Below are 55,783 nucleotides of genomic sequence, written 5' to 3'. Positions count from 1 at the left end.
CCCAACAGCTTTTGATGATTGAAGACGATACCCGCCTGGCCAATATGGTGGGCGAATACCTGCGCCAGTCGGGCTACGGCTTTACCCACGCGGCCGACGGTGCCGCGGGCCTGGCAGCGCTGGAAGCCGCAACACCCGACCTGGTCATCCTCGACCTGATGCTGCCCGACATGGACGGCCTGGAAGTATGCCGCCGCATCAAGGGGCAGGGCAGCGAAAACGCCAACACCGCCGTGCTGATGCTGACGGCCAAAGGCGACCCTATGGACCGCATCGTCGGGCTGGAAATCGGTGCTGACGACTACCTGCCCAAACCTTTCGAGCCGCGCGAACTGCTGGCACGCATCCGGGCTGTGCTGCGCCGGGGCGGCGAAACAGGCGCGGCAGTCTCCAGCGGCGGCCACAAGGTCATGCGCTTCGGTTCGCTGGAAATCGACCGCGATGCACGCACGGTGTCGGTGTCCGGCAACCTGTGCGAGCTGACGTCCTACCAGTTCGACCTGCTGGTGGCACTTGCCGAACGTGCGGGCCGCGTGCTGAGCCGCGACCAGATCATGGAAGCCGTGCGCGGCCGCGAGCTCGAGGCTTTCGACCGCTCCATCGACGTCCACATGGGCCGCATCCGCAGCGCCATCGAGACTGACGCGAAAGACCCCAAGCGCATTCTCACTGTGCGGGGCGTCGGTTATGTGTTCGCCAAGCAGCAGGACTAGATTCTTATGTGGGGACGTTTTACCTCGCACCTCTATGTGCGAATCTGGCTGGCTGTTGTCGCCACAGTCCTGGTCCTTACCTTTCTGGTGGGCGCGGCATGGCGCCTGAGCGCTGACCCGCCGCAGTTGCCGATACGCGAAGTGCTGGTGCACAACGGCAAGGGCGAAGTCATCGGTACCGCGCAAACCAAGCCAGACCGAAAACCCGGTGATGGCCTCGAATTTGACGTGCTGACCAAAGACGGCCAGACGCTGAACCTGGTGATGCCGCGGCCCAAGCGCCCACCGGGCAGCAATCCGTGGAACCGCCCCCCTTTTGGTTTTGGCTGGATGCTGGTCGTCGTTGGCCTGGCCGTGGCATTGGGGGCCTATCCAGTGATGCGAAGGCTGACCTTGCGGCTGGAAGCCCTGCAGCGCGGCGTGGAGCGATGGGGCGCTGGCGATCTTTCGGCCCGCGTTAACGCCGATGGCAAGGACGAGGTGGCCTTTCTGGCGGAGCGCTTCAACCACGCAGCCGAGCGCATTGAAACCCTGATGGAGTCGCATAAATCGCTTCTGGCCAACGCGTCGCACGAACTGCGTTCGCCGCTGGCCCGCATCCGCATGGGACTGGAGTTGATGGGCACTGACGCCGCATCGCCGCAGCGACAGGAAATCTCGCGCAGCATTTCCGAGCTCGACCAGCTGATTGACGAAATTTTGCTGGCGAGCCGGCTCGATGCCAGGCAGGCCGACGCGGAGCCTTTTGAAACGCTGGACCTGACCGGCCTGGCCGCCGAAGAATGCGCGCGCGTCAACGCTGAATTGAGCGCGGAGCTGGGCAACACGGACAGCGCTGGCATGGGCATGGACGCCCCCAGCCACAGCCTCACGGTACAGGGCTCGCCGCGCCTCCTGCGGCGGCTGATCCGCAACCTGCTGGAAAACGCCCGGCGCTACAGCAATGGCGAGATCAGCCTGGAGCTGGCTCAGGTCCGAACCGGCGCCAGACAGCTGGCGGTGGTCAAGGTCCATGACCGCGGCCCGGGCGTACCAGCCGAGCAGCGTGAGCGTATCTTTGAGCCGTTTTATCGCCTGCCAGGCGCCAGCGAGCGAGAAGGCGGCGTGGGACTGGGGCTGGCCCTGGTCAAATCCATCAGCCAACGCCACGGCGGTAGTGTCCGTTGCGAGGCCCGGCCGGGGGGCGGTGCAACCTTTGTGGTGGAATTGCCGATTGCCCATCCAAAAACGTGAATTAAGTCACGAAAACTCGTCGCCGGGCGACAAAAACCCGTGGTCTCCTCTATTTGGAGAATGGTCAGTCCAGCGGCAATCCGCGATATTTTCTCCCGTTGCTGTCACAACGCTGGATGAGGGAAAAGGGAACAAGAAAACGTCGGCGAAGCATTTCAATGATTCCAACGACATCTTCCTGACGGAAGCACTGCAAAAGCCACCTCGCGGTGGCTTTTTTTTGCCCGGAACCCGGCAACAGGGGGCTTTGATACGCTAGCGGATCCAGCCATCCACAGGAAAATCATGAGCTTCGCCACTACGCCCTCTCCTCCCGCAGTCCCCCAAGGCTTCTTTTCCCCCGCCGAAGACCGCATGCCGCTGATGCCGCGGGAGGCTATGTCGCCTGCGCAGCGCGAGGCTGCGGACGCACTGATCGCCGGGCCGCGCAAGGCCGTGTTTGGCCCGTTCATTCCCCTGCTGCGCAGCCCGCAGCTTATGGGCCGCATCGGCGACGTGGGGGCGTACCTGCGCTTTGAAAGCGCGCTGGACGCCCGCATCCGCGAACTTGTCACCTGCGTGGCGGCGCGCCATACCGCCAACCAGTTTGAATGGCTGATGCACGCGCCATTGGCAGTCGCCGCGGGTGTGGCACAGTCCACGATTGATGCGATCGCCGATGGCAGGCAGCCGCGCGAACTGGCCGCCGATGAAGCCGTCGCGCTGGACCTGACATACGAAGTGCTGCGCCAGCATGGCTGCTGCGACGCCACCTATGCCGCAGCAGTGGATACATTCGGCGAACAGGGTGTGGTCGAGCTGGTCAGTCTCGCCGGCTATTTTGTGATGGTGTGCTGGGTGATGAATGTGGCGCGCACTCCGACCCAGGGCAAACCGGGTTTTTCGCCGCTGGCTGCCTTCCCCGCCTGACCCGGCCTAACTTGCCGCCCGGGGAAGCGGTGGCAGCGCCGCCAGCACCCGCTCGGCACCAATGTCGTTCAGGCAGCGTGTATGGCCCAGCGGGCATTCACGTTCGAAGCAGGGCGCGCAATCGAGCGGAGGCTGATAGGCCGCATCGGCCTTGAGCCACAGCACGGCAGCTTTGTCGCTCAGGGGCGGCGTGTGCAGCGGACTGGACGAACCGAAGATCGCCACCTGGGGTACACCGAAGGCCGCAGCGACGTGCATCAGCCCAGAGTCGTTGCTGACGGTGCTCTGGCTCGCAGCAATCAGGCAAAGCGCCTGCACCAGCGAGGTCTTGCCTGCGAAGTTCAGACATTTGCCGGGCTGCACCGCGTTCACGGGCGCGGCAATTTCCTCGCAGAGCGCCGCTTCCTTGCCGGAGCCCAGCAACACCACAGGCAAAGCCAGCCGCGCCGCAAGCTCCGAGAAGTGGCGCGCAGGCCAGCGCTTGGCAGGACCGTACTCCGCACCGGGCGCAAAGACGTAATAGCCGCCGCGCTGCAGGCCAAGTTCCGCCAGCGCCTGCTCAACGTCGGCTGGCGCCATCTGCAGTTGCGGCCGGTCCTTGTCGAGGTCCGCCCCGCCGCTCAACGCGGAATAGAACGCCACCATGGGTGGCTTGTTCTTGGGGTTTTTGAGCCGATGGGTCAACAAGCCTACGCGCGCCTCGCCAAAATAGCCAATACGCTCAGGGATGCTGGCCAGAAAAGGCAGCAGCGCGCTTTTCAGCGAATTGGGCAGGACATACGCCTTGTCGAAACGGCCCTCGATGCGTTTGGCAATCGCCCGCCGTTCGCGGAACTGCAGGCCGCCGTGGGCAAAAGGAAATTCAATGACATCGGCCACCTGGGGCATGGCCCGGTAGACCGGCGCCACCCAGGGCAAGGCTCCCACCGTGAGGCGTTCGCCCCGCGCATGCAGCCGGCGCATCAGCGGCTCTGTCATCACCGCGTCCCCAATCCATTGCGGCGCAACTATTAGCGACTCCCCCCCGATGCGGCCTTCGGCGGCCTCCCCCCCAAGGGGGCGCCGCTTGCGGCCCGGCAAAGCCGGTTCCGCGGCGGCCGCTTGAAGGGGGTCCGACACGCTAGTGACCAGCGCCGAAGTGCTCGCCGTCCTTGAGCTTGTAAAGAGTGCCGCAGTAGGGGCAGGTGACCTGGCCGGTATCGGCCACGCCGAGATACACCTTGGGATGAGAGTTCCACAGGGCCATGTTGGCCTTGGGATTGGGGCAATAAACGCCACCGTAGCTGTTCAGTTCGCTGGCGAGGAGTTCCACCACTGCCTTATGTTCGACCTTGCTCATGATGTTCCTTGGGCTTTCAGACCTTGGCCAGCCAGTGGGCGTACTTGGGATTGCGGCCGTTGACGATGTCAAAGAACGCGCTCTGGATTTTCTCGGTAATCGGTCCACGCGAACCGGCGCCGATTTCGATGCGGTCGAGTTCGCGAATCGGCGTGACTTCAGCGGCCGTTCCGGTGAAGAACGCTTCATCGGAGATATACACCTCGTCGCGCGTGATGCGTTTTTGCACGAGCTCCAGGCCCAGGTCCTTGCAGATGTGCAGGATGGTGTTACGCGTGATGCCGTTGAGAGCCCCCGCGGACAAGTCGGGCGTGTAGACCACGCCACCCTTGATCACAAAAATGTTTTCGCCCGCACCTTCGCTGACAAATCCCGACGCGTCGAGCAGCAGCGCTTCGTCGTAGCCGTCGTCCAGCGCTTCCATGTTGGCGAGGATGGAGTTGGTGTAGTTGCTCACCGCCTTGGCCTGCGTCATGGTGATGTTGACGTGGTGGCGGGTGTAGCTGGATGTCTTTACGCGGATGCCGCGCTTCATGCCTTCCTCGCCGAGGTAGGCGCCCCAGGCCCAGGCCGCCACCATCAGGTGAATCTGGTTGCCCTTGGGGCTGACGCCGAGTTTTTGCGAGCCGATCCAGGTCAACGGGCGCAGGTAGCAGCTTTCAAGCTTGTTCTCGCGCACTACGGCCTTTTGCGCCTCCATGACCTCTTCCATGCTGAAAGGAATCTTCATGCGCAGGATCTTGGCGCTGTTGAAAAGGCGCTCGGTATGTTCTTCGAGCCGGAAAATCGCCGTGCCGCCGGCGCCGTTATAGGCGCGAACGCCTTCAAACGCGCCGCAGCCGTAATGCAGCGTGTGGGTCAGCACATGAATCTTGGCGTCACGCCAGTCGACCATCTGGCCGTCCATCCAGATTTTGCCGTCGCGGTCTGCCATGGAGGGAATTACTGGGGACATGATACTGATCCTGTTTTGAATGTCGTGGACGGGGCGTTTTGTACCGGAAGGGGCCACCGGCTACCACCCGCAGCAGCCGGAAAACCCGAAAGTCTGATTTTACGGTGCGGGCGACGCCGCGTCCCCGGCGTCGGGCGAATCGGCGGGCGCGGGACGAAAGAGCTCATGGTGGGCCAGCTTGCCACCCACAAAAGTGCAGGTGACGTGCGACTCGGAACCGTCCGTCCAGCGGAAGATTTCGGGCTGTTCGTCTTTGGCCGACTGCAGCTGGCCCAGCGCCCGCGTCATGGCCACTACATGCAGCAAGGTCATGCCGGGCCGGAGCTTGGCGTTAAGCATGACCGCGCTGTCGACATAACCGATGGGGCGGTTGGCTGCACGCTTCAAGACCTGCATCATTCGGGTGAAATGCAGCAATACCCACATCACGAGAGCACCCGCAGCGGCGATCACACCGGCCCAGCCGTAAAAGCGGTAGGCCAGCACAACGGCGGCAACGCCGGCCACGGGAACAATGATTTTCTGGAAGTTCATTCCGCCATTTTCGCAGGCCGGAAGCGGCATCGGCTGCGGAGACTGCGTAGCACTACCGGCCAAAGGCGGAAACCGCGCAGCCGTCTACCCCGCTTACCCGGCTGCCCCGGCTCCCGCTCACCGGAATCGATCCGTCGAGCCGCTCATAGGTGCCGATGAGGCATCCACTCGCTACGGCCCGTTCATGTATGGCGTCAAGCACCGCATCCCGGCCCGGCGTGCCGCTGAAGGGGTCGCCCCGCAGCAGCGCAAAAACCTGAAAGGCATACCGATGGGGGCCGTGCCCGGGGGGTGGGTCTGGGGGCAACCATCCGGACAGCAGGTAAGAGTTGCGGCCCAGGTGGACGTGGTCATCGGTGTCTGAGCTGTTCAGCTCACCTTCGGCCAATCCTTCCCTGGAAGGCGGCAGATCCACGGCGATGGCGTGCACCATCGGACGTGGCGTAGGGGCGTCGGCGTCCTCCACGATCAGGAGCACCGACGCAGCTGCCGCAGGCACGCCGTGCCAGTGCAGGGGTGGAGAAAGTCCTTCACCGTCCGCTGTATGGCGCGCGGGGATAGGGGCATGGTCGGCAAACGCCATGCTGCTGACCTCGATGGCCGCCATGCCGGTGCGCAGGCCGGACAGGTTGAACGCAAGCTTGTCGAGCCCGGCGCGTTGATCGCGCAGCGCGTGCCCCACGGCATCGGGGAGTTTTTCCAGCATATGAGCGGCCTTGAATGGATGAGATCTCCAAGCTAAACCACTCAAGGAAGCCGCCGTGTAGGAAAAGACGCTGGCAAAGCCGCAGCCTATCTTCCCCTGCAAGCCGGACCGGGGCAACTGCGTCCGGCCGATGGTCTCAGGCCGCCGCTCCAGCAACAAGGCCGGGCCGCGGCATATAACCGGTGGCCAGGGCATACGCCCAGTCAGGCCGCTGCCGGCTGGCCGCCACATGCGACTGGGCCATGTGGCCATACGGTACCGCGCGCAGGTCCACCCGCCACCCCTGTGCGGTTTTTTCGACGATCGCGTAATGCGCGTGCGGCGTCCCGTTTTCCACCACATGCGGGTGAGGGTAGGCATCGTCATAAGCCTGCAGGCCGACGCTGCCGGGATTGACGACAAGCAGGTTGCCGCACTGGGCCATGCGCGGCACATGGGTGTGGCCGCAAAGGACCAGCGAATGCGCCTGGACGCTCTCGTCACCAAGCCGAAAGAAAACTTCGTCGGCCGTGGCGGGCCGGATACCCGTTGGATGCGCTTCAGGAAAACCAGGCACCGTGGTTTCCATCCAGTAGATCAAATCGCTGCCGGGCGTTCCGTGACACAGCAGCACGTCACCGTCCGCCAGTTCCAGGCGCTCGGGGAGCGACCTGATCCACGCTACCTGCGCCGACGTCAGCTGGCCCGCGGTATAGCCGTCGGTGCCGAGCGGGTCGAGATGCTGGCCCTGGTCCAGCAAGTCCAGCACCTGCCGCTCGTGGTTACCCCGGATGGTGGTGAAGTTGCAAGCCATCAGCAGGTCGGCGGTTTCCGCAGGCTGCAGCGGGCCGCTCAGGATGTCGCCCAGGTTCACGGTCTGGTCAACGCTTTGCCCGGCAATGTCCGCCAGCACCGCCTCAAGCGCCAGCAGGTTGCCGTGAATGTCGGAGATGACGGCGAGTTTCATGGCCCTGATTGTGCAACGCCTCAGCTCAGGCTGCGCACCACTTCCATGGCCTCCTCCACGCGCTCGACAGCATGGATGGTGAGGCCTTCAATGGGTTTCTTGGGCGCGTTGGCCTTGGGCACCACGGCTACGCTAAAGCCCAGCTTGGCGGCCTCCTTCAGGCGCTCCTGGCCGCGCGGGGCCGGGCGCACCTCGCCGGCCAGCCCGACCTCGCCAAAGGCAATGAAGCCCTTGGGCAGCGGTTTGCCGCGCAAGGACGAGGTGATGGCCAGCATCACGGCCAGGTCAGCCGCCGGCTCGCTGATGCGCACGCCGCCCACGGCGTTGACGAATACGTCCTGGTCCATGCAGGCCACGCCGGCGTGGCGATGCAACACCGCCAGCAGCATGGCCAGGCGGTCGCGGTCCAGGCCCACTGACAGGCGCCGCGGGCTGGGCCCGCCGTTGTCGACCAGCGCCTGGATTTCAACCAGCATGGGGCGCGTGCCCTCCAGCGTCACCAGCACGCAGCTGCCCGGCACCGGCTCGCTGTGCTGGCTCAAAAAGATCGCGCTTGGGTTGGCCACGCCCTTGAGGCCTTTTTCGGTCATGGCGAACACGCCGATTTCATTGACGGCGCCAAAGCGGTTCTTGATGGCCCGCACGAGGCGAAAGCTGGAATGCGTATCGCCTTCAAAATACAGCACGGTGTCCACCATGTGTTCGAGCACGCGCGGGCCGGCCAGCGCCCCTTCTTTCGTCACATGGCCCACCAGCACAATGCACACGCCGCTGGACTTGGCGGCGCGCGTCAGGTGCGCGGCGCACTCGCGCACCTGCGCGACCGAGCCGGGTGCGGAGGTGAGCTGGTCGGAATACACCGTCTGGATGGAGTCGATGACGGCAATCGCCGGCTGGGTGGCTTCCAGCGTGGCGAGTATTTTCTCGAGCTGGATTTCGGCCAGCACCTTGACCTGCGAGCCATCCAGCCCCAGCCGGCGCGACCGCAGCGCGACCTGCGCGCCGCTTTCTTCGCCGGTCACATAGAGTGTGTTGAGCCCCGCACGCTGCAGCGAATCCAGCGCCTGCAACAGCAGCGTCGATTTGCCAATGCCCGGGTCGCCGCCAATGAGCACCACGCCGCCTTCCACAATGCCGCCGCCCAGCACGCGGTCCAGCTCCTCGTGCCCGGTGGGCGTGCGGGCCATGTCGGTCGCCTCGATATCGGACAGCGTCGTCACTTCAGAAGCCTTCGCCAGCGACGCAAACCGGTTCTTGACAGGCGAGGTGCTCTCGGCAGCGGATTCGACCAGGGTGTTCCAGGCGTTGCAATGCGGGCATTTGCCCAGCCATTTGGGGCTGGTGCCGCCGCATTCAGTGCAGGTGTAAATCGTTTTGTCTTTGGCCATGCGCCATATTACTGTACAAATAACCAGCTCTTCCGTTTTGCGTCAAGCCTGCAGGAAATTGCATCTTGCACAACAATGGCGTCCCACGCCCGCCCGCGGCGCGCGCAACCCACCGACTTCACGAGGACACCCATGAACATTTCACGCCGCCAACTCATCCAGTCATCCAGCGCTGCGGCATTGCTCACCGGCATCGGCCGGCAAGCCTGGGCCCAGGCCATTGACAGCACCAAAGTCATCGTCGGCTTCGCGCCCGGCGGCACCGCCGACATCGTGTCGCGCCGCGTGGCTGACAAGCTGCATCCCGGCTATGCCAAAACCGCGGTGGTGGAAAACAAGACCGGCGCAGGCGGGCAAATCGCCGTGCAGTTCGTCAAAAACGCCGCGCCCGACGGCGCCACCGTTTTGCTGACACCCATGTCCATGCTGGGCATCTACCCGCACACCTACAAAAAGCTGCCCTACGACCCGGTGGCAGACCTGACCCCTGTATCCGCCGGCGCGATCTTCGACTATGGCTTCGCCGTCGGCCCCATGGTGCCGGCCAGCGTCAAAAACGTGCCGGATTTCCTCGCCTGGTGCAAGGCCAACCCGGGCCAGGCCAACTTCGGCTCGCCGGCCGCCGGCTCGTCACCGCATTTCATCGGCGCGCTGTTGGGCCGTGCCGGCAACGTGGATTTGCGCCACGTGGCGTTTCGCGGCACCCAGCCCGCCGTGCTGGACCGGGTGGGTGGGCAGATTGCCGCGGTGTCAGGCCCCACCGGCGAGTTCACCCAGCATGTCGCGTCAGGCAAATGCCGCCTGCTGTCGACCAGCGGCCCCAGGCGCAGCCGCTTCACCCCCAACACACCGACGCTGCTGGAGCAGGGTTTCAAAGACATGGCGTTCACCGAGTGGTTCGGCTTCTTCCTGCCCGCAAAAGCGCCGCAGGATGTGGTGCAGCGCCTGAACGCCGGCATCCGCTCCGCACTGGCCTCGCAGGACGTGATCGACGGCCTGGCTGTGTCTTACCTTGAAGCGGCGCCGACTTCGCCCGCACAGCTGGCGGCCATGCTCAAGGCCGACACCGAGTTGTGGGGTCCGCTGGTCAAGGCTGTGGGTTTTACCCCTGAAGGTTAGCCTGACGGCGCTTCAGACGCTATCAAAGCAGGAGCTGCTTGCGCTTATTCCCATTGGGCCGCAGCCTCTTTTTGCTTGAAATAAGGATGATTGACGGATGAATGTGTGTATTTACGGCGCCGGCGCCATTGGCGGCTGGATAGGCCACGGGCTGGCACAGGCTGGCTGCGAGGTCAGCGTGGTGGCACGCGGTGCCACGCTCGACGCGTTGCAATTGCACGGGCTTCGGCTGAACCAGGCCGGCGAGGTCACCTCGCAGGCCGTTGCCTCAAATGCCTCGCCGGCTCACTTTGGCGTGCAGGATCTGGTGGTGCTGGCCGTCAAGGCGCCTTCGCTGCCCGAGGTGGTGCGCCACATTGCGCCGCTGATCGGTCCGGACACCATCGTGCTGACCGCCATGAACGGTGTGCCGTGGTGGTTTCTGCAGGGCTTCGGCGGAACACTCGAAGGCACGCGGCTGACCTCGGTAGACCCCCACGGCGAACTGGCGCAGGCGATTCCCGCGCGGCACATCGTCGGTTGCGTGGTGCATGCCAGCTGTTCGCTCGACGAGCCCGGCCAGGTGCACCATCACTTCGGCAACAAGCTCATCATCGGCGAGCCGTCCGGCGATAAATCCGCCCGGGTGCAACAGCTCGCGGCCCTGCTGGGAAAAGCCGGTTTTGAAGCGCCGGTGTCCGGGCAGATCCAGAAAGACATCTGGTTCAAGCTTTGGGGCAACATGACGGCCAACCCGATCAGTGCGCTGACCGGCGCGACCATGGACCGCGTGCTCGACGATGAGCTGGTGACGGGCTTTACCCACAGCGTGATGCTCGAAGCCAAGGAAATCGGCGCGCGTATCGGCATTCCTATCGACCAGACCCCTGCGGAGCGCCACGCCGTCACCCGCAAGCTGGGCGCCTTCAAGACATCCATGCTGCAAGACCTCGAAGCCGGCAAACCGGTCGAGCTGGACGCGCTCGTGGCGGCCGTGCGCGAACTGGGGCAACTGACAGCCGTGCCCACGCCTTATACCGATGCCCTGTTGGGCCTTGCCCGGCTGCAGGCGCGCGTCAAAGGCCTCTATTGAACTTCACGGATTCTTTTCAACCACCATTTTTCAGGAGACAACATGAAACATATCGGCGTTATTGGTGCATCGGGGCTCATGGGACACGGAATTGCGCGCAACCTGCAGGCCAAAGGCTTTGATGTAAGCCTGACCGTGCACCGCAATACGGAACGCGTGGCCGACCTGCTGGCCGCCGGCGCCAAGCAGGCCGCAAGCCCTGCCGGGCTGGGCGCCTGCGATGCGGTGATCATCTGCGTGACGGGATCACCGCAGGTGGAAGAAACCCTGCTCGGCGCCAACGGCGTGCTGTCCAAGGCACGCGCCGGCCTGCTCGTGATCGACACCTCTACCAGCGAACCCGAATCCACACGCCGCCTGGCCGCCCTCTGCGCCGAACGTGGTGCAACGCTGGTGGACGCGCCGCTGGCACGCACGCCGGTGGAAGCCGAGCTCGGCAAGCTCAACACCATGGTGGGCGCCGAGCAGGCCGTGTTCGACAAAATCCGGCCGGTGCTGGCCGCCTACTGCGAGAACATCTTTCATGTGGGCGGCCCCAGCGCCGGGCACGTCATCAAGCTGCTCAATAACTTCATCGGCCAGGCCATCTGCACCGCCACGGCCGAGGCTTTTGCCGTGGGCGCATTGGCGGGAATTCAACCGCAGAAGCTGGTGGATGTCATTTCAGCCGGCGCGGTGAATTCGGGCCTCTTCCAGGCCATGGCCAAAACGCTGAACGGCGACTTCAACGGCTTGAAGTTCGAGCTGGACAACGCCCGCAAGGACCGGCGCTACTACACCCACCTGGCCGAATTTGTGAACGTTCCTGCCATGGTCGGCGAAGCAGTGCACCAGAGCCTGGTGACGGCCAGCGCGCTCGGTCAGGGAAAGAAATTTGTCCCCGCCCTCGTGACGGCGCAGGAAAAGCTCACCGGCGCCAAAATCGCGCCGCAGTGACATGACCTGCAAGTGACCGGCAAGTGGCGTGCTCAGTGCGCGCCCTTGAAGCCCATCATCACAGCCACATTGATCTTCGGCTGGTCGCCGTCAAAGCGCATCACGTAGGTCGAGGACTCCGACTCCGGCCGCTGTTTGCCCTGTGCATCCAGGTAAGGCCAGCGGACATACACCGTGGCGAGCTGCTCCGTCATCCAGGTGATGGACTGCACTTCGGGCCGCGTGCTGGTAATGCCCATGTCGTTGTATTGTTTGGCGGCGCCGCCGTAAAAGGTTTCGACTTCCGCCAGCGTTGCCACGGCTTTGGTGCCCTGGTCGGCCACGATCAGCGCCGGGACTTCCCAGCATTCGGCGGCCGCCTTGCCATCACTTCGGGTGAAGGCTTTGGCAAACTTTTCGAGCATGGATTGCACACGCTTTTCCTTGTCTTGTCCGGAAGGGCTCATGGGTTCTCCTTGAGTAATCGCCGGTGCACGAAGGGCCGCACCAGCGTCACCGGCAAGGCCGCTGCGGCGAACCGGCGGGCAAACAAGGCTGCGGCACGGCTTCTTTAAAACCTACCGGAAAGCAATGCACGGGTAAAGGCGGCGATTCCTACAAATGCTGTACGGCTGGCGAAGGGGCGCGCATTAAAGCGGCTTGGCGTACACCACGAAGCCCGAGTTCTCCGCCACCTGGTCATACAGACGCATGGCCGTGGCGTTAGTGTTGTGGGTTTGCCAATAAACGCGGGTAGAGCCGTCAGCCTGCGCCTGCTCGTACACCGCTTCAATCAAGGCCTTGCCAACACCTTTGYCGCGCACGGACTCTGCGGTGAACAGGTCCTGCAAATAACAGACCGGCCCGATGCGCGTGGTGCTGCGGTGATAGAGGTAATGCGTCAGCCCCACCAGCTCACCGCCAGACTCGGCCACCAGTGCGTGCACCGGCTCATAGACATCAAAAAACCGCGACCAGGTCATGACCGTGATGTCGCCGGACAGTGCGGTTGGACCAAAGCGGCCATAGAACTTGTTGTAGCCCGCCCAGAGCGGGAGCCAGTCCTCGAAATCGTCCGGTTGCACAGGACGTACGGTGACGGGAAGCGATGCTGTCATAGTGATCTCTGCTTATTCAGGCCATTGTTCGTCAGGCTTCACGGCGCCTGGGTTGCCACGCTTTTTGCGCACGACCACTGTGCGCGCCAGCTTGTCATGCCAGCCCTGCTTGCGTGCGTCAAAGCCCACCCAGAAGATGCCCAGGCCCAGCGGGATCATCGAGACAAAGTAGCCCAGGTACCTGACGATGAGCTGCGTGGTGCCGGGGTTGCGGCCAGTGTTGGCATCCACGATGCGAGCGCCAATCGCCATCTTGCCGGGCGTCGCCTGGCGCGCGATCCAGAACCACACGACCGCAATGGCGGGCAGCACCCAGGAGATCAGGAAATCGGCCGGCCCCTGAATGAAGTCGGTACCTTCCCAATAAGAGTTGCCGTAAATCGCCGTCAGCGCGGGGTAAATCAACACACCCAGGATGACGGTGTCGATGACGGATGCCCACACCCGGATCCAGAAGCCGGCGTATTCCAGTCGCGATGATTCCGATTCCATGTGCATGCCCTCCGCTGAAAATCTGGAAAGTTTTTAATGTACGCTGGAGCCTCCCTGCGCCCGGATGAGCTTGACCGCCTGCGGCAATGAGCTGGCCGAGGGCATGAAGTGGTCAATTGCGGCGCCCAGGGCCACGGCGCAGACGATCGCACCCATCAGTGGCTTCCATGTCAGGCGAATGACGGCCGAGACCCAGCCTTCACGCGCGACACGCACGGCAGCGCGGGCTGACACATAAGAGAAGGCAAGTTCGACGGCCACCGTCAACAGCACCTCCCATCCGAAGAACATCATCATGAGTGCGCCCGCGCCAAAAAACACTGCCGCGCCAATCAGGAAGATGGCCAGTACCGGGATGACCACCACAGCCCCTTCATCCGCGCTGCCAACAGCTTCGAGCGCGCCGCTGGCAGCGTCACCCAAACCGCCGGCGGCATCGCCCAGGCCGAAATCTCCACTTGCACCGCCACCGCCGAAGTCACCGCCGCCACCCGACTGGAAGTGCGGCGAATGGCCGCCTCCTCCAGCAAAGTCGGGGAAGAAATCAGGCAAGTCACCCGGGCCATCGGCCGACGAGGGCCGGCTATCACGACCTACCAGCTGTGCTGCCCACACGCGGATCAACAACAGGTAAGCCAGATAGCCGGCCCCGAGCGTGATCAGGTAACGCCAGGCCAGCGATTCCATGCCCATGACCATCTGCAGGTGTGACACGCCCCACATCAGGCCCATCGTGACAAGCCCGATGCACAGGCCATGCAGGCGCAGACTATGGCGCCGTCGCAGGTCGCGCTCGATGCGGCCTTCCAGAACCCGGACCGAGCGCCAGTTGGACAGGTTTTTCATTCCGTCTGGAAGGGAACGCGCTGCGCCACAGCGCACATGAGCTCGTAGCCGACGGTGCCGCCGGCTCGCGCCACCTCGTCAATCGGCAGCACCGCGCCGCCGGAGGCGCGGCCCCACAGCGTCACCTCGGTGCCGATGCCCGCACCAGGCACCGGCGTCAGGTCCACCGTGATCATGTCCATGCTGACGCGCCCCACCATGCGTGTGCGCACACCGTTTACCAGCACGGGTGTGCCTGTGCTGCAATGCCGTGGGTAGCCGTCGGCGTAGCCGCAGGCGACGACGCCTATACGCAGCGGGCCGTCGGCCGTGAAGCTGGAGCCGTAACCCACGGTATCGCCCGCCTTGAGCTCCTGAATGCCGATGATTTTCGACGCCAGCGTCATGGCGGGCTGCAGATCCCAGCCGGCCGCGCTGTGCTCGGGGAAATCGGGGGCGCTGCCGTAAACCAGAATGCCGGGACGCACCCAGTCGGAACGCCCGGCCAGCACATCGCCGTGCCGCAAGGTGGCAGCGCTGTTGCTGAGGGAGCGCTCACCCGGCAGGTCGTGCGTCACGGCGTCGAAGGCCTCCAGCGCCGCGGCTATGCCCTTGGGGCCGTCGGCGTCGGAAAAATGCGTCATCAGCGTGATCTCTTCGACCTGGGGCAATGCGTTCAGGCGCGTCCAGGCGGCGCGGTAGCGTTCGGGTGCAAAGCCCAGCCGGTTCATGCCCGAATTCATCTTGAGGAAGACGCGGTGCGGCAGCTGCGTCTTGTGCGCCGCCAGCATGTCGATCTGCTCGTTGCAGTGAATGGCATGCCACAGTCCCAGGCGGGAGCAGAGCTCAAGATCCCGCGCTTCAAAACAGCCTTCCAGCAGCAGGATGGGGCCGCGCCAGTCCAGCGCGCGCAGGCGTTGCGCTTCAGCCAGGTCCAGCAGGGCAAAGCCGTCGGCACTGCGCAGGGGGTCAAAAACACGCTCGATGCCGTGGCCATAGGCATTGGCCTTGACGATGGCCCAGACGCGCGCATCGGGCGCGGCAGCGCGGGCCCGGGCAAGGTTATGGGCAAGCGCTGCAGTGTGAATGGTGGCAAGAATGGGGCGTGGCATGGCGCAATCAATTACTTTTTGGGAACGTGGCAGGCGACGGGGTCCGTCGGGACGAAATGGCTCTGGATGAGGTCTTTTGCATTCTGGCACCGGCCCCCATGCTATAAACCGGAATCGTCTGGAGACATTCACCCATATCTTGCAGCATCAGATCCGCTGATGTATTGATGCAGTGACCACAACAGTTTAATGAAGCGCGGTTTCTACACCATCATGGCGGCCCAGTTTTTCAGCTCGCTGGCTGATAACGCTCTGTTTGTGGCCGCCGTGGAGCTGCTGAAAACCAGCGGCGCGCCCAAGTGGCAGCCGGCGGCGCTGGTGCCCATGTTTGCGCTCTTTTACGTGGTGTTGGCGCCTTTTGTAGGGGCTTTTGCCGATGCGCGGCCCAAGGGCAACGTCATGTTTGTCAGCAACGCCATCAAGGTGATCGGTTGCCTGATGATGCTGTTTGGCTCCCATCCGCTGTTGGCCTATGCCATCGTCGGGCTCGGGGCAGCGGCCTATTCGCCTGCAAAGTACGGCATCCTCACCGAACTCCTGCCGGCTTCGCAGCTGGTCAAGGCCAACGGCTGGATTGAAGGCCTGACGATTTCGTCCATCATCCTCGGTGTTTTACTGGGCGGCCAGCTGGTTGGCCATTCAGTGTCGTCGCTACTGCTTTCGTTTGACTTTCCCATTTTCACGACCGGCATCGACACCGCTCCCGAAGCCGCGATTACCGTGCTGATCCTGCTCTACATCATCGCGGCCTGGTTCAACACACGCATCCCGGACACCGGCGTGGAGATGCGGCCCATGCCGCGCAACAAGCTGGAGCTTCTCCCCGATTTCTGGAACTGCAACTCGGCACTGTGGCGCGACAAGCTGGGCCAGATTTCCCTGGCTACCACCACCCTTTTCTGGGGCGTGTCGGGAAATTTGCGCTATATCGTGCTGGCCTGGAGCGCGGCCGCCCTGGGCTACAGCACGACGCAAGCCTCTTCGCTGGTCGGCGTGGTTGCCATCGGCACCGCTGTCGGTGCCGTGCTGGCCTCCATGCGCATGCGGCTGGACCAGGCCACCAGCGTGATGCCGCTGGGCATTGCGATGGGCTTGCTGGTGATTCTGATGAACTTTATCGGCAATGTCTGGGTGGCCGCGCCTTTCCTGATCCTGCTGGGCGGCCTGGGGGGTTTCCTGGTCGTGCCCATGAACGCGCTGCTGCAGCACCGCGGCCACAACCTGATGGGTGCGGGCCGCTCGATCGCCGTGCAGAACTTCAACGAACAGGCCTGCATTTTGAGCCTGGGAGCCTTCTACAGCCTCTCTACCGGCATGGGGCTGTCGGCCTTTGGTGCCATCACGGCCTTTGGCATCGTGGTGGCAGGCTTCATGTGGGTGATCCAGCGCTGGCACAAGCGCAACACCGTCAAATACAAAGAGCAGGTGGACCACCTGCTGAACATCGCCCGCAGCGATAAATCCCACTGATGCCGGCCGCTGCAAACCGTGCCGCCGTGCCAGGCGGCACGTCCAAAGCCGTTCTTGCACTGGTCCTCAACGCCCTTGTCTGGGGCGTGTCCTGGTGGCCGCTGCGCGAGCTGCAGGGCCATGGCTTGCACCCGTTGTGGACCACTGCGCTTGTCTATGCGGTGGTAGTTACCGGTTTGCTGGTATTGCGCCCCACCGCCTGGCGCGGCTTTGTGGCCCACCCGCAGCTGTGGTTCCTGGCGGCGGCCTCGGGCCTGACCAATGTCGGCTTCAACTGGGCCGTGACCGTGGGCGATGTGGTGCGCGTGGTGCTGCTGTTTTACCTGATGCCGGCGTGGTCGGTGCTGGTGGCCTGGGCCATGCTGGGCGAAAAACCTTCGGGCGCTTCGCTGCTGCGGCTGCTGCTGGCCATGGCTGGTGTGCTGATCGTGCTGAAGGCGCCCGAGTCGCCGTGGCCGGTGCCGCAGGGCGCCGCAGACTGGCTGGCCATCATGGGGGGTTTCAGCTTTGCCGTGACCAATTCGGTACTGCGCAAATACAACCACACACCCAGCGAGTCGCGCATGCTGGCCATGTTCGGCGGTAGCGGCCTGATGGCGGCGGCAGCGGCGCTGATGGGCATGTCGCAAGCCGTGGTGCCCGCGCCGGCGCTGGCGGCGGCCGGCATACCGGTGGTGTTGGGGCTGGCTCTGGCCTTCATGGCCAGCAACGCCGGCCTGCAGTACGGCGCAGCGCGGCTGGCGGCAGGCACCACCGCCATCGTAATGTTGACCGAGATCCTCTTTGCCAGCCTGTCGTCCGCTGCAATGGGCGCTGCCGAGCTGACTCCTCGCGTGCTGCTGGGCGGCGGCCTGATCGTGCTGGCGGCTGTGCTGGCGGCGACAGCGCCTTCGTCTTCGAATGGCGCAAAATCGCACTAAACTTGGCCCCACGCTTTTCGCTGCGCGTAATACGCTGCCCCCCGGGGGGCTAATTTGCCTTGGGGCGGCCCGGCGGGAAATTGCACCATGTTTCAATAGCAGTTCACACAGGAGACAGCCATGGGCACAGCAAAAACGGTTTACGACTTCCAGGCCAAAGACATCACGGGCAAGGACGTCGCACTGGACGCCTTCAAGGGCAAAGTCATGCTGATCGTCAACACGGCCAGCAAATGCGGTTTCACCCCGCAGTTCGCGGGACTGGAAGAGCTGTACAAGCAATACGCCGGCAAGGGCCTGGCAGTGCTGGGCTTTCCCAGCAACCAGTTTCTGTCGCAAGACCCTGGCAGCGACGACCAGATCGCCGAGTTTTGCCAGGTCAACTACGGCGTGAGTTTCCCGATGATGTCCAAAATCGACGTCAACGGTCCCGGCGCCCATCCGCTCTACCAGTGGCTGTCGGCCGAAGCGCCCGGCCTGCTGGGTATCAAGTCCATCAAATGGAACTTCACCAAATTCCTGGTCGGCAAGGATGGCCAGGTGATCCGGCGTTACGCGCCCTCCGACAAGCCGGCGGATCTGTCCAAGGACATCGAAGCGGCGCTCGCGGCCTGATATTTCAGGCAAAAGAGGCTGCAACCCAATACAGTCAAGCGCAAGCAGCTATTAATTTAATAGCGAACTGCGCTTACCGGGCCTTGACGGCACGCAGGAAGTCCGCAAGCGTACGGCCTGGCACATGGTCCAGCCTGTCATCCAGCATGGTGACCGCCGTCATGCGGTCCAGGCGAAAGCTGCGAAAGTCCTTCCGGCTCTCACACCAGGCGCCCAGCGTCCAGACACTGCCCCAATAAAAGCAGCCCAGGGGCCACACTACACGCCGGCTTTCCCGCTCTTCGGCATCCCGGTAATGCAGCGCAACCTTGCGCCGTGCATGCACTGCTTCGCGTAAAAGCTCAAGGCTGCGTTGCGTCGCCTCATCGGGGTTGATCACCACTGCGAACAGCGGCACGTTCTCCGCCGCCACGCGTGCTGCCGGCGGCAGCACCGAAAAGATCTTGCTCCAGGCCGACTCCGCGTCGCCCGCCATGGCCGGATCCAGCCAGGCCTGGGCCAGCCGCACCGAAGCGGCCAGCGCATTGGCTTCTTTTTGCGTGAACATCAGCGGCGGCAGGTCAAAACCCGAGCCGAGCCGGTAACCCACGCCCGCCTCGCCTTCAATCGGCACGCCCTGCTGCTGCAGGTCGGCCACGTCGCGGTAGATGGTGCGTTCGGACACTTCGAGCCGTTTGGCCAGGAATTGCGCCGTGCTGAGCCGGCGGCCGCGGATCAGCTGGACAAGGTGGAAGAGGCGATCGGCGCGGCGCATGGTGAGGCGATGATAGGGTAGCGCCCCACGTCATCCTCGACTGGGCAGTCAGGTTTGCAGAATCGCCCGGCTATAGTGCAAGCCGTGACCGACTTACAACTGCTTCTTCAAATACTCACTGTCGTTGTGTTGCTGGCTACCCTGGTGGTCTCGCCTATTGCGTGGTTTCGCATGGTTCGGGCGAAGACGCGTGCAGCTTACTGGAAGAACATGCTGTTTTTCGCGGCGCCAATTCTGTTGACCGTTTGGCTGGGCGCGGCGGCCGGCCTCATGCCGGAACCCAAGGGGCCGCCGCCAACGTTGCCAACGCCCGGGAACGTGTTGGCAAGCATGCCAACCGGCCAACTGATCCTGCTGTCGCTGGCAGCCGTGCTGTGGATTGGAGGGGGAAATTTATTGCTTTACCGACACCGCCGGCGACTCGGCAAGAAATGGTGGCAAGACCTGAATCCGCTCAATCCCCCGTTTAAGGACTTCAATCCGGTTGAATGGCTGATTCTTGGCGGCCTTGTACTCGGCTCATTGGGCCTCGCAGCGCTTGCGATTTCGTATGGCCGTCCTGTGTAGTGCCCCATCGATGCATAGACTCAACGCACTGATCGCCGCGGTACTAACCGCCCTGACCACCCATGCCCCCGCCGCTGAAAGTCAGTGCTTCGGCACTGTCAACAACGGTCGCATCGAAGGCAGCGTCAAGCTGCCCGTCAGCGGCCGCAACTTCTCTGCCTACAGTGCGCTTGCGGCAACGGCAGGCCGTACGCATGTGCATGCCAAGGTCGCAGACATCATCACCGCGACCTATACAGCGCTTTATGCCGCCAGCCCCTCGATCACCTATGTCTACGGCGAGACGGGATGGCCTTCGGGCGGACGTTTCCGGCCCCACCGCACGCACCAGAACGGCCTGTCTGTGGACTTCTTTGTGCCGGTCCGCAATGTGGAGGGGAAATCCGTTCCTTTACCGGCCGGCATCACCAACCGATTCGGCTATGACCTTGAGTTCAACGCCGATGCCCAATACGGCGAGTACAGCATCGACTTCCCCGCGATGGCCGAACACTTGTATCAGCTGCACCTGGCCGCAAAGGCGCGCGGCGTCGGCATTGCCCTGGTTATTTTTGATGCCCCGTTTTTACCTCGGCTGTTCTCTACGCCGCGGGGCGACTACCTGAAGGCGAACCTGAACTTCATGAAAGGCAAACCCTGGGTTCGCCACGACGAACACTATCACGTGGACTTCGCCGTTCCGTGCAAGCCCGGGGACTAGCGCGCTTCTATCGCCCCGATCATCAGGGCTGAATCGAGTCATGCCATCACTCAAACAGTGGCATGGAACCGTGTGGGGAACCCAAGCTTTCAAGTGCGCGCCAGTCGGCTTCCATGGCCCTGGCAATCAACTGCATGTCATGGTCGCTGACCTCGAACAGGCCAAAGCGAAACTTGTAGCCCCAGCGCTGGCGGTTTTCGATGAATTCCAATGCATCGAGCAGCGGCAGGATGGACGACTCTCGCGCTTGGGCGTAAGAAACATCGCGGCGAAACGGCACGAAACCACCGCCCATGTCAAAGGCGTAAGGCTCGCCGGCAAGCACCACGCCTATAGAGACAAAACGCTGGAATTTATCCTTGCTGCCCATGGTCAAGGTGGGCGCGTAATAAGCCACGCGGTCGCCCGCTGATACACGTTTGAGCGGCGCACACTTGCCGTGGCACACCTGCATGTAGCCTGCGCCCGGTGTCCCGCACCCGCGCCGCGCATGCTCGGCGCTCGCCACGGCTATCCAGTTCTTGCGGCCCATCGCGGCTCAGGCCAAGGCGTGCAGGCCGACGCGGTTGCCGTCCAGGTCGGTGATGTGCGCAAAAAATCCCATGCCGGGCGGCAGTGCCTGGCGCGGCAATGCGACCTTGCCGCCGGCCTTGAGGACGCGCGCCAGCGCGGCATCGAGTGAAGGCGAGGCGTCGAGGTAAATCAAGGCGCCACCCGATGCCGGTACCGGCGCGGTGGGACCGGACATGAGGGCGCCGCCCACCCCTTCCCCTTCATAGGGAAACACCGCGCCTTCCGACGGGCCCATGGGCTCGCGGCGCATCTTGCAGCCCAGCACGGTTTCGTAGAAGGCCTGGGCGCGGTCGAGTTGGGTGCTGGGAATTTCAAACCAGCTGATGGCGTTTTTCATGGGAAGGCTACTTGTGTTGAAGAAGCCCTGATGATGCGGACCTGTTACTGACAACGGAGTGTCAGGAGCTTGTTGGCCCCCACGCTTTTCACTTCGTGTAATGCGCTGCGCCCMGCGGGGGCGCTGCGCCTGCGGCCCGGCAAAGCCGGTTCCACGGCCCCGGCGGGCCTGGGGTATTCGCTCCCTTCAAGACGTCAGCGCGGTGTCCAGCACTTCGATCCAGTGCCGCACCGGCGTGGCCGTGCCGCTTTGCAGGTGCGTGATGCAGCCGATATTGGCCGAGATGATGGTTTCAGGCGCGGCGGCCTGCAGGTGGCCGAGTTTACGGTCGCGCAATTGGTACGCGATGTCGGGCTGCAGCACGGAGTAGGTGCCTGCCGAGCCGCAGCACAGGTGCGATTCACCGGCTGCCAGCTTGACGTTAAAACCCAGCGCGCCCATGAGCGTCTCGACGCCGCCACGAATCTGCTGGCCGTGCTGCAGGGTGCAGGGTGGGTGGAACGCCAACGTGCCGGCTTGCGCGCTGACCTTACCCTGCAGTTCACCGACGAGTTCCGGCATGAGTTCGCTGAGATCGCGGGTCAATCCGCTGATGCGCGCAGCCTTGACCGCATACGCCGGATCGTCTTTCAGAATGTGGCCGTATTCCTTGACGGTGACGCCGCAGCCCGAGGCATTCATAACGATGGCCTCAACACCGGCGCCCACAGCGGCTTCCACATGCGGCCACCACGCGTCGATGTTGCGCCGCATTTCTTCCTTGCCGCCCTCCTGGTCATTCAGGTGGAACTTGACGGCGCCGCAGCATCCAGCCTTTTGCGCCACCACCGTTTGTATGCCGGCGGCGTCGAGCACGCGCGCCGTGGCGGCATTGATGTTGGGCATCATCGCGGGCTGCACGCAGCCTTCAAGCAGGAGCATCTTTCGGGCATGCTGGCGCACAGGCCATGGGCCGGCGGCCTGCCGGGCCGGCACCTTGTTTTTGAGCGAGGCGGGCAAGAGGCTGCGCACGGCTTGCCCGGCCTTCATGGCGGGCGCAAAAAGCGGTGACGGCAACCCCTCCTTGAGCGCCCAGCGCAGGGCCTTTTCACCGGCCGGGCGTGGCACGCGTTCGTCAACCAGCTTGCGGCCTATGTCCACCAGATGGCCGTATTCCACGCCACTGGGGCAGGTGCTTTCGCAGTTGCGGCAGGTCAGGCAACGGTCCAGGTGCAGCTGGGTCTTGCGTGTGGGTGCTTCACCTTCCAGCACCTGCTTGATGAGGTAGATGCGCCCGCGCGGGCCGTCGAGTTCGTCGCCCAGCAGTTGATACGTCGGGCAGGTGGCCGTGCAAAAGCCGCAGTGCACGCATTTGCGCAGGATGGCTTCGGCCTCCAGGCCGTCGGCGGTGTTTTTGAATTCGGGTGCGAGATGGGTTTGCATGGCGTCAGGGCCCTTCTTTCAGGGCCAGAGCAAGGGCCTTGCGCCGTGCGGCGCGCCGGAAGTCCGCATACAAAGGCGGCAATGACAAGGTCAGCAGCATGAGGGCCAGGGGCACGACCCAGATGAAGCCGACGTATTTGAAGCCGGCCGCGCCAACCAGGCCGCCGGCGACAAACATGGCCAGCAGGGTGCCGAAGAGCCGGACCTTGATGCGGTTGGCACGCACACGGGATTCCACCGAGCCGGCGCTGCGGTTCCAGTAAAACATCTTGCCGAGCTCGATGCCGAGGTCGGTGATGACGCCAGTCATGTGCGTGGTGCGGATCTGCGAGGACGAGATCTTGCTGACCAGCGCGTTCTGCAGCCCCATGGTGAAGGCCAGCACCAGCACGGTCAGGGGTACGGCAAACGGCGTCTGCCGGTTCAGCGTTGCGCCCAGCAGGCCGAAGACCAGCAAAAGGACGGACTCGAGCAACAACGGCAGGGCGAACTCACTGCGAAGGTGCCGGTGGCGTGCCCAGTTGACCAGCACGGCCGTCACAGCCGCACCCAGGGTGAAGGCCAGCAAGGCGCCCACCGCACCCAGCACCAGCGTCAGGTTGCCGAGGATGAGGTTGTCCGCCACGATGGAAACGAACCCCGTCATGTGGGAGGTGTACATGCTGACCAGCAGAAAGCCCCCGGCGTTGACAGCCCCGGCATTGAACGCAAGCACCCCGCCGAGCAGGCGGTTGATGGTGGGCGTGCGGTGCTGCCCGGTGAGATGGCGCAGGCGGCGCATGGGCTACCAGCCTGCCGCCATGCGGCCACGGTTCAGGATACCGGCGGGATCGAACTCGCGCTTGAGTTCCCGGTGGATCCGGTCCAGCGGCGGTTTTAAGGCATCAAATCGGGCTGTAGCGCCCGCTGGGTCTGCGCCACCAGCTATAAAAAGAGTAGCATGCCCGCCGGCCTGTGCCGCGGCCGCACGCAGTGCCTGTGCTTGCCCCGCGCCCGCCCGCACCCATCGCTGGGCACCGTGCCATTCCACCAGCGGCGAATCGGGCAAGTTCGGAACTGGCGCCGTTTGCGGCAAGGACAGCCGCCACAAGTCCTGGTCGGCCTGGCGTGCCGTGAACCACGGGTGCCGCTGGTTGCGGCAGGCCTGCCAATGGCCGGCAGCTTCGGTGCTGCCTTGCTTGTCACCGCCCAGCACCTTGCAGGCGGCTTCGACGGCGGCGGCGGCGCCGCGCAATCGCAGGTAGAGCGTACCGATACCGGCTTCTTCGGACCAGCAACTCGCATTGAGCGGCAAAGGCCGGCCGCCCCAGGCGTTCAGCCGGTCGAGTGCCTGTGCCTGGCTGCATTCAAAGCGCAAGGTCGCCTCGGCAGGGGCCATTGGCAGCACCTTGAGGCTGACTTCAGTCAGCACGCCCAGTGTGCCGAGAGCCCCGGCCATCAGCCGGGAGACGTCATAGCCCGCCACATTTTTCATGACCTGCCCGCCAAACGTGAGCAACTCGCCGCGCCCGTTGATGAGCTTGAGCCCCAGCACGTAATCGCGCACGGCACCCACGCTGGCGCGCGCCGGCCCGCTCAGGCCGCTGGCAACCATGCCGCCTACGGTCGCTGGCCCGGGGGCGCCAAAGTGCGGAGGCTCAAAGGGCAGGCACTGGCCTTGGGCCGCCAGCATGGCCTCGAGTTCGGCCAGCGAGGTACCGGCGCGCGCAGTCACCACCAGTTCGCTGGGTTCGTAGCTGATGACGCCCGCGTACGGGGTCATATCGAGGATGTCACCTTCCAGTGATTGGCCGTAAAAGTCCTTGGTGCCGCCGCCGCGGATACGCAGCGGCGTGCCGGCGGCAGCGGCAATACGCACCCGTTCGGCCAGGGCGTCCATCACATCATCGGTGTCTGAAGGCATGGCTGGGATGGTACGTGGGTATATCGCCTGGGGAGTTGATCTTTTTGCATGCCGCCTGTTCGGTTTTTTCAGAGGCGAAGCTCAATCCTCGAAAAAGTTGACCGGCAAGCCGGGCACATCCACCCGCATCGAAAACACGCAACCGGACTCGGGATAAGCCTGCAACTCGGCAGGCGGCCGGTTGTAGCGCGCCGTGGTGACATACAGCGTTTGCAGGTCGTCACCGCCAAAACAGGGCATGGTGGGGCACTGCGCAGGCACGGCAATTTCAGCCAGCAGTTCTCCCGCCGGGGAGAGCTTGAGAAGGCGCGCACCTTCAAACATGGCCACCCAGTAGTTGCCCTGGATGTCTACCGCGGCGCCGTCAGGGCGGCCACCGTAGCCGGGCATGCCGAATTGCCAGCCGGCGGGCTTGCCCGGCCATTGATGGAAAACGCGTCGGTTCGCCATGGCGTTGCTGTCGGCATCCCAGTCCCAGGCATGGGTGGTGTGCGTGGGTGTGTCCGTCCAGTACACCGTTGCGGTGTCCGGCGACCAAGCCAGGCCATTGGCGATGATGGCGCCACCGGCCTTGCGCTCCACCGCAGGCACAAGGCTGTTGCGGCAGTCAATGGAAAAAAGCTCGGCCACGGACTTGTCCCGCGGTTCGTACATGGTGCCGGCCCAGAAGCGGCCGCGCGGATCGGCCTTGCCGTCGTTGAACCGCGTCGTGGCGGTGTCATGGCGGGCAGGCATGAGTTGCTGGAGCTCGGCGCCCCACTCTCGCGCACGGTAAATGCCGTCGCGCAATGCGATCACCAGGCCACTGCCCTGCCCCTGTGTACGGGCCGGCGCGATGCTGCCGGGTTCCGACGGCATGGGCCAGCTTTGTACCGTTCCCATAAAGACGTTGCAGCGGTGAATCTGCCGGCCTGGAATGTCAACCCAATACAGCATTTGCTCGTCGGGATGCCAGAACGGCGATTCACCCAGTTCACTGGGTTGTGCAACAACGGTTTGCCATGTCATGCGGCGTTCCTTGAAAGGCTGAAAAGTGGACAGGGACCCAAGGTTAGCACCGGCAGGGGCCACCGCAGCCCGATCCGGGCGATCATGCAACGCCCACAAGGCACGCGCCAAAAAAAAACAGCCCACCGACTTGCGCCGGCGGGCTGAACATCCAAAGGAGATACTCAATCAGGGAGCTGCCCTGGAGCAGCCCGAATTCGTCTGACTATGAATTAGCGGTTGTAGGCGGTCTCACCGTGCGAGGTGATGTCCAGGCCTTCGCGCTCGTCTTCTTCGCTGACGCGCAGACCGATTGTGAGGTCAACCACCTTGTAGGCGATGAAGGAAACTACACCGGACCAGATGATGGTGATCAGCACGGCTTTGGCCTGGATCCAGACCTGAGCAGCGATGGAATACGCATCAGGTGCCAGCATGGCAACCGTAGTCCAGTCGGCGACGGAGCTTGGGCCACCCAGGTTTGGCGAATTGAAGACGCCGGTGAGCAGCGCGCCCAGGATACCGCCCACGCCATGCACGCCGAACACGTCGAGCGAATCATCAGCGCCCAGCAGCTTCTTCAGGCCGTTCACACCCCAGAGGCAGGCGAAGCCGGCGATGAGGCCGATGATGAGGCCACCGCCGATGCCGACGTTGCCGGCTGCGGGCGTGATGGCCACCAGGCCGGCGACAGCACCGGATGCAGCGCCCAGCATGGAAGCCTTGCCGCGCATCAGCGCTTCACCGACGCACCATGCCAGCACAGCGGCAGCGGTTGCACCCAGCGTGTTGATGAAGGCCAGGGCTGCAAAGCCGTTGGCTTCCAGAGCGGAGCCGGCGTTGAAGCCGAACCAGCCCACCCACAGCAATGCGGCACCGACCATGGTCAAGGTGAGGCTGTGAGGGGCCATGGCTTCCTTGCCGTAGCCGACGCGCTTGCCGATGCAGTAAGCGCCCACCAGTCCAGCGACGGCGGCATTGATGTGCACCACGGTGCCGCCTGCGAAGTCCAGGGCGCCCATTTGCCAGAGGTAGCCCGCCTTGCCGTTCATGGCGTCAACCACTTCCTTGCCCGTGTAGGCGTCAGGGCCCATCCAGAACCAGACCATGTGGGCGATAGGGGCGTAGCTGAAGGTGAACCAGATTGCCATGAACAGCAGCACTGCGGAGAACTTGATGCGTTCGGCGAAGGCGCCGACGATCAGCGCGCAGGTGATGCCTGCGAACGTGGCCTGGAAGGCGGCGAACACGATCTCGGGGATCACGACACCCTTGCTGAAGGTCGCGCCATTGGCAAAGGTGCCCGCGACGTTGTCCCAGATGCCCTTCATGAAGAGCCGGTCGAAGCCGCCGAAGAAGCGGTTGCCTTCAGTGAAGGCCAGGCTGTAACCGTAGATGAACCACAGCACGACGATCATCGAGAAGGTGACCATGACCTGCATCAGGACGGACAGCATGTTCTTGCTGCGGACCAGGCCACCGTAGAACAGCGCCAGGCCGGGCACGGTCATCATGATGACCAGCAGCGTGGAAACCATCATCCAGGCGGTGTCGCCTTTGTTGGGAACAGGCGCAGGCGCGGCGGCAGCAGCCGGTGCGGAGGCCGCGGCAGCAGCGGCGGGTGCTTCCGCTGCTGCGGCAGGCGCGGCAGCGGAAGCAGCGGCTTCAGCAGGTTTGGCTTCTGCGGAGGCCGCAGGTGCAGCGGCCGGGGCCTGCGCCATCACGGCGCCGGTCGTCAGCAGGCTCAATCCCAATACCAGGGAGGCAAGTAGTTTTTTCATGTCTGTGTTCTCTTCGTTGGGGTGAGCCTTACAGCGCTTCCTTGCCGGTTTCACCGGTACGGATGCGCACGACCTGCTCGAGGTTGTAAACAAAAACCTTGCCGTCACCGATCTTGCCGGTGCGGGCAGCGCCCTCAACCGCTTCAATCACGCGGTCCACCAGCTCGTCGGAGACTGCTGCTTCGATCTTGACCTTGGGCAGGAAATCGACAACATACTCTGCACCACGGTATAGCTCGGTATGGCCTTTCTGGCGACCGAAGCCTTTGACTTCAGTCACAGTAATGCCTTGCACGCCAATACCGGAAAGCGCTTCACGCACTTCGTCCAGCTTGAACGGTTTAATGATGGCCGTTACGAGTTTCATTTTCAGGTTTCCTCCAGGGATGAATAGGGAAGCAGCATCGTCAAGCACCACCTCAGCCGGATTACAGGGCTTTTGTACGAGTCATTGCGGATCAGAGCTTCCGTAAAAGCTCCGAAGGCTGGCAACTTGAGCGAACTTCTTAGCAGGTAACGTGCCAAAGACGCTTTACATGGGCGGCGGGTCTTCCTTCAAACTTCGAGCGGGCCGCTGCGGACCTGGCCAACCCTGCCGCACCAATTAAGTGCGATTAAATGCACGATTTTGGAGCATGAAGTAAAAAAGCCGCACCAAGCCTGTCTTTAGTGCATGGCAAGCTCTGCAATGCCGGTTTTGGGGATGACACGCCGCGCGGGTTGGGGGCCAAAGTGCACCGCTCCTTTACCCCGGCGGGTCATACCTCTCCGCCAATTCCGCGGGCCGGCGGTCGGCTGGGCGATACTTGCCTCTCGTGAAGGCTGGTGCGCCTGAAACCGGGGATGGCCCCGGGTTCAGTCATGACACCGCCCCGAGGGAGGAAATCTGGAATGAGCTTGTCTTTAGTGCATAGCCGCGCCTTGTTGGGCCTGGAAGCAAGGCCCGTGCAGGTGGAAGTGCATCTTGCCAATGGGTTGCCCAGCTTTACGCTGGTCGGACTTGCGGAAACGGAAGTCAAGGAAGCGCGTGAGCGTGTGCGCTCAGCCATCCAGAATGCCGGGCTGGACTTCCCGGCCAACAAACGCATTACCGTGAACCTGGCGCCGGCCGACCTTCCCAAGGATTCGGGCCGCTTCGACCTGCCCATCGCGCTGGGCATTCTGGCCGCCAGCGGCCAGATCGACGCGCGCAAGCTGGAGGGTTACGAGTTCGCCGGCGAGTTGTCGCTTGGCGGCGAACTGCGGCCCATCCGCGGAGCGCTTGCCATGAGCCTGGCCCTGGCACGCCCCGAGCGGCTTGCGGCCGGGAAACTGCCCAAGCTGGTCTTGCCCAATGCCAGCGCCCAGGAGGCAGCACTGGTGCCAGGCGCCGAAATCTTTCAGGCGCACCACTTGCTGGATGTGGTGAGGCAATTTCTGCCGGGCGACCTCGCGGTTGAAGCAGGAGACGGATGGTCTCGCGTCCAGCCGACCGTGCCCTCGGCCCAGTCGCCGTACCCGGACCTCGCGGACGTCAAGGGCCAGGCAGCCGCCCGCCGCGCCCTTGAGATCGCCGCGACCGGCGGACACAGCCTGTTGATGGTGGGCGCTCCGGGCTCCGGAAAATCCATGCTGGCGCAGCGCTTTGCAGGCCTCCTGCCGGCCATGACCACTGAAGAAGCACTGGAAAGCGCGGCGGTGGCGTCATTGGGCGGCCGGTTCACGCTGGACAAATGGGCCATACGCCCCACGTGCGCGCCGCACCATACGGCAAGCGCTGTTGCGCTTGTTGGTGGCGGCTCTCCACCCCGGCCCGGTGAAATTTCCCTGGCGCACCGTGGCGTCTTGTTCCTGGATGAACTTCCTGAATTTCCCCGGGCGGCGCTGGAAGCCCTGCGCGAACCGCTGGAGTCCGGCACCATCACCATTTCACGGGCAGCCCAGCGTGCCGAATTTCCGGCGCGCTTCCAGTTGGTCGCGGCGATGAACCCCTGCCCCTGCGGCTACCTGGGATCGAGCTTGCGGGCTTGCCGCTGCTCGCCCGACCAGGTGTCGCGTTACCAGGGCAAACTCAGCGGCCCACTGCTGGACCGTATCGACCTGCACGTGGAGGTGGGTGCGCTTGCAGCCGATGAGCTGGTCAATGCGCCGCCGGGCGAAGCCACTGCCGCTATCAGAACGCGGGTTGCCGCCGCACGTGACCGAGCCATGGCACGGCAGGGCGCGGCCAATCAGGCGCTGGAAGGCCAGTCCATTGACGCGCAATGCCGGCTCGATGACGCGTCCGCGAAATTCCTGAACACCGCGGCAGCGCGGCTGGGCTGGTCAGGCCGCAGCATCCATCGCTGCCTGAAAGTGGCCAGGACGATTGCCGACCTTGCAGGGGCCGAAACTGTACAGGTCACCCACGTGGCAGAAGCCGTGCAATATCGCCGCGCGCTCAAGGCAGCACACTGACGACGCAAGCCGTCTGGCAATAACCCGGTACTGAACCACGGAAATTCGGAGCAACCACCAACCGTCTTCTTGAGTCTGCAGCCCCCTCGTGGAAAGCCCTGCTTTCCCGCCTGGCTTCAAGGAGTTTTTCCCGTGTGCTGGCGCTGGGGCCGCCGTGCTTTCCACCAGCGGGCAAGGTGGACTCTCAGATCCTGATGCGGATGGGTGATGCGCCGGATCGCGCCGGCGTAATCCAGCGCCAGGCCCGGCGTCCAGGCAATGGATTCGGCACGCACCCGAATGCTTCCAGCCAGCCACATGTCGGGGTGAAGGGCCAGGCGCAGCAGGGTTCGCCAGAAAGGTTTGTCGGCGAACACGCCTTCCATCGCGGCGTCAATGGCCTCGGTCACCACCACCGAGCAGTTGCGATGCGTCAGGTTATAGGTGTCGTCCTGACGGTAAGCTTCCCAGAAAGACTGCAGGTGGCCGCGGTTGAACAGGCGAAAGCGGATGCGAAAGGTCGAGGGGCGCGTCGCACCGGCTTCCTGCTCATAGGAGGGAAGCCACATGCCCGGATGGTCATTGCTTTGTGTGGCGCGCACCTGGTCCACCAGGTTGCGCTGCGTGATGCTCAGGCGTACGCGGGGATGGTGGCTGATGTAGAGCTGCGGCCCGCATTCCAGCGCGACATGGCCGGTGGTCACACTGCCTTTGCGGGAAAGGGCCGCGATGTAACGGTCGACCAGCGGCAGCCGGATGCGCCCTTCACTTTGATCCACGGCAGTCCAGATGTGAACCACCATTTGTTCGGCGAATGCACCGACGCCTGCAGAAGGGCCGGGCCGCGGTGTGTTGGTGCCCATCTCCCTTTTTCTTTGATAGAGCTCAATGGCCGCGAGCCGCGAGCCCGGCGGCAGACGTTGCAGACGCCATGCCCCGCGCATCACCACGTAGCCGCCCGCCATCAATGCAAGGCCGCTGCAGAACGATACGTTCATCGCGGACGGCAGGGGCCAGTCCGTCGCGAGCAGCAGGGCCATGACGAGATAGCCCCAGCCGATGATGTGCGACATGCGCCAGTTCGGATACCGGATCAGAAGGCTGGACGCGATGCGGACCAGCCCGTTGAAGGTAAAAGCCGCGGCAAAAAGCACGCCTGCCGCAATTGAATTGTCCCAGGGGAAATCCAGCAGAAGGCAGGCAAACACCACCATGGCCGCGCCGCGCAGCATTTCAAAGCGCCGACGCGCGCGCGTGTGGGTGGCACCGATCACCAATTCAACCAGGCCCTGCAGCAGCAACACCGCGCCGAACACCCAGCCGGCCATATCCGCCACGCCATCGACCAGGTCGATCAGCACCACGGCGCCAAGCAGCACTGCGAAGAGGCCTGCTGCAAGAAAAATCTTCCAGCGCTTCACGAGCGCATCGCCGCCAAAAAGAGTTAGTGCCAGTCTGAACATGTTGGTCCGTAGCCGCCGGGGTCATGCGCCCGGCAAGGGAACGCGCAGCTCGCCGCCCCCCGGGGTTATCTCAATGAGGGGAAATCAACCAGGTAGCTATTCATGGGCAAGGTGGCCCGCTGCACCGCTTGCTGCTGTGGCAAAGCAGTCCACGCGACCTTGCCTTGCTCGCTCACATCCGTGGCAACACCCCTGGCGACGAAACCGTCAATGACGTAGGGCAGGCCCTGTGATGACAACGGGCCCATGCCGTCCGACACGTGAAAGTGCAGGTGTGGCGCCGTGGTGTTGCCGGAATTGCCCAGCAATGCCAGCACCTGGCCGCGCTTGACGCGATCGCCCGCGCGCACCTTCAGCGAGCCTGGCTGCAGGTGCGCGTAAAAGGCGTAATAGCCGCGTCCGAGGTCCAGGATGACATGGTTGCCTGTCACGTTCTGCATGGTGGTATCGGATGGCAAGGCGTTGGGCACCCGTTCGGGCAAGCCGTCGAGCACGGAAACCACTTTGGCGTCCGCCACGGCAATGGCCTTTTGCCCATAGGTGGGCCAGTTTTCGTTCTTGCTGCTGTCGCCGTTGCTTTGATGGGAGTTCGCATCAATCCTGACCCAGTCAATGGCAAAGCGCTGGCTGACGTAGAGGACGCCGTTGACGGGAATGCCGGCGCGGCGGTGCGGCACCTCTTTGCAGCAGCCATTGAATGCAATCCAGCCTGGGCCTTCAAGCGGCGGGCCGATCAGCAAGGCGGGCCGGGTGCTGACGGCCACTGCGCCCCCGGTTTGAGTCGTCTGGACAGGACCATCGCTCGCCGATTTGACTGCCGCCGCCAGCTTGCCCTCGGGCGAAGAGGTCACCACGCGATGCGAAAGGGTTTTGGGCAGGGCCTGGCCGGCCTCGAGCGCCACGTCAATCCAGAAAAAACCGGCCTGTGCCGGGCCTATGCTGTCACCGGCGGCACCACCCAGCAGTGAAAATGTGCCGGCGACATCCGGCCCGGCAATGGTGGCCAGAACTTTGCCGGAAACACCATCCAATACTTCCAGCGACACCAGCTTTAGAGACACCGCCCGCGCATTGGTGACCTGCAGTTCGTAGTCGATGTGCACACGTCCATCGGCACCGCGAAAAGGTACGGGGCGCACCGAGGCGCTCAGCAGTACGGGGGTGTTCTGGTCGTGCGCGCCCGCGAATTCGAGCGTGTCGAGTCCAGGCTGGGGTCCTGCCGCAAAGGCAGGCAGGCTCCCGGCAAGCGCCAGCACGGCCACGAAAAAACGGCGCATGCGATTCTCCTTGTGATGGGCGGGGCCATCATAGCGCCAAGCCCCGCACAACCCGAGGGCAGGCGTTACGCGCAGGGTTCTCCCGGTGGCAGATCAAAGATGAAGCCGGCCCTATCGACGCCGCGTCAGCTGGCCTGCGAGGCCCGCGCTGCGGGCCGTCCCCCGGATCAGCGGTTGCTGTAGTCGGGTGGTTGCTGCTGCATGGTCACCGGTGCCGGCGCAGGCCGGGGGCTGTAACTGGCGCCGTCCTGGGTCCGCAAGGTCGAACCCTCCACCGTTACGCGGCTGCCAACACTGGGAGCATGGGCAACTTCCACCATACGGTGTGAACCGTCTTCCATGCGCACGCCGACCTGATACACCGTCTCCTTGCGCACATGCCCTTCGATGGCATTGCCGGCGAAACCGCCGCCCACCGCGCCCAAAATGGTCGCTGCCGTGCGCCCTCCGCCATGGCCGACCTGGTTACCCAGCACGGCGCCCAGCACGCCACCCGCCACAGCGCCAACACCAGGGCCGGCCGGTTTGGTGGAGCGCTCCACCGGCGTGACTGATTCCACCGCACCGCAGACATGGCACACAGGCGCCGGTGCCACAGCGACCGGTGCAGGGTAAGGGGCCGGGGCGGGCGAAATACCCGCATAACTCGGGGCGGGTGCAGGTTTTGGCGTGGGTTTGACCACCTTCCTGGTCGGCACAGGTGCGGGTTTCGCGGGTGCGGCAACCGGCTTTTCAGCGAGGTCGTCCGCCGCATTGCTGGCTGCTGCCATCGGCGGCGGCGCCTGCGGTACGGCTTGCGGCGCTGCAAGCGCCACGGGAGCCGCAGTGACCGGGTTGCGCATCTGGTAAATCATGGTGCCGCCCATCGCCAGGACGGCGACGCCCAGGATGCCGACCGCCGCCCACAGGGGCTTGCTGGCCGAGGAGGCCTGCTGGCCCGGCTGGAGTGTTTCATTGGATGTGTTCATGGCAATTCCCTCTGTGAAATCTAATAGGCCCCGCGAACGGGAATCCATCTAATAGTTGCTCAACGTTTCCCATGCCGAGAAGGTAAACACGCTCCGGCAGCCAGCTGTGTATTTATGTAAACGAAGGTGATTCTCCGGCAAAGTCGCCGTAAACGCGAATTGCCACGGTGGCCCTGAACTGCTCACGGCCTGCGCCGGCCGTGAGCCGGCTTTCAGAGATTGGGCGCCAGCAGGCGTTGCAACGCTTCGGCCTTGAGGCCGCGCCGCTTGGCCAGGTCCTGCAGCTGGTCGTCGCCGATCTTGCCCACATTGAAATAGGTGCTCTCGGGGTGGCTCAGGTAAAAGCCGCTGACGCTGGCGGCCGGCGTCATGGCCAGGCTTTCAGTCAGGGCCATGCCGATTTCTTCGGCCTTGAGCAGCTCGAACATCTCTTTCTTGACGCTATGGTCCGGACAGGCCGGGTAGCCGGGCGCGGGGCGTATGCCTTGGTATTTTTCGGCGATCAACGCCTCGCTGTCCAGGGACTCGGCGGGCGCGTAGCCCCACAAATCCTTGCGTACCCGCTGGTGGAGGCATTCGGCAAAGGCCTCGGCCAGGCGGTCGGCCAGCGCCTTGAGCATGATAGATGAGTAGTCGTCATGGTCGTCGAGGAAGTACTTTTCCTTTTTCTCGGCGCCTATGCCGGCGGTCACGGCGAAGACGCCGATGTAGTCCGGGAGATTCTGGTCTTTTTGGCCTGCAGCACCCGCAGGGCGGGCGCCACCAGCCATCAATTCAGGAGCAAGTATTTTTGGCGCCACAAAATCAGCCAAGCAGCGGCTCGGGCGCATCACGCCGTCGATTGCGGTTTTTTCGGTCTGCTGGCGCAGGCCATACCAGGTCATGGCGACTTCACTGCGCGATTCGTCCGTGTAAATCTCAATGTCGTCGCCCACGCTGTTGGCGGGATAAAGGGCCATCACGCCGTTGGCGGTGAGCCAGCGGCCTTCGATCAGGCGCTTGAGCATGCGCTGGGCGTCGGCATACACACGCACGGCCTCGGTGCCCACCACCTCGTCTTTCAGGATCGCCGGGAAGGGCCCGGCCAGGTCCCAGGTCTGGAAGAAAGGGCCCCAGTCGATGAACTGCGCGAGCTCGGCCAGGTCGAAGTTCTTGAAGACGCGCCGGCCGATGAATTTCGGCACGGGCGGTGTGTAGTGGGCCCAATCGATGGACGTAGCGTTGGCACGCGCCTTGGCCAGCGGCCACATCGGCACCTGCTTTTTGTTGGCGTGCTGGGTACGCACCTTGTCATAGTCGGTGTAGAGCTCATCGATGTATTTGGCGGCCTGGTCGGACAGCAGGCTCTGCGCCACGCTCACGCTGCGGGACGCGTCGGGCACGTAAACCACCGGCCCTTCGTAGTGCGGCGAAATCTTGACGGCCGTGTGCACGCGGCTGGTGGTAGCGCCGCCAATGAGGAGCGGAATCTTCCTGATGCGGAAGTGGTCGTCCTTTTGCATCTCGGCCGCCACGTACTGCATTTCTTCCAGGCTGGGGGTAATGAGGCCTGAGAGGCCGACGATGTCGGCGCCCTCGACCTTGGCGCGCGCCAATATTTCATGGCAGGGCACCATCACGCCCATGTTGACGACTTCAAAGTTGTTGCACTGCAGGACCACGGTCACGATGTTCTTGCCGATGTCGTGCACATCACCCTTGACGGTGGCGATGATGATCTTGCCCTTGGTCTTGACGTCGCCGCCTGCGGCTTCGAGCAGCAGCTTTTCGGCCTCGATGTAGGGCAGCAAATGCGCCACGGCCTGCTTCATCACGCGGGCGCTTTTGACCACCTGGGGCAAAAACATCTTGCCCTGGCCAAACAGGTCGCCGACGACATTCATGCCGTCCATCAGCGGGCCTTCGATGACGTGCAGCGGCCTGCCGCCTTCGGCCAGGATTTCCTGATACACCTCTTCGGTGTCGGTCACGATGTGCTCGTTCATGCCATGCACCAGTGCATGCGACAGACGCTGACGCACCGGCAATGCGCGCCATTCGTTTTTCTTGCTGTCGTCCCTGGCGCCGCTTTTTGCGGTTTCGGCCACTTCAATCAGGCGCTCGCTGGGCGTGAGTTCAGGCTCGCCAGGCTTGTAGACCGGGGTGCGGTTCAGCACCACGTCTTCAACACGCTCGCGCAGCACCGGGTCAAGGTCGTCGTAGACACCGACCATTCCCGCGTTGACGATACCCATGTCCATGCCGGCCTGGATCGCGTGGTACAGGAACACCGTGTGGATGGCTTCGCGCACCGGGTCGTTGCCGCGAAAGCTGAAGGACACGTTGGACACGCCGCCCGAGACCTTGGCGCCGGGCAGGTTCTGCTTGATCCAGCGTGTGGCGTTGATGAAGTCGACCGCGTAGTTGTTGTGCTCTTCGATGCCGGTGGCAATCGCAAAGATGTTGGGGTCAAAGATGATGTCCTCAGGCGGGAAATCCAGTTCGTCGACCAGTACGCGGTAGGCGCGCTCGCAGATTTCGACCTTGCGCTCGTAGGTGTCGGCCTGGCCTTTTTCATCGAAGGCCATCACCACGGCCGCCGCGCCATAGCGCTTGAGCAGCTTGGCCTGCTGCTTGAAGGGCTCCAGGCCCTCTTTCATCGAGATCGAATTGACGATGCCCTTGCCCTGGATACAGCGCAGGCCGGCTTCGATGACGCTCCACTTGGAGCTGTCGATCATGATGGGTACGCGGGCGATGTCTGGCTCGCTGGCGATCAGGTTCAGGAAACGCACCATGGCGGCCTGGCTGTCCAGCATGGCCTCGTCCATGTTGATGTCGATGATCTGGGCGCCGTTTTCGACCTGCTGGCGGGCCACGGCCAGAGCCTGTTCATATTCACCATTCAGAATCATGCGGGCAAACGCCTTGGATCCGGTGACGTTGGTGCGCTCGCCGATGTTGACGAACAGCGTACCCGCGCCAATGGCGACCGGCTCCAGGCCGGACAGCTTCATGGGAGGAACAAAGGATAAAGATTCAGTTTCAGACACGGACTCACCTTGAGGCAAAGGTGAGCGTCGTTGCTTCAGGGGCCGTCAAAAGCCGTCCTGTAACCCAAGCCTGACGAACGCTTGTGTTCGCTGCAACGCTCCTTGGGTTACCATCATTTTAAGGGCTGAACGCGGCCCGCGCCATATCCTGGCGCCAATGGCCAGAGATACCAGCAAAGTCCAAGGGATAGCGGGAGCCACCATGCTTGAAAACCTGTTCGGTAGAAAACAGAAGGGAACGCCCGATGCGCCCGAGTCCATGCGTCCCAAAGACCGCATGCGGGCCATTGAAGGCTCCAGCACGGCCGAACTCGCCGCCAGGCTGTTGATTGCGCCCACGGCCCTGATGCAGCTCACCCTTGAAGAGGCTTTTACCGTCGTCAGCTACATGATGCCGCGCAGGATTGCCGAGGGAACGACCTTCATCCGCGAAGGCGACAAGAGCGATACCGGTTATATGGTGCTGCTGCTCGAAGGCGAAGTCACGGTCGAAAGCATTGTGGTCAGCCGCCGCACGCCGGTCACCATCACGGTACTGGGTCCCGGCAGCCTGATCGGCGAGATGGGCCTGGTCGACGGCCAGGCACGGCTGGCCTCATGCACCGCCAGCAGCGACGTGAGCTGCGCCGTGCTGTCGCGCGCAGCGCTCGAAAAAATGGGGGAAAAGGAACCCGTCACCGCGGCCAAACTGATGTTTGCCGTCTCGCTGCGCATCGCCGAACGGCTGCGCGATACCAGTGAGAAACTCAGGATGTACAGCCAGCTGGTGCAAGCCATGCAGCAGGAGATCGACCGGCTGATGCCGGGCTGATTTACCGGCAAAACCCGAAAAGGCGCCGGGAACCGGCGCCCTTTCCAGGTTTTAGTCGAGCTTGATTTTGGCGACCTTGATCAGGCGCCCATAGTCGGCGTGCTCCTTCATCACCATATAGGCAAAGTCGGCAGAGCTCATGGGACTGGGCGTCGCGCTCATGCGGGCGAACTTTTCCGCAGTATCGGGGGTATTGAGCGCATCAGCAAAGGCACGCTGAAGCTGGTCCGCCGTGGCTTTCGGAAGGTTGGCGGGGCCAAAAATACCAAACCAGGTGCTGATGTGAAAGCCAGGCAACACGTCATTGATGGTGGGGATTTCCGTGAAACTGCTGGAGCGGTTGATGGTCGTCACGCCGAAGGCGACCAGCTTGCCGGACTTGATGTTGGCGCTGGCGGATGCCAGGTTGTCAAACATCAGGTCGGTCTGGCCGGACAGCAGGCCAGCCTGCGCCTGGGCAGAGCCGCTTGAAGGCAGGTGCACCACGCTGATCTTGGCCAGGCTTTTGAACAGCTCACCTGCGAGGTGGCCGGCGCTCCCGTTGCCGCCGGAGGCATAGTTCAGCCGGCCGGGGTTCTTGCGTGCGTACGCGATCAGGTCCTTGGTGTCCTTGATTTTCAGGCGTTTGGCCGTTTCGGCGTTCATGACCAGCACGTTCGGCACGCGCGCCACCAACGTGATGGGCGTGAAATCCTTCAATGCGTCATAGGGCATGTTCGGGTAGAGCCAGGGGTTGATGGCATGCGTGGCCACCGCGCCCATCACGAGCGTGTGCCCGTCTGCAGGCGCCTTGGCGACGAAGGCGGCACCCACGTTGCCGCCGGATCCCGGCCGGTTGTCAACCGTGACTTCAGTCTTGAGCAAGGGGCGCAGCTTCTCGGCCAGGATGCGTGCGGCATTGTCCAGGGGGCCGCCGGCCGGATAGGGAACGACGATCGTCACCGGTTTTTGGGACGACAGTTGCGCATGGCCCGCGAAAGCCGCCATTGCCAACGTGAATGCCGCTGCGGCCTTGATGAATAAACCCACCTTCATGATTTCCTTAGTTTGTTGTGTTGCGTTGTTGTGTTGCTTTGTTTTAGCCAGGCCGTCAGCGTTGCATAGCGCTACACCGGCATCAGAGCCGGCCTGGCAAAGGGGCCTGACTATAGCCGCTAAATATGACATTCAAGGGGCGCCCTCAGAGATGCCATTGATATGCATACTTATTGATTACAGGACAAGGAGGGAGCCGGCTTCTTCAGCAGCCGGCGGGCGCCACGAGGGTGACGCCGGCAGCGCTGCCCTCAGGCAGCTTCCTTGTAGAAAGCGCCGCGCTGCAGGGAGCGGCTGGCGACCGGCGCCACCGCGTGGGCGATGGCGCCGATATGGTCCGGCGTGGTGCCGCAGCAACCGCCCACGATATTGACAAGGCCTTCCTCGGCAAACTCGCGCAGCAGGCGTGAAGTCACATCAGGGGTCTCGTCAAAACCGGTGTCGCTCATGGGATTGGGCAGCCCGGCATTGGGGTAGCAGCTGATGAAGGTGTCGCCGGCCACGCGGGCCAGCTCCTGGATGTAAGGGCGCATCAGGGTGGCACCCAGTGCGCAGTTCAGGCCGATCGCCAGCGGTGCGGCATGGCGCACGCTGTGCCAGAAGGCCGTCACCGTCTGGCCGCTCAGGATGCGCCCAGAGGCGTCCGTCACGGTGCCGCTGATGATCAGGGGCAGGCGCTCGCCGGAGTTGTCGAAATATTCGTCGATGGCGAACAGCGCCGCCTTGGCGTTAAGCGTGTCGAAGATGGTCTCGACCAGCAGCACGTCACTGCCGCCCTTGACCAGCGCTTCGGTCTGCTCGTAATACGCCTTGCGCAGTTCTTCAAAGCTGGTGTTGCGCGCGCCCGGATCGTTCACGTCGGGGCTGATGCTGGCTGTCTTGGGTGTGGGGCCGAGGGCACCGACCACAAAACGCGGTTTGTCGGGCGTCGAAAACTTGTCGCAGGCAGCGCGCGCGATGCGGGCCGACTCGTAATTCATCTCGATCGCCAGGTCGGCCATGTCGTAGTCGGCCTGGGCCACCGTGGTCGCACCGAAGGTATTGGTTTCAATCATGTCGGCGCCCGCTGCCAGGTAACCCTCATGGATGTCCTGGATCACGTCGGGACGCGTCAGGCTCAGCAACTCGTTGTTGCCCTTCACGTCCTTGTGGAAGTCCTTGAAGCGCTCACCCCGGTACTGGGCCTCATTGAGCTTGAAGCGCTGGATCATGGTGCCCATGGCGCCGTCAAGGATGGCAATGCGTTGTTCCAGGATGGCCGGCAGTTGTTGCCCGCGGGTGTAGGTGATTGGCTTCATGGCCCCGATTTTAAGGCGCGGCAGCTTTTTCAGCAGACTTCGATGGGTTCTCTTCAACCAACAGGGGCCGCGGAACCGGCTTTGCCGGGCCGCAGGCGCAGCGCCCCCTTGGGGGGCAGCGCATTACACGAAGTGAAAAGCGTGGGGGCGTTAGACGACAATAGGGGTATTGCGCCCATCATGAAAAACTTTCAACCCAAAGAAGCCTGGACCTGGCTGCAGGCACATCCCGACGCGCTGTTTGTGGACGTCCGCATGGAAATCGAGTCGCTGTACGTCGGGCGCCCACAGGGCGTGGTCAACGTGCCGTGGTACGAATACCCCGACCTGCAGCCGGACGCACAGAAATTTGCCGATGCCGTGGCGCGTGAAGCCTCCAGCAAGGCACAACCGGTACTGCTGATCTGCCGCTCAGGCAAACGCACGCTGGACGCCGGCAAGGCGCTGGAAGCAGCCGGCTTTTCGGATGTCCAGCATGTGGTGCACGGCTTTGAGGGCGAGCTGGACGAGCAGTTTCAGCGCTCCACGCTTTCCGGCTGGCGGTTTGACGGTTTGCCCTGGGAGCAGATGTAGCCGGTCTCTACCCGCTATTTATGCATCAAAAAGGCCTCCAACCCTTATGCATCCAGCGCAAGCAGCTCCTATTTTCATAGCATCCATTTTTTACCGCGCCGACTTTCCGGCTTAACACTTTGTCTTCACTGCCCATCTCCGCGCCTCTGCCGACACCCCTGGACGTGCTCAGCCGGGTTTTTGGCTACGACAGCTTCCGCGGCCCTCAGGAGGCCATCGTGGACCATGTGGTGCGCGGTGGCGATGCCCTGGTGCTGATGCCCACCGGCGGCGGCAAATCGCTGTGCTACCAGATCCCGGCCATCGTGCGGCAGAACGCCGGCCATGGCGTCACGGTGGTGATCTCACCGCTTATCGCACTGATGCATGACCAGGTCGGCGCCCTGCATGAGGCCGGCGTGTCCGCTGCGTTTTTAAACTCGACGCAAAGCTTCGAGGAAAGCAGCCAGCTTGAAAAGCAGCTGCTGCGCAACGAGCTGACACTGCTTTACGCGGCGCCCGAGCGCATCAACACGCCGCGCATGAAGGGCCTGCTCGGCTCCCTGCATGAGCGCGGCCTGCTCAGCCTGTTTGCGATCGACGAAGCGCACTGCGTGAGCCAGTGGGGCCACGACTTCCGGCCCGAGTACCGGTCATTGAGCCTGCTGCACGAAACCTTCCCGGACGTGCCGCGTATCGYCCTGACAGCCACGGCCGATGCCCTGACACGGCAGGACATGATCGAGCGGCTCAAGCTGGGAGATGCCCGCGCGTTTGTCAGCAGCTTTGACCGGCCGAACATCCGCTACACCATCGTCGAAAAAACCGACGCCACGCGCCAGTTGCTGCGTTTTATTGAAAGCGAACACGCCGGAGAAGCCGGCATTGTGTATTGCCAGTCGCGCAAACGCGTGGAAGAAATTGCCGAGGCCCTGCAGGACGCCGGCCTCAAGGCCATGGCCTACCATGCCGGCCTGGACAGCGCGCTGCGCCAGCAGCGGCAAGACCGCTTCCTGCGCGAAGAAGGCATGGTGATGGTCGCGACGATTGCCTTCGGCATGGGCATCGACAAACCCGATGTGCGTTTTGTCGCGCACCTGGACATGCCGAAAAACATCGAAGGTTATTACCAGGAGACAGGCCGCGCCGGCCGCGATGGCCTGCCCGCCAACGCCTGGATGACGTACGGCCTGCAGGATGTGGTGAACCAGCGCCGCATGATTGACACCAGCGAAGCTGCCAGCGAGGAGTTCAAGCAGGTCATGCGCGGCAAGCTCGACGCCCTGCTGACGCTGGCCGAGGACACACGCTGCCGGCGCGTCAGCTTGCTGGGTTATTTCGGCGAAGACAGCCAGCCCTGCGGGAATTGCGACAACTGCCTGAATCCCCCTGCAGTCTGGGATGCCACCGAAGCCGCACGCAAGATGCTCAGCTGCATTTACCGTGTGCAGCAGGCCAGCGGCATCAGCTTTGGCGCCGGCCACCTGATGGACATCCTGCGGGGCAAAACCACCGAAAAAGTCTTGCAGTATGGCCACGACAAGCTCAGCACCTTCGGCATTGGCGCCGACCTGGCCGAAGTGCAATGGCGCGGCGTGTTGCGCCAGTTGATCGCCAAAGGCATGGTGCGGGTCGACCCCGACGCCTTCAACACGCTGCAGCTGCTGCCCGATGCGCGCCAGGTGCTCAAGGGCGAGGTCAGCGTGATGCTGCGCGAACAGTCAGCCGGTGCCGGTGAGCGGCGTAAAGGCAGCGCGAAAAAAGGCACCAAGACCTCGGCCAAAGGCATGGCCGAAGCCTCGCTCAACGCCGGTGCGCTGGAGCGCCTGGGCCGCCTGAAAGCCTGGCGCGCCGAAGTTGCGCGCGAACATAACCTGCCGGCCTTCGTGATTTTTCACGATGCCACCTTGCGCGCCATTGCCGAACGAGCACCGCAAGACATCGCCGGCCTCGAAGGCATCAGCGGGATCGGCGTCAAAAAACTCGAGGCTTACGGGGCAGAGGTGCTGCGCGTCTGCGCCGCGGCGGCTTAGTCCTCGCAAGCCAATAGCAGTTCCCGCGCGCCGCCCGCCGGGCCGCTTAAGTTGCGCCAGACGTATTACGGATTTCAACACTGTCTATGGCGGCCCGCGCAGGGCGCTGCGGCGTCAACAACCCGCGTACCAGGCCAGCGGCGTTAAAGCACCACGACACGACCGAGAACACAGCCTTGGTGGCGCTGCGCTTTCGCCATGTCATCAACAAAAGAGGTGCCGCTGCAATGCAGGAGAAGACCCCGATGCGCGCTGTCCACGGCAGCGGGACCAACAGAACAGCGAGCAAAACAGCCCACCAGGCCAGCACGGCAACATACAGCCGCAACTCCCGCACCCGCGTCAGCACCAGCCCCAGGTGGGACTGTCCCCAGGCCGCACGCAGCAGTTCACCCAGGCCACAGATGTAGCGGCTGCGCCAGCGGCGCACCAGCAATTGGTAAGGAGGCGCATCGTGGCCATGATGCCGCACGGAATCGACGTCCAGGCGCCACAGCTTCCAGCCTCTGGCATGCAGGCGCATGGCGAGGTCGAACTCTTCATAGCTGTGCAGGTTGCGGTCCGAAAAATACCCGGCCTGTTCCACCGCCGCCCTGCGGTACAGACCGCCCATGTCCAGCCGGTCCACGCTGCCTGCCTGCATATGGCCCAACCCGCGCTCCACGCGCGCCACGTACTCCAGGCTGCTGGTATTCATTTCAACCACCTGTCCGCCGACCCCGGCCACGTCGGGGTGGGCCTGCATGAATGCCAGCGCCTGCGGCAAAAACGCGGGCAGCATTTCCATGTCGCCGTCCAGGATGTACACGAACTCGCCCGCCGAATGCTGGTACCCCAGCTGGGGGCCGACGCCGCAGCAGCGTTCATCGGCGCGCACCAGCTGCACGATGCGGATGGGATAGGCAGCAGCCAGCGCCACGGTGCGGTCGCTCGAACAGGAATCGGCAAGCACCACCTCGCCACCCACCATCTGGACGGCAGCGAGCGCACTTTCAACCGCGGCGACGATGCGCTTTTCCTCGTTCAGGGCCTTGATGACAATGCTGACCCTGCAAGGCGTTTTGCTGGTTTCAGGAAGCATTGTCACGGCCCCTCAAAATAATGCGGGCCGGCACACCCACTGCCAGGGCGCCGTCGGGAACGTCCGTGATCACCACCGCATTGGCGCCGATATCGACGTCATCGCCGATCCGGACGGCGCCCAGGATCTTTGCGCCGGCGCCGATGTTCACACGATTGCCGATATGCGGCGCCTCCAGGGGCCTGTCCATGCGCTGGTTACCGATGGTGACCCCCTGGCGGATGATGCAGTCGTCACCGATCACGGCTTTGCCGTGCACCACAATCGCGCCGGAATGTTCTATGACGAGGCGTCTTCCGATCCGGGCCGAGACGCCGATCGTGACGCCGCAGAACATTTCGGCCAGCTTGGCCAGCACCAGGTGCAGGGCGCCCAGCGGGTAGCGCACCAGCCTGGACTGAAACCGGTAGCGCAGGTGCCCCAAGCGGTATACCTGCAGCGCCCAGAAGCCCAGGGACAGGACGCCTTCCTGCGCCACACGCAAGTCTTCAAGAAAAGCCATGGTTATTGCGCCTTCATCACAAACGCCACCAAACATCGCCGGGACAGCAACTCACCTCAGACCCGGCAAAAATACGGAACAGCACAGAGCCGGCGGCGCAAGATCCATACCATTAGTCCGTTCGGACTTGCGCATGAGCCTGTTCACCCGGGTGAGGGTTGCCAAAGCCTGTAAGGGCTTGCCCCTAGAGAGGCGCGCCATAGTTGCGCTAGCATCCGCCATTGGCATGGTTCGTGCTGATGTCGACCTACTTATTGACTGGAGAATCCCCGTGATCAAACTCGTAAAGAAACATGGACTTGTCGCCCTTGCAGCGGCCGGCCTCACTGTTGCGGCCATGGCACCCGCCCACGCCGGCAAGACACTGGATGCCATCAAGGCACGGGGCCAGGTCATCTGCGGCGTGAACGTCGGGCTGGCGGGTTTTTCCTCAGCGGACAGCAACGGCGCCTGGACCGGGCTCGACGTGGACGTCTGCAAAGCCGTCGCTGCCAGCGTGCTGGGCGACGCCAGCAAGATCAAGTGGGTTCCCCTGAACGCCCAGCAGCGCTTTACCGCCCTGCAGTCCGGCGAAGTGGACGTCCTGTCGCGCAACACCACCTTCTCGCTGACGCGCGACGCCTCCCTGGGCCTGCACATGACCGCCGTCACTTACTACGACGGCCAGGGCTTCATGGTGCCGGTGAAAAGCAAGATCAAAAGTGCCAAGCAGCTGAAAAACGCCACCGTCTGCGTGCAGTCCGGAACCACCACGGAAAAAAACCTGACGGACTTCTCCAAGGCCAACAACCTGAACATGAAGCCCGTGGTGTTTGAGAAGCAGGAAGCCGTCAATGCCGCCTATTTCTCGGGCCGTTGCCAGGCTTACACCACGGATGCATCCGGCCTGGCCTCGGTGCGCAACAAGGAAGCCAAGGTTCCCGCCGACCACCTGATCCTGCCCGAGCTGATCTCCAAGGAGCCGCTGGGCCCCATGGTGCGCCGCGGTGACGACGAATGGTTCGCCATTGTCAAATGGGTGATCTATGGCCTCATTGAAGCTGAAGAATACGGCGTGACCCAGGCCAACGTCGATGCCATGACCAAGGAAAGCAAGGACCCTGTAGTCATGCGCCTGACCGGCAGCGGCGAGGACACCGGCAAGTTGCTGGGCCTGGACAAGGAATGGCTGGTTCGCGCCGTCAAGGCCGTCGGCAACTACGGTGAAATCTTCGAGCGCAACGTCGGCCCCAAGACCCCCCTGGCACTGCCGCGCGGCCAGAACAACCAGTGGAACAAGGGCGGCCAGATGTACGCCATGCCGGTGCGCTGAACGACTTATTCCGATGCGCTGAACGCAACGGGCCGCTCGCAACCATCCGTTGACGAGCGGCCCGTTTTACTTGGGTAACCGCCTTATGTCCGAGCATTCCCTGATTCCCGCGCGGCCGGCGCCGGCGCTGCGGCGTAGAGTTTTTTCCTGGCGCAGCAAGCAGGCACGCGCCCTGGTGTACCAGGTCCTTGCCGTCAGCCTGATCGTCTTCCTCGTGTGGCTGCTCGTGAGCAACACCATGAGCAACATGAAGACGCGCGGCATCCAGAGCGGCTTTGATTTTCTGTTTCAGCCCGCCGGTTTTGACATCGGCGAAGGCTGGCTGAACTACGACTCCATCGACCCCTACTGGAAAGCCTTCCTCGTGGGGCTGGTGAACACGCTGCGCGTGGCCGTGGTGGGCATCGTGCTCACGTCGGTGCTGGGCACCCTGCTGGGCGTGGGGCGCTTTTCGCGAAACGCCCTGATCCGCGGCCTGTGCTATGGCTATATCGAGATGTTCCGCAACATCCCGGTGCTATTGCAGCTGCTGATGTGGTACCTGCTGTTCACCGAATACCTGCCTGCCATCGACCAGGCCCTGCACATCGGCAGCCTGGTGTACATCAGCAAGAACGGCCTGTCTTACCCCTTCCCGGTGTGGCACCTCGGGCAAACATTGGCCGTGCTCGGCATGGCGGCCGGTGGTGTGGCAGGCTTTGTGTACGCGCGCCGGGCACGCCGCCACTTTGACCAGACCGGCCATGCGCGGCCCGTGTTGTGGGTGGTGCTGGCATTGGTCGTAGCCGGGGCAATCCTGGGCTGGCTGGCCGGGGGCGCGCCTTCCGAATGGAACCTGCCGAAGCTGACGGAAACCCAGGTGGAAGGCGGTGGCGCGCTGTCGCCTGAATACCTGGCGGTGCTGCTCGGGCTGGTGCTCTACACCTCGGCGTTTGTGGCAGAGGTAGTCCGCGCAGGCATTGCGTCGGTCTCGCTGGGCCAGCACGAGGCCAGCGCGTCATTGGGACTTTCGCGCGGGCATTCCATGCGCCTGGTGGTGCTGCCCCAGGCGCTCAGGGTCATCATCCCGCCGCTGACCAACCAGTACCTGAACCTCACCAAAAATTCGTCCCTGGCCGTTGCCGTGGGCTACCCCGACCTTGTGTCGATTGCGAACACCTCTCTCAACCAGACCGGCCGCGCCGTCGAATGCATTGCCATCATCATGCTGATCTACCTCACCACATCGCTGGCCACCTCGGCGCTGATGAACTGGTTCAACAGCCGCGCCGCCATCAAGGAACGCTGACATGAACCAGACCTTTGTTCCCGTCGCGCCACGCCCCGCCCCCGTCAAGATGGAGGGTTTTGGTCCCTGGCTGCGCAACAACCTGTTTTCCAGCATCGGCAACGCCCTGGTGTCGGTAGGGGTCATCGCCCTGTTGCTCTGGGCGGCCTCATCGGCCCTCCGGTGGGCGGTGTTCAATGCCGTGACCGTTGCCGACGCGGATGCCTGCCAGGCCGCACGCGGCATCGGCGCCTGCTGGGGTGTGATCAACGAGAAAGCCCGCATCATCCTGCTGGGGCGCTACCCGCTGACCGAGCACTGGCGCCCCGAGCTGGCCACTTTCTTATTGCTGGGCCTGGTGGTGGCCAGCTGCAGCCGCTGGTTCTGGAGACCCTGGCTCGCCCTGATCTGGGTGGTGGTGCTCGCGGCTTTTTTTACGCTCATGAGCGGCGGCGTACTCGGTCTTTCCAAGGTTTCGACCGACCAGTGGGGCGGCCTGCCGCTGACTGTCATGCTGACCGTGATCTCCATGACGATTGCCTTCCCGATTGCGGTGGCGGTGGCGCTGGGGCGGCGCTCCAACATGCCTGCCATCAAGACGCTGTGCGTCATCTACGTCGAGCTGATCCGTGGCGTTCCGCTGATCTCGGTCCTCTTCATGGCCAGCTTCATGTTTCCGCTGTTCATGCCCATCGGCAAGTCGCCCGACGTGCTGATCCGCGTGATCGTTGGCATTACGTTGTTTGCCGCGGCCTACATGGCGGAGATTGTCCGCGGCGGTTTGCAGTCCCTCTCCAAAGGGCAGGCTGAAGCCGCCGCCAGCCTGGGCCTGGGCTACTGGCAGACACAGATCAAGATTGTCCTGCCGCAGGCCCTGGGCGCCGTGGTGCCCAGCATAATGAACAACTTCATTTCGCTGTTCAAGGACACCTCCCTCGTGACCATCGTGTCGCTTTATGAGCTCACCGGCGCCCTGTCGCTGGCTGTCGGTTCCGACCCGAACTGGCGGCCGTTCAAGATTGAGGCTTACCTCTTTATCGCCGCGATTTACTTCACCTGCTGCTTCGCCATGTCTCGCTACAGCCTCTGGATCGAGCGGCGGCTGGCTGTGGGCAAGGCCCGCTGACAAAAACAAGGACCCCCATGAGCGACCCCATCATCCGCTTTGACAAAGTCAACAAATGGTATGGCAATAATTTCCACGTGCTGCGCGACCTGCAGCTGGACGTGCGGCAGGGCGAGCGCCTGGTGATCTGCGGGCCTTCCGGCTCGGGCAAATCCACGATGATCCGCTGCATCAATGCGCTGGAGGACTACCAGGAAGGCACGCTCACCGTGGCCGGCTCGGTTCTCGGTGACGACGTCAAGACCATCGACGCCGTGCGCCGCCAGGTCGGGATGGTGTTTCAGCAGTTCAACCTGTTCCCGCACCTGACCGTGCTTGAAAACCTGACCCTGTCGCCCACCTGGGTGGCGGGCCTCTCCAAAAAGGAAGCTACGGAGCGCGCCATGCACCAGCTCGAGCGCGTGCGCATCGCCGAGCAGGCGCAGAAGTACCCCCTCCAGTTGTCGGGCGGCCAGCAGCAACGCGTGGCGATTGCACGCGCGCTGTGCCTCACGCCCAAGATCATGCTGTTTGACGAGCCGACCTCCGCACTGGACCCTGAAATGATCAAGGAAGTGCTGGATGTGATGATCTCCCTTGCCGAGCAGGGAATGACCATGCTGTGCGTGACGCACGAGATGGGCTTCGCCAAGGCGGCAGCTGACCGCGTGATCTTCATGGACCAGGGCCAGATCGTCGAGCAGAACACGCCGGCGGACTTCTTCAACCACCCACAGACCGACCGGGCGAAGGATTTCCTCTCCAAGATTCTGGGGCACTGAAAATATGTGCCAGCTCCTCGGGATGAATGCCGCCAAACCCGCCGACCTTCGTTTTTCTTTCACCGGTTTTGCCGCCCGCGGCGGCTTGACGGACCACCATGGCGACGGCTTCGGGATTGGATTTTTTGAAGACAAGGCCTGCCGCATTTTTATGGACAGCCAGCCCGCAGCCACTTCGCCTGTGGCGGAGCTGCTCAAAAGCTACGCCATCAAGTCCTGCAATGTCGTGTCCCATATCCGCAAGGCGACGCAGGGCGATCCGCAGCGCCTTGAAAACTGCCATCCATTCACCCGTGAACTCTGGGGCCGGCACTGGCTGTTCGCCCACAATGGCGACCTGATCGATTATTTTCCAGCCCTGGGCGGTAACTACCAGTCCGTTGGCACTACCGACAGCGAGCGTGCCTTTTGCGCCTTGATGGAAAAGCTCAAGGCCATCAGCCCGCGCGAACCCTGCTCACTGGACACCGTGTTTGACACCCTGTGCAGCATGAGCGAAGGCACGGGCGAGTACGGCGTATTCAACTACCTCCTCTCCAACGGCCAGGCCCTGTTTGCGCACTGCTCCACACGGCTTTATTACCTGGTGCGGGAATGGCCGTTTTCACACGCCAAGCTCGTGGATGCCGACCTGAGCATCGACTTTGCACAGACCAATGTCCAGGAAGACCGGCTGTGCGTTGTCGCCACCCAGCCCCTGACGCTCAATGAAGACTGGCAGCAGCTGCAGCCTGGGCAGCTGCTGTGGATTGAAGGGGGCCGCATCGTACGGCAAGCGCAGCTGAAGGTTAGCGAAGACGTGCGGCGCAAAAACGAAGCCAACCTGGCCTGCGTATAAGAATCAAGCCACAGACCAATAGCCACGCGCGCAACCAGCTATCTTTTTTATAGCGCACCCTGCAAATCAGAGGCGCCACGCCTATTGCATGAATCCCATGGAGCGCGCTTCCCGCACCTCAGGCTTGATGCGGTGTTCGGCCTCCAGTTGGGCCAGGAATTCCTCGCTGGAAAATTCCGCCGCAAGAATATCGACCTGGCGTTTCACAGCCGCAAAATCGCCCGGGCAAAGCTGCGTCAGTTTGCCGAGCCTCTCCCGCAGCGGCGCCGTGAGCCGGCCGGCGTCGCCTGCGAGCGCTTCGGTGACGAACATCGCCTCCCGCTGCGCATGCGTCAGCGGCATGAATTTGATCTTGAAAGTGAAACGCCGCAGCGCCGCCTGGTCCAGGCTTTCGAGCAGGTTGGTCGTGCAGATGAAGATGCCCGCATGGCGCTCCATGCCCTGCAGCATCTCGTTGACTTCGGTCACCTCGTAAGTACGCTGGGCGCCTCGCCTGTCCTGCAGGAAGCTGTCCGCCTCGTCCAGCAGCAGCACGGCCTTTTCCGCCTCGGCCTCGCGAAACATCGCCGCCATGTTCTGTTCGGTCTCTCCGACATACTTGCTCATCAGGTCGCTGGCCTGTTTGATGATGAGCGGCAGGTCCAGCGCCTTCGCGATGTGCTCGGCCAGCGCGGTTTTACCGGTGCCGGGCGGGCCATAAAAGCACAGGCTGCCGTGGCTTCGGCTTTTCAGCGCCTCGACGATGCGCGGCACCTCGAACCGGGATTCGACGTTGAGCATGGACAGGTCATAGGTGGTCGCGTTGCGCCGGCCTGAAGCCTCGGCCCGGTTGCCCAATGCCACGTCGGCGTTTTTGAGCTGGCGCTCGATCAACGACTCCATCAGCAACGGCCTTCCGCCAGACAGGATGGCTTTCATGCCGTCAGCGTCGACCTGCGCGTCCACCGCGTCGTCGGGGGCACTGGCCAGCCGGGCGAACCGGACCGCCGTGCGTATCTGGGCCGGGGTCAGGCCTTTGCGGGCGGTCAGCTTGGCTACAAAAGCATCGCTGACCTCCACGCCTTCCAGGGTCTTGCGCACCAGGCCCTCGCGGGCGCCGGGCGGCGGCGACCGGAGCTCCAGATGGTAGGCAAAGCGCCGGCGAAAGGCGGGGTCGATCTGCTCGATGCGGTTGGTGACCCACAGGGTGGGCACGGTGTTGGACTCCAGGATCTGGTTAACCCAGGCCTTGCCGCTCACCGACCCGCTGGCGGGTACGGGCAACTGCTCGGAGCGCGCCATGAGTTGCGCGGCTTCGCTGGAAATCGGCGGAAACACATCCTCGACTTCGTCAAACAGCAAGGCGGAGTGCGTGCTGCCCTTCAGGAAGACCTGGGCGATCTGCAGCGAACGGTAACGGTCACGGCCACTCAGGGAATTGCCGTCGCGGTCGGCGTATTCGACTTCGAACAGGTCCAGGCCGGCGGCCTGCGCCACCACCTTGGCCAGCTCGGTCTTGCCGGTGCCGGGTGGTCCGTAAAGCAGCACATTGACGCCCTGCTCCTTGCCGGCCACCGCATTGCGCAGCAGCGACACCAGCACCTGGGCGTCCTCCTGCACGAAGGCAAAGTCGGCCAGGCCCAGGCTGCTGTGCGCGGCCGGCCGCGTGAACACCGCCATGAGTTCATTCTGGTCGCGGTATTCGCGCATCAGCACGGGCGGCAGCTTCTCGCTGACCTTCATCAGGTCGGCAAGGTCGGTGATGTTGTGCTCGGAGATCAGGTTCTCGACCATGCCGATGCGCTCCAGGCGCGAGCCGGCGCGCAGGGCTTCGGCAACCTCGGGCGCCTTCACCCCCGCCACATCGGCGATGGCGGCATAGGCCTCGGGCGCATTGTTAACCTTGAACTCCACCAGCAGCGAGCGCAGGTCACGCTGGTAGCGCGCCAGGGTTCCGTAAAGCAGCAGCGCACGCTCGGCGCGGTTGAGCTGCAGCAGGTTGGCCAGCGCATCGATGTTTTTTTCGACCAGCGTGGATTGTTTCTTGAGTGCCTGGGTCAGCCATTCGCCGGTGGCAGCCAGCACCGAGAGCAAATCCTTGGGCTGGTCCTTGGCGTGTTCATCAAGGTAGAAGAACAGCGTGCCTTCCTCATAGGGCCCGCGCCAGGCGCCGTGGCGCGCCATGAATTCGGCATCGGTCAGGTTTTCATGGCCGCGCCAGAACTCGTTGTCCTTGCAGCGGCGGCCGAGAAACTCGCGCAGCCGCTGCACGGCCGGCAGGGGCCAGACAAGGTGGCGGCCGGAAAGCGAAAGCAGGCTGTTGAGGTCGCGGCGCACATTGAACTTGGCACCCTGCCTTGCCGCCAGCGTCAGCACGAAATGCGAGCACATCAGGTCCAGCACCGGCGCTTCTTTCAGCCCGGGGGACAGCAGCCACTGCTGCTCGCTAACGGAACGCTTGCTCATGGACAAACCTCGCTTTGCAACTACACGGTTGGTAGACATGCCTGTGAGATACCTGTTTCAAGAACGCCGCCTCACCGACTGTGAACACCGCAGATGCGACATGGTTCAATGAGGCTCCACCATAACGCAGCTTGAAGCATCATGGAAGACGCTACTTGTACCCCCACGTGTGAAATGCGCCACACAAACTCCTGCGAAGATCAGGAAAGATGATCCCGCACAATCGCACCATAGCCCGCAGAGGAATTCCATGCTCAGTCTCCAGGATATAGAACAAGCCGCCCAGCGCCTGCAGGGCCACCTCCTCGACACGCCCTGCGTGGAGTCCAGGACGCTTTCCCAGCTGACAGGGGCGCAGATTTACCTGAAGTTCGAGAACCTGCAGTACACGGCATCCTTCAAGGAGCGCGGCGCCTGTAACAAATTGGCCCAGCTCTCGGCCGACGAACGGCGGCGCGGCGTGATCGCCATGAGTGCGGGCAACCATGCCCAGGGCGTGGCCTACCACGCTCAGCGCCTGGGCATACGGGCCGTGATCGTGATGCCGCGCTTCACGCCGGGCGTCAAGATCGAACGCACACGGGGGTTCRGCGCCGAGGTGGTGCTGCACGGCGATACCCTGGACGAATCCCGAGCCCATGCACTGACGCTCGCCGGGCGGGAGGGCCTGGTCTTTGTGCACCCTTACGATGACGAAGCCATCGTCGCGGGCCAGGGCACGGTGGGGCTGGAAATGCTGAAGACGCAACCCGACCTCGATGCGCTGGTCATTGCCGTGGGCGGCGGCGGCCTGATCGCCGGCATGGCCACGGCGGCCAAGGCACTCAAGCCCGGCATCGAAATCGTCGGCGTGCAAACCTCGCGCTTTCCCGGCATGGTCAATGCCATCAAGGGCACGAAACATCCCCAGGGCACGAGCACCATTGCCGAAGGCATTGCGGTGGGAACGCCGGGCATCATCCCGCAGGCCATCATCGCCAGGCTGGTCGACGACCTGGTGCTGGTGGATGAAGGCGATATCGAGCAGGCCATGGTCATGCTGCTTGAGATCGAGAAAACCCTGGTGGAAGGCGCCGGCGCGGCCGGCCTGGCGGCGCTGCTGAAATACCCGGGGCGTTTTGCCGGTAAAAAGATCGGCCTGGTGCTGTGCGGCGGCAATATCGACCCGCTGTTGCTCGCGGCCATCATCGAGCGCGGCATGGTGCGTGCCGGGCGCCTGGCGCGCATCAAGGTCAGCGTGCGCGACATTCCCGGTTCATTGGCGAAGATCACCGCCACCGTGGCCGACGCCGGCGCCAACATTGATGAGGTGCATCACCAGCGCGCCTTCACCATGCTGTCGGCCCAGAACGTGGAGATCGAGCTGGTGATCCAGACACGCGGGCGCGACCATATCCAGCAAGTGCTCGCGGCGCTGAACAGCGCAGACTTTGAAGCCACGGAGCAGCACTGAACGCTGCGGCGCACTGCTTCGCCCCACCGGTTCGTGCAGGCGTGCAGAACCGGCACTCCCGCGTCAGTTCCAGCCGATCACGTCAAAGCCTCTTTCGCTGAGGCAGCGCTGGACAAAGCTGCGGTAGGTGCTGTTGGGCCGGTCACTGTGAAAAGCGCCGGACACGGCGCCGGCAGAGCCGCCCACGGCGGCCCCCGCAGCGCCGGCCCGCACCACCCCTTCGCCGCCGCGCCCGGTGATCAACGCACCGACGGCGGAAGCGACGCCTGCGGTCGCAGCACCTTCACCGGCGCGCCGCCCCACCTCATTGGTGCTTTGCGTTGGCGAAAGCCCCGCCGTCGAAGCCCTCGACATGCAGGCATTGACCTCCGCCTGGCCTTGCGCGTCACCTACCCGCTGAAGGGTGGCATTCGGGTACAGCACGGGCCTGGCCGAGCCGCTTTGCGGCCCGCCGGAGGCGCAGGCCGACAGCACAAGCACGGCAGCAGCACTTGCGCATGCCGGGCGGAATGGTACAGAGAGCGTCACGGAGAACGGTGCAGAGAATTTCATGTGTTCCTTCCACAAAAATATCATGGCAAAGGGTACCGCAAACAGCGCATGACCCCCTTTGCCCGGAGGTGCTTCGAACAGGTAAAATCCTGCAAGATCTTCAAGTTTCAGGAATCACCATGTCCAGCCCCACAAGCCACACCACCAATGCCGCTCACGACACTGCCACGCCCGCCCAGGAAGCTGACGCCGTTGAGTCCATCGTCCCGATGATCCCGATCGTTCTGCCTGTTGTCGGCGGCGTGTTGATGTTCCTGCTGGCCTTTATTGCTGTCTACATGGCCTGAAGCCGGTTCTTCCGCCCCCCCAAAAAGTCCGCGCCACGCGGACTTTTTTGTTTCCGGCCCGCAACCGTGGCCATTTCCACCCGACGCATCGCACGCCTTCATCTCCATGCCCGGGTGTCCGGCGCCGCGTTGTTGCACATCCCCGCCCAGGCTGGCGATTGCCTCAAAACCTGTTTCGCCTATTCACTACCGTGAAGTCATGGGTGCCTGAACCGGTCGAAAGGTGATGCATAACCTCATGCTTGTTATGCATAACTTTTGCCTGTAACTTACAGGTAACTCACGCCGATCTTCTTAAAATGAATCGACCGGCCGACTCGCGGAAGATGAAAAAGCAGCGCCATCGCCCCGCTTTTTCAGCACAGCGCCGCAAGCACTCCTCTGGCTTGCGGCCCCGCCCGCCGACCGGGACCTGGTTGACACAGGGGACCTGAAAGCGTCTTGTCCGGGGCCATCCAGCGCCCGCACAAAAGAAGCCCAAGCCCTATTTCGGCAAACGTCATGGCAGCCGCTGGCGATCACGCGACGTTTTTCGAAATAACGCTTTTTAACTTTGGAGTTTTTTCGATGAACCATCCCGCGATGCAAGGGCTCAACCTCAATACGCCCCCCTACGTCAAAAATGCCAGGCTGATCGCCTGGGTCGCCGACATGGTGGCCCTGTGCAAGCCCGACAACATTTACTGGTGTGACGGCAGCGATGCTGAATACCAGCGCCTGTGCCAGCAACTGGTCGATGCCGGCACCTTCAAGAAACTCAACGAAGCCAAGCGCCCGAACAGCTTCCTGGCCTGCTCCGACCCCACCGACGTGGCCCGCGTGGAAGACCGCACCTTCATCTGCTCGGCCAAAAAAGAAGATGCCGGCCCAACCAACAACTGGATGGCACCCGCCGAGATGCGCAGCACGTTGCAGCCCCTCTTTGACGGCTGCATGAAAGGCCGCACCATGTATGTGGTGCCTTTCAGCATGGGCCCGCTCGGCTCACCCATCGCGCACATCGGCATTGAGCTCTCCGACAGCCCCTACGTGGCCGTCAACATGAAGATCATGACGCGCATGGGCAAGGCCGTGTTTGACGTGCTGGGCGTCAGCGGCGAATTTGTGCCCTGCGTGCATACCGTGGGCGCACCGCTGGCCGAAGGCCAGAAAGACGTGAAATGGCCTTGCAACAAGACCAAATACATCGTGCATTACCCCGAGACGCGCGAGATCTGGTCGTATGGCTCCGGCTACGGCGGCAATGCGCTGCTGGGCAAAAAGTGCTTTGCGCTGCGCATCGCCTCCAACATGGGCCGTGCGGCGTCGCAAGACGGCTCCGGCAACCCTGGCTGGCTGGCCGAGCACATGCTCATCCTCGGCGTGACCTCCCCCGAAGGCAAGAAGTACCACGTCGCGGCGGCGTTTCCGTCGGCCTGCGGCAAGACCAATTTTTCGATGCTGGTGCCGCCGGCTGGCTTTGAAGGCTGGAAAGTCACAACCATCGGCGACGACATCGCCTGGATCAAACCCGGCAAGGACGGCCGCCTTTACGCGATCAACCCGGAAGCCGGTTACTTCGGCGTGGCCCCGGGTACCAACATGCTGACCAATCCCAACTGCCTGCGCAGCCTGGACCGCGATGTGATCTTCACCAACGTCGGCCTGACCGACGACGGCGACGTCTGGTGGGAAGGCATGGAGCAGGACGCCCCCGGCAAGGCATTGCCGGCGCACCTGATCGACTGGCAAGGCAAGGACTGGACGCCGCAAATCGCGAAGGAAACCGGTGCCAAGGCCGCCCACCCCAATTCGCGCTTTACCGTGGCCGCCACCAACAACCCGGCGCTGGACCCGGCCTGGAACCCCGGCGCTGGACCCGGCCTGGAAC

Annotated in this window: 55 protein-coding genes and 1 riboswitch (1 of these 56 cut by a window edge); of the genes, 24 read left to right on the top strand and 31 right to left on the bottom strand. The window is 63.2% G+C overall.

The features are described from left to right. The 4 genes in view from AC1D0Z_RS00275 to AC1D0Z_RS00260 are tightly spaced (at most 26 nt apart) and all read left to right on the top strand, a layout consistent with a single transcriptional unit that may run on beyond the window. Positions 1-713, top strand: partial view of a response regulator gene (locus tag AC1D0Z_RS00275; protein WP_477656240.1) — the 3' portion only. Its footprint begins 4 nt before the window's first position; 713 of the gene's 717 nt are visible here — the last part of the coding sequence; the start codon falls outside the window, past its left edge; it ends in the stop codon at positions 711-713. A gap of 6 nt (positions 714-719) precedes the next feature. After that, entirely contained in the window at positions 720-1,946 is a 1,227-nt protein-coding gene (locus tag AC1D0Z_RS00270; RefSeq protein ID WP_477656239.1) for an ATP-binding protein, read from the top strand. After that, complete coding sequence (locus AC1D0Z_RS00265) at positions 1,927-2,205, top strand: hypothetical protein (protein WP_477656238.1); 279 nt, start codon at positions 1,927-1,929, stop codon at positions 2,203-2,205. Before AC1D0Z_RS00270 ends, AC1D0Z_RS00265 begins: the two co-directional genes overlap by 20 nt. Positions 2,206-2,231: 26 nt before the next feature. Next, positions 2,232-2,855, top strand: coding sequence for a carboxymuconolactone decarboxylase family protein (locus AC1D0Z_RS00260; RefSeq protein WP_477656237.1), 624 nt, complete (start codon positions 2,232-2,234; stop codon positions 2,853-2,855). Positions 2,856-2,861: 6 nt separating this feature from the next. Here AC1D0Z_RS00260 and waaF read toward each other — a convergent pair whose 3' ends face one another. The 7 genes from waaF to radA all read right to left on the bottom strand — a co-directional run bounded on the left by waaF (position 2,862) and on the right by radA (position 8,723). Then, on the bottom strand, positions 2,862-3,884 hold the full coding sequence (gene waaF / locus AC1D0Z_RS00255) for a lipopolysaccharide heptosyltransferase II (RefSeq protein WP_477656294.1): 1,023 nt from the start codon (positions 3,882-3,884) through the stop codon (positions 2,862-2,864). 91 nt (positions 3,885-3,975) lie between these two features. Next, positions 3,976-4,194 carry a zinc-finger domain-containing protein gene (locus tag AC1D0Z_RS00250; RefSeq protein WP_477656236.1) on the bottom strand — a complete coding sequence of 73 codons (219 nt, stop codon included), beginning with the start codon at positions 4,192-4,194 and terminating at the stop codon, positions 3,976-3,978. A gap of 16 nt (positions 4,195-4,210) precedes the next feature. Then, positions 4,211-5,149: a branched-chain amino acid transaminase gene (locus tag AC1D0Z_RS00245; protein WP_431098974.1), complete on the bottom strand. Its 939-nt coding sequence runs from the start codon at positions 5,147-5,149 to the stop codon at positions 4,211-4,213. Between the two features lie 99 nt (positions 5,150-5,248). Beyond that, a complete protein-coding gene (locus tag AC1D0Z_RS00240; protein WP_477656235.1) occupies positions 5,249-5,683 on the bottom strand; it encodes a glycerate kinase in 435 nt (144 codons plus the stop codon). Positions 5,684-5,735: 52 nt separating this feature from the next. Next, positions 5,736-6,389: a YbhB/YbcL family Raf kinase inhibitor-like protein gene (locus tag AC1D0Z_RS00235; protein WP_477656234.1), complete on the bottom strand. Its 654-nt coding sequence runs from the start codon at positions 6,387-6,389 to the stop codon at positions 5,736-5,738. 136 nt (positions 6,390-6,525) lie between these two features. Continuing rightward, a complete protein-coding gene (locus tag AC1D0Z_RS00230) occupies positions 6,526-7,335 on the bottom strand; it encodes a metallophosphoesterase family protein (protein WP_477656233.1) in 810 nt (269 codons plus the stop codon). A gap of 20 nt (positions 7,336-7,355) precedes the next feature. Further along, a complete protein-coding gene (radA, locus tag AC1D0Z_RS00225) occupies positions 7,356-8,723 on the bottom strand; it encodes a DNA repair protein RadA (protein WP_477656232.1) in 1,368 nt (455 codons plus the stop codon). A 132-nt stretch (positions 8,724-8,855) separates the two neighbouring features. Between radA and AC1D0Z_RS00220 the strand changes: the two genes are divergently transcribed. From AC1D0Z_RS00220 to AC1D0Z_RS00210, 3 genes are all read left to right on the top strand, one after another. Further along, a complete protein-coding gene (locus AC1D0Z_RS00220) occupies positions 8,856-9,842 on the top strand; it encodes a Bug family tripartite tricarboxylate transporter substrate binding protein (RefSeq protein ID WP_477656231.1) in 987 nt (328 codons plus the stop codon). Positions 9,843-9,939: 97 nt separating this feature from the next. Beyond that, complete coding sequence (locus AC1D0Z_RS00215; protein ID WP_477656230.1) at positions 9,940-10,914, top strand: 2-dehydropantoate 2-reductase; 975 nt, start codon at positions 9,940-9,942, stop codon at positions 10,912-10,914. A 42-nt stretch (positions 10,915-10,956) separates the two neighbouring features. Further along, positions 10,957-11,850 (top strand): NAD(P)-dependent oxidoreductase, encoded by an 894-nt coding sequence (locus AC1D0Z_RS00210; protein WP_477656229.1) that lies wholly within the window; start codon positions 10,957-10,959, stop codon positions 11,848-11,850. A gap of 32 nt (positions 11,851-11,882) precedes the next feature. On the opposite strand, the gene AC1D0Z_RS00205 is transcribed toward AC1D0Z_RS00210, so the two are convergent. The 5 genes from AC1D0Z_RS00205 to alr form a co-directional block, all read right to left on the bottom strand. Continuing rightward, the gene (locus AC1D0Z_RS00205) at positions 11,883-12,296 is read right to left on the bottom strand and encodes a hypothetical protein (RefSeq protein ID WP_477656228.1); all 414 of its coding nucleotides are present in this window, start codon (positions 12,294-12,296) and stop codon (positions 11,883-11,885) included. Positions 12,297-12,479: 183 nt separating this feature from the next. Further along, positions 12,480-12,947, bottom strand: a complete 468-nt coding sequence (locus AC1D0Z_RS00200) for an N-acetyltransferase family protein (RefSeq protein WP_477656227.1) — start codon at positions 12,945-12,947, stop codon at positions 12,480-12,482. A gap of 12 nt (positions 12,948-12,959) precedes the next feature. Continuing rightward, complete coding sequence (locus tag AC1D0Z_RS00195; protein ID WP_477656226.1) at positions 12,960-13,439, bottom strand: RDD family protein; 480 nt, start codon at positions 13,437-13,439, stop codon at positions 12,960-12,962. A gap of 33 nt (positions 13,440-13,472) precedes the next feature. Then, positions 13,473-14,285 carry a hypothetical protein gene (locus AC1D0Z_RS00190; RefSeq protein ID WP_477656225.1) on the bottom strand — a complete coding sequence of 271 codons (813 nt, stop codon included), beginning with the start codon at positions 14,283-14,285 and terminating at the stop codon, positions 13,473-13,475. Continuing rightward, positions 14,282-15,376, bottom strand: a complete 1,095-nt coding sequence (gene alr, locus AC1D0Z_RS00185; RefSeq protein ID WP_477656224.1) for an alanine racemase — start codon at positions 15,374-15,376, stop codon at positions 14,282-14,284. The genes AC1D0Z_RS00190 and alr overlap by 4 nt, the downstream gene beginning before the upstream one ends. 189 nt (positions 15,377-15,565) lie before the next feature. Between alr and lplT the strand changes: the two genes are divergently transcribed. The 3 genes from lplT (at position 15,566) to AC1D0Z_RS00170 (ending at position 18,381) form a co-directional block, all read left to right on the top strand. Beyond that, positions 15,566-16,846, top strand: a complete 1,281-nt coding sequence (gene lplT, locus AC1D0Z_RS00180; RefSeq protein ID WP_477656223.1) for a lysophospholipid transporter LplT — start codon at positions 15,566-15,568, stop codon at positions 16,844-16,846. Next, positions 16,846-17,766 carry a DMT family transporter gene (locus AC1D0Z_RS00175; protein ID WP_477656222.1) on the top strand — a complete coding sequence of 307 codons (921 nt, stop codon included), beginning with the start codon at positions 16,846-16,848 and terminating at the stop codon, positions 17,764-17,766. Before lplT ends, AC1D0Z_RS00175 begins: the two co-directional genes overlap by 1 nt. A gap of 120 nt (positions 17,767-17,886) precedes the next feature. Beyond that, positions 17,887-18,381 carry a glutathione peroxidase gene (locus AC1D0Z_RS00170; RefSeq protein ID WP_477656221.1) on the top strand — a complete coding sequence of 165 codons (495 nt, stop codon included), beginning with the start codon at positions 17,887-17,889 and terminating at the stop codon, positions 18,379-18,381. Positions 18,382-18,454: 73 nt separating this feature from the next. Here AC1D0Z_RS00170 and AC1D0Z_RS00165 read toward each other — a convergent pair whose 3' ends face one another. Beyond that, complete coding sequence (locus AC1D0Z_RS00165; protein ID WP_477656220.1) at positions 18,455-19,135, bottom strand: helix-turn-helix transcriptional regulator; 681 nt, start codon at positions 19,133-19,135, stop codon at positions 18,455-18,457. Between the two features lie 84 nt (positions 19,136-19,219). Here AC1D0Z_RS00165 and AC1D0Z_RS00160 point away from each other — a divergent pair, with 84 nt between their 5' ends. Then, positions 19,220-19,702: a hypothetical protein gene (locus AC1D0Z_RS00160; RefSeq protein WP_477656219.1), complete on the top strand. Its 483-nt coding sequence runs from the start codon at positions 19,220-19,222 to the stop codon at positions 19,700-19,702. 10 nt (positions 19,703-19,712) lie between these two features. Then, positions 19,713-20,402: a penicillin-insensitive murein endopeptidase gene (locus tag AC1D0Z_RS00155; RefSeq protein ID WP_477656218.1), complete on the top strand. Its 690-nt coding sequence runs from the start codon at positions 19,713-19,715 to the stop codon at positions 20,400-20,402. Between the two features lie 46 nt (positions 20,403-20,448). On the opposite strand, the gene AC1D0Z_RS00150 is transcribed toward AC1D0Z_RS00155, so the two are convergent. The 8 genes from AC1D0Z_RS00150 to glnK form a co-directional block, all read right to left on the bottom strand. Next, positions 20,449-20,934, bottom strand: a complete 486-nt coding sequence (locus tag AC1D0Z_RS00150; protein WP_477656217.1) for an EVE domain-containing protein — start codon at positions 20,932-20,934, stop codon at positions 20,449-20,451. Between the two features lie 6 nt (positions 20,935-20,940). Beyond that, a complete protein-coding gene (locus AC1D0Z_RS00145; RefSeq protein ID WP_477656216.1) occupies positions 20,941-21,312 on the bottom strand; it encodes a VOC family protein in 372 nt (123 codons plus the stop codon). Positions 21,313-21,498: 186 nt separating this feature from the next. Then, positions 21,499-22,734: a glycolate oxidase subunit GlcF gene (gene glcF, locus AC1D0Z_RS00140; protein WP_477656215.1), complete on the bottom strand. Its 1,236-nt coding sequence runs from the start codon at positions 22,732-22,734 to the stop codon at positions 21,499-21,501. A gap of 4 nt (positions 22,735-22,738) precedes the next feature. After that, positions 22,739-23,515, bottom strand: coding sequence for a YoaK family protein (locus tag AC1D0Z_RS00135; protein ID WP_477656214.1), 777 nt, complete (start codon positions 23,513-23,515; stop codon positions 22,739-22,741). A gap of 3 nt (positions 23,516-23,518) precedes the next feature. Further along, positions 23,519-24,646 carry a glycolate oxidase subunit GlcE gene (glcE, locus tag AC1D0Z_RS00130; RefSeq protein WP_477656293.1) on the bottom strand — a complete coding sequence of 376 codons (1,128 nt, stop codon included), beginning with the start codon at positions 24,644-24,646 and terminating at the stop codon, positions 23,519-23,521. Positions 24,647-24,718: 72 nt separating this feature from the next. Continuing rightward, entirely contained in the window at positions 24,719-25,645 is a 927-nt protein-coding gene (locus AC1D0Z_RS00125; RefSeq protein ID WP_477656213.1) for an SMP-30/gluconolactonase/LRE family protein, read from the bottom strand. A 212-nt stretch (positions 25,646-25,857) separates the two neighbouring features. Continuing rightward, positions 25,858-27,405: an ammonium transporter gene (locus AC1D0Z_RS00120; RefSeq protein WP_477656212.1), complete on the bottom strand. Its 1,548-nt coding sequence runs from the start codon at positions 27,403-27,405 to the stop codon at positions 25,858-25,860. Positions 27,406-27,433: 28 nt separating this feature from the next. After that, positions 27,434-27,772: a P-II family nitrogen regulator gene (gene glnK / locus AC1D0Z_RS00115; protein ID WP_077591625.1), complete on the bottom strand. Its 339-nt coding sequence runs from the start codon at positions 27,770-27,772 to the stop codon at positions 27,434-27,436. A gap of 524 nt (positions 27,773-28,296) precedes the next feature. On the opposite strand from glnK, the gene AC1D0Z_RS00110 reads away from it, so the two are divergent. Then, positions 28,297-29,841 (top strand): YifB family Mg chelatase-like AAA ATPase, encoded by a 1,545-nt coding sequence (locus tag AC1D0Z_RS00110; protein WP_477656211.1) that lies wholly within the window; start codon positions 28,297-28,299, stop codon positions 29,839-29,841. 116 nt (positions 29,842-29,957) lie between these two features. Here the strand turns inward: AC1D0Z_RS00110 and AC1D0Z_RS00105 are convergent, their stop codons facing one another. The 4 genes from AC1D0Z_RS00105 to metH all read right to left on the bottom strand — a co-directional run bounded on the left by AC1D0Z_RS00105 (position 29,958) and on the right by metH (position 36,524). Continuing rightward, positions 29,958-31,283, bottom strand: a complete 1,326-nt coding sequence (locus tag AC1D0Z_RS00105) for an HdeD family acid-resistance protein (protein ID WP_477656210.1) — start codon at positions 31,281-31,283, stop codon at positions 29,958-29,960. 65 nt (positions 31,284-31,348) lie between these two features. Continuing rightward, positions 31,349-32,560 (bottom strand): peptidoglycan DD-metalloendopeptidase family protein, encoded by a 1,212-nt coding sequence (locus AC1D0Z_RS00100; protein ID WP_477656209.1) that lies wholly within the window; start codon positions 32,558-32,560, stop codon positions 31,349-31,351. Positions 32,561-32,727: 167 nt separating this feature from the next. Next, a complete protein-coding gene (locus tag AC1D0Z_RS00095) occupies positions 32,728-33,528 on the bottom strand; it encodes a glycine zipper 2TM domain-containing protein (protein WP_477656208.1) in 801 nt (266 codons plus the stop codon). A gap of 212 nt (positions 33,529-33,740) precedes the next feature. Continuing rightward, a complete protein-coding gene (metH, locus tag AC1D0Z_RS00090; RefSeq protein ID WP_477656207.1) occupies positions 33,741-36,524 on the bottom strand; it encodes a methionine synthase in 2,784 nt (927 codons plus the stop codon). 51 nt (positions 36,525-36,575) lie between these two features. Then, a riboswitch (S-adenosyl-L-homocysteine riboswitch) is annotated at positions 36,576-36,670 on the bottom strand. Between the two features lie 92 nt (positions 36,671-36,762). Here metH and AC1D0Z_RS00085 point away from each other — a divergent pair. Beyond that, positions 36,763-37,371 carry a cyclic nucleotide-binding domain-containing protein gene (locus AC1D0Z_RS00085; protein ID WP_477656206.1) on the top strand — a complete coding sequence of 203 codons (609 nt, stop codon included), beginning with the start codon at positions 36,763-36,765 and terminating at the stop codon, positions 37,369-37,371. A 51-nt stretch (positions 37,372-37,422) separates the two neighbouring features. On the opposite strand, the gene AC1D0Z_RS00080 is transcribed toward AC1D0Z_RS00085, so the two are convergent. Both AC1D0Z_RS00080 and AC1D0Z_RS00075 read right to left on the bottom strand, forming a co-directional pair. Beyond that, positions 37,423-38,406, bottom strand: a complete 984-nt coding sequence (locus AC1D0Z_RS00080; RefSeq protein ID WP_477656205.1) for a Bug family tripartite tricarboxylate transporter substrate binding protein — start codon at positions 38,404-38,406, stop codon at positions 37,423-37,425. Between the two features lie 251 nt (positions 38,407-38,657). After that, entirely contained in the window at positions 38,658-39,704 is a 1,047-nt protein-coding gene (locus tag AC1D0Z_RS00075) for a homocysteine S-methyltransferase family protein (protein WP_477656204.1), read from the bottom strand. Positions 39,705-39,884: 180 nt separating this feature from the next. Between AC1D0Z_RS00075 and AC1D0Z_RS00070 the strand changes: the two genes are divergently transcribed. After that, a complete protein-coding gene (locus AC1D0Z_RS00070; protein ID WP_477656203.1) occupies positions 39,885-40,277 on the top strand; it encodes a rhodanese-like domain-containing protein in 393 nt (130 codons plus the stop codon). A gap of 119 nt (positions 40,278-40,396) precedes the next feature. Further along, positions 40,397-42,289 carry a DNA helicase RecQ gene (gene recQ, locus AC1D0Z_RS00065; RefSeq protein ID WP_477656202.1) on the top strand — a complete coding sequence of 631 codons (1,893 nt, stop codon included), beginning with the start codon at positions 40,397-40,399 and terminating at the stop codon, positions 42,287-42,289. A 46-nt stretch (positions 42,290-42,335) separates the two neighbouring features. On the opposite strand, the gene AC1D0Z_RS00060 is transcribed toward recQ, so the two are convergent. Beyond that, entirely contained in the window at positions 42,336-43,370 is a 1,035-nt protein-coding gene (locus AC1D0Z_RS00060) for a glycosyltransferase family 2 protein (RefSeq protein ID WP_477656292.1), read from the bottom strand. Beyond that, positions 43,360-43,872 carry a serine O-acetyltransferase gene (locus tag AC1D0Z_RS00055; protein WP_477656201.1) on the bottom strand — a complete coding sequence of 171 codons (513 nt, stop codon included), beginning with the start codon at positions 43,870-43,872 and terminating at the stop codon, positions 43,360-43,362. The genes AC1D0Z_RS00060 and AC1D0Z_RS00055 overlap by 11 nt, the downstream gene beginning before the upstream one ends. 337 nt (positions 43,873-44,209) lie before the next feature. Between AC1D0Z_RS00055 and AC1D0Z_RS00050 the strand changes: the two genes are divergently transcribed. From AC1D0Z_RS00050 to AC1D0Z_RS00030, 5 genes are all read left to right on the top strand, one after another. Beyond that, a complete protein-coding gene (locus AC1D0Z_RS00050) occupies positions 44,210-45,184 on the top strand; it encodes an amino acid ABC transporter substrate-binding protein (protein WP_477647031.1) in 975 nt (324 codons plus the stop codon). A gap of 85 nt (positions 45,185-45,269) precedes the next feature. Continuing rightward, complete coding sequence (locus AC1D0Z_RS00045; protein WP_477656200.1) at positions 45,270-46,472, top strand: amino acid ABC transporter permease; 1,203 nt, start codon at positions 45,270-45,272, stop codon at positions 46,470-46,472. Between the two features lies 1 nt (position 46,473). After that, positions 46,474-47,577 carry an amino acid ABC transporter permease gene (locus AC1D0Z_RS00040; protein ID WP_477656199.1) on the top strand — a complete coding sequence of 368 codons (1,104 nt, stop codon included), beginning with the start codon at positions 46,474-46,476 and terminating at the stop codon, positions 47,575-47,577. A 17-nt stretch (positions 47,578-47,594) separates the two neighbouring features. After that, positions 47,595-48,338, top strand: coding sequence for an amino acid ABC transporter ATP-binding protein (locus AC1D0Z_RS00035; protein WP_477656198.1), 744 nt, complete (start codon positions 47,595-47,597; stop codon positions 48,336-48,338). 4 nt (positions 48,339-48,342) lie between these two features. Further along, a complete protein-coding gene (locus AC1D0Z_RS00030) occupies positions 48,343-49,176 on the top strand; it encodes a class II glutamine amidotransferase (protein ID WP_477656197.1) in 834 nt (277 codons plus the stop codon). 81 nt (positions 49,177-49,257) lie between these two features. Here AC1D0Z_RS00030 and AC1D0Z_RS00025 read toward each other — a convergent pair whose 3' ends face one another. Further along, a complete protein-coding gene (locus tag AC1D0Z_RS00025; protein ID WP_477656196.1) occupies positions 49,258-51,621 on the bottom strand; it encodes an ATP-binding protein in 2,364 nt (787 codons plus the stop codon). A gap of 250 nt (positions 51,622-51,871) precedes the next feature. Here AC1D0Z_RS00025 and AC1D0Z_RS00020 point away from each other — a divergent pair, with 250 nt between their 5' ends. Next, positions 51,872-53,074 carry a threonine ammonia-lyase gene (locus AC1D0Z_RS00020; protein WP_477656195.1) on the top strand — a complete coding sequence of 401 codons (1,203 nt, stop codon included), beginning with the start codon at positions 51,872-51,874 and terminating at the stop codon, positions 53,072-53,074. Positions 53,075-53,137: 63 nt separating this feature from the next. Here AC1D0Z_RS00020 and AC1D0Z_RS00015 read toward each other — a convergent pair whose 3' ends face one another. Continuing rightward, the gene (locus AC1D0Z_RS00015; RefSeq protein ID WP_477656194.1) at positions 53,138-53,626 is read right to left on the bottom strand and encodes a glycine zipper family protein; all 489 of its coding nucleotides are present in this window, start codon (positions 53,624-53,626) and stop codon (positions 53,138-53,140) included. A gap of 119 nt (positions 53,627-53,745) precedes the next feature. Here AC1D0Z_RS00015 and AC1D0Z_RS00010 point away from each other — a divergent pair, with 119 nt between their 5' ends. Further along, complete coding sequence (locus AC1D0Z_RS00010; protein ID WP_477656193.1) at positions 53,746-53,913, top strand: hypothetical protein; 168 nt, start codon at positions 53,746-53,748, stop codon at positions 53,911-53,913. Positions 53,914-54,480: 567 nt separating this feature from the next. Continuing rightward, positions 54,481-55,783: phosphoenolpyruvate carboxykinase (GTP) (locus AC1D0Z_RS00005; protein WP_477656192.1), on the top strand; the 1,303-nt coding region annotated here is incomplete at its 3' end.

Source organism: Polaromonas sp. P1_E3, from assembly GCF_056405935.1.
This window is presented reverse-complemented; position numbering and strand designations above follow the sequence as displayed.

What these genes read in the sequence shown, in the direction of transcription:
- AC1D0Z_RS00085 (WP_477656206.1), top strand. Translation starts at nt 36,763, where the DNA reads ATGCTTGAAAACCTGTTCGGTAGAAAACAGAAGGGAACGCCCGATGCG.
- AC1D0Z_RS00230 (WP_477656233.1), bottom strand. Translation starts at nt 7,335, where the DNA reads ATGAAACTCGCCGTCATCTCCGACATTCACGGCAACCTGCTGGCGCTT.
- AC1D0Z_RS00215 (WP_477656230.1), top strand. Translation starts at nt 9,940, where the DNA reads ATGAATGTGTGTATTTACGGCGCCGGCGCCATTGGCGGCTGGATAGGC.
- AC1D0Z_RS00190 (WP_477656225.1), bottom strand. Translation starts at nt 14,285, where the DNA reads ATGAAAAACCTGTCCAACTGGCGCTCGGTCCGGGTTCTGGAAGGCCGC.
- glnK (WP_077591625.1), bottom strand. Translation starts at nt 27,772, where the DNA reads ATGAAACTCGTAACGGCCATCATTAAACCGTTCAAGCTGGACGAAGTG.
- lplT (WP_477656223.1), top strand. Translation starts at nt 15,566, where the DNA reads ATGAAGCGCGGTTTCTACACCATCATGGCGGCCCAGTTTTTCAGCTCG.
- AC1D0Z_RS00210 (WP_477656229.1), top strand. Translation starts at nt 10,957, where the DNA reads ATGAAACATATCGGCGTTATTGGTGCATCGGGGCTCATGGGACACGGA.
- AC1D0Z_RS00035 (WP_477656198.1), top strand. Translation starts at nt 47,595, where the DNA reads ATGAGCGACCCCATCATCCGCTTTGACAAAGTCAACAAATGGTATGGC.
- radA (WP_477656232.1), bottom strand. Translation starts at nt 8,723, where the DNA reads ATGGCCAAAGACAAAACGATTTACACCTGCACTGAATGCGGCGGCACC.
- AC1D0Z_RS00070 (WP_477656203.1), top strand. Translation starts at nt 39,885, where the DNA reads ATGAAAAACTTTCAACCCAAAGAAGCCTGGACCTGGCTGCAGGCACAT.
- AC1D0Z_RS00030 (WP_477656197.1), top strand. Translation starts at nt 48,343, where the DNA reads ATGTGCCAGCTCCTCGGGATGAATGCCGCCAAACCCGCCGACCTTCGT.
- glcF (WP_477656215.1), bottom strand. Translation starts at nt 22,734, where the DNA reads ATGCAAACCCATCTCGCACCCGAATTCAAAAACACCGCCGACGGCCTG.
- AC1D0Z_RS00050 (WP_477647031.1), top strand. Translation starts at nt 44,210, where the DNA reads ATGGCACCCGCCCACGCCGGCAAGACACTGGATGCCATCAAGGCACGG.
- AC1D0Z_RS00040 (WP_477656199.1), top strand. Translation starts at nt 46,474, where the DNA reads ATGAACCAGACCTTTGTTCCCGTCGCGCCACGCCCCGCCCCCGTCAAG.
- AC1D0Z_RS00135 (WP_477656214.1), bottom strand. Translation starts at nt 23,515, where the DNA reads ATGCGCCGCCTGCGCCATCTCACCGGGCAGCACCGCACGCCCACCATC.
- AC1D0Z_RS00105 (WP_477656210.1), bottom strand. Translation starts at nt 31,283, where the DNA reads ATGTTCAGACTGGCACTAACTCTTTTTGGCGGCGATGCGCTCGTGAAG.
- AC1D0Z_RS00010 (WP_477656193.1), top strand. Translation starts at nt 53,746, where the DNA reads ATGTCCAGCCCCACAAGCCACACCACCAATGCCGCTCACGACACTGCC.
- AC1D0Z_RS00240 (WP_477656235.1), bottom strand. Translation starts at nt 5,683, where the DNA reads ATGAACTTCCAGAAAATCATTGTTCCCGTGGCCGGCGTTGCCGCCGTT.
- AC1D0Z_RS00060 (WP_477656292.1), bottom strand. Translation starts at nt 43,370, where the DNA reads ATGCTTCCTGAAACCAGCAAAACGCCTTGCAGGGTCAGCATTGTCATC.
- AC1D0Z_RS00250 (WP_477656236.1), bottom strand. Translation starts at nt 4,194, where the DNA reads ATGAGCAAGGTCGAACATAAGGCAGTGGTGGAACTCCTCGCCAGCGAA.
- AC1D0Z_RS00055 (WP_477656201.1), bottom strand. Translation starts at nt 43,872, where the DNA reads ATGGCTTTTCTTGAAGACTTGCGTGTGGCGCAGGAAGGCGTCCTGTCC.
- AC1D0Z_RS00260 (WP_477656237.1), top strand. Translation starts at nt 2,232, where the DNA reads ATGAGCTTCGCCACTACGCCCTCTCCTCCCGCAGTCCCCCAAGGCTTC.
- AC1D0Z_RS00080 (WP_477656205.1), bottom strand. Translation starts at nt 38,406, where the DNA reads ATGAAGGTGGGTTTATTCATCAAGGCCGCAGCGGCATTCACGTTGGCA.
- AC1D0Z_RS00120 (WP_477656212.1), bottom strand. Translation starts at nt 27,405, where the DNA reads ATGAAAAAACTACTTGCCTCCCTGGTATTGGGATTGAGCCTGCTGACG.
- alr (WP_477656224.1), bottom strand. Translation starts at nt 15,376, where the DNA reads ATGCCACGCCCCATTCTTGCCACCATTCACACTGCAGCGCTTGCCCAT.
- AC1D0Z_RS00125 (WP_477656213.1), bottom strand. Translation starts at nt 25,645, where the DNA reads ATGACATGGCAAACCGTTGTTGCACAACCCAGTGAACTGGGTGAATCG.
- AC1D0Z_RS00110 (WP_477656211.1), top strand. Translation starts at nt 28,297, where the DNA reads ATGAGCTTGTCTTTAGTGCATAGCCGCGCCTTGTTGGGCCTGGAAGCA.
- AC1D0Z_RS00205 (WP_477656228.1), bottom strand. Translation starts at nt 12,296, where the DNA reads ATGAGCCCTTCCGGACAAGACAAGGAAAAGCGTGTGCAATCCATGCTC.
- AC1D0Z_RS00195 (WP_477656226.1), bottom strand. Translation starts at nt 13,439, where the DNA reads ATGGAATCGGAATCATCGCGACTGGAATACGCCGGCTTCTGGATCCGG.
- AC1D0Z_RS00015 (WP_477656194.1), bottom strand. Translation starts at nt 53,626, where the DNA reads ATGAAATTCTCTGCACCGTTCTCCGTGACGCTCTCTGTACCATTCCGC.
- AC1D0Z_RS00270 (WP_477656239.1), top strand. Translation starts at nt 720, where the DNA reads ATGTGGGGACGTTTTACCTCGCACCTCTATGTGCGAATCTGGCTGGCT.
- AC1D0Z_RS00235 (WP_477656234.1), bottom strand. Translation starts at nt 6,389, where the DNA reads ATGCTGGAAAAACTCCCCGATGCCGTGGGGCACGCGCTGCGCGATCAA.
- AC1D0Z_RS00095 (WP_477656208.1), bottom strand. Translation starts at nt 33,528, where the DNA reads ATGAACACATCCAATGAAACACTCCAGCCGGGCCAGCAGGCCTCCTCG.
- AC1D0Z_RS00165 (WP_477656220.1), bottom strand. Translation starts at nt 19,135, where the DNA reads ATGCGCCGCGCCGATCGCCTCTTCCACCTTGTCCAGCTGATCCGCGGC.
- AC1D0Z_RS00075 (WP_477656204.1), bottom strand. Translation starts at nt 39,704, where the DNA reads ATGAAGCCAATCACCTACACCCGCGGGCAACAACTGCCGGCCATCCTG.
- AC1D0Z_RS00045 (WP_477656200.1), top strand. Translation starts at nt 45,270, where the DNA reads ATGTCCGAGCATTCCCTGATTCCCGCGCGGCCGGCGCCGGCGCTGCGG.
- metH (WP_477656207.1), bottom strand. Translation starts at nt 36,524, where the DNA reads ATGAAGCTGTCCGGCCTGGAGCCGGTCGCCATTGGCGCGGGTACGCTG.
- AC1D0Z_RS00220 (WP_477656231.1), top strand. Translation starts at nt 8,856, where the DNA reads ATGAACATTTCACGCCGCCAACTCATCCAGTCATCCAGCGCTGCGGCA.
- AC1D0Z_RS00245 (WP_431098974.1), bottom strand. Translation starts at nt 5,149, where the DNA reads ATGTCCCCAGTAATTCCCTCCATGGCAGACCGCGACGGCAAAATCTGG.
- AC1D0Z_RS00150 (WP_477656217.1), bottom strand. Translation starts at nt 20,934, where the DNA reads ATGGGCCGCAAGAACTGGATAGCCGTGGCGAGCGCCGAGCATGCGCGG.
- AC1D0Z_RS00155 (WP_477656218.1), top strand. Translation starts at nt 19,713, where the DNA reads ATGCATAGACTCAACGCACTGATCGCCGCGGTACTAACCGCCCTGACC.
- AC1D0Z_RS00145 (WP_477656216.1), bottom strand. Translation starts at nt 21,312, where the DNA reads ATGAAAAACGCCATCAGCTGGTTTGAAATTCCCAGCACCCAACTCGAC.
- AC1D0Z_RS00100 (WP_477656209.1), bottom strand. Translation starts at nt 32,560, where the DNA reads ATGCGCCGTTTTTTCGTGGCCGTGCTGGCGCTTGCCGGGAGCCTGCCT.
- AC1D0Z_RS00025 (WP_477656196.1), bottom strand. Translation starts at nt 51,621, where the DNA reads ATGAGCAAGCGTTCCGTTAGCGAGCAGCAGTGGCTGCTGTCCCCCGGG.
- AC1D0Z_RS00175 (WP_477656222.1), top strand. Translation starts at nt 16,846, where the DNA reads ATGCCGGCCGCTGCAAACCGTGCCGCCGTGCCAGGCGGCACGTCCAAA.
- AC1D0Z_RS00170 (WP_477656221.1), top strand. Translation starts at nt 17,887, where the DNA reads ATGGGCACAGCAAAAACGGTTTACGACTTCCAGGCCAAAGACATCACG.